Source organism: Parasedimentitalea denitrificans (assembly GCF_011813015.1).
Lineage (GTDB): Bacteria > Pseudomonadota > Alphaproteobacteria > Rhodobacterales > Rhodobacteraceae > Parasedimentitalea > Parasedimentitalea denitrificans.
Genome location: NZ_QHLQ01000024.1, coordinates 1 through 57,671, shown reverse-complemented (window position 1 = coordinate 57,671; position 57,671 = coordinate 1). Strand labels below are relative to the sequence as shown.

Genomic DNA, 57,671 nt, shown 5'->3' with positions numbered 1-57,671 from the left:
TGCGGCCTGGGGAAAACTGGCGGCAATGAAGCAAACAGTTGGCGACAAACAGGGAGCGATTGAAGGCTACCGCAAGGTTTTGAAAGGCGATCCAAATTCTGTTTATGGCCTATCAGCTTTGAACAGACTTGAGCCTTTCAAAAGCAATAGTCAAAAAGTCGCAAGATTGCGAAAACTATCAAAGTCCAAGAAACTGTCTAACATCGAACGGTCTGTGGTTTTCAATACACTTGGTCAGTGTGAACAGACGGCTAACCGCACAAACTCAGCATTCAAGTTCTTTTCCAAAGCAAAGGCTGCCCAAAAGGCAGAATTCCTCCCGGATGAACTGGACGCCTTAGTTGATGGCCAGACAGAGTGTTTCCATCGCTCCGCAACTTTGAAAACGGATCATGAAGGACCACGCGTTGTATTCGTCGTTGGGATGCCTCGATCCGGAACCACCTTGGTCGAAAACATTCTTTCCCGGCACTCGATTGTGGGAACGGTCGGTGAAAGTCGGGCCTTGTCCCAAACACTTCAGGTCGTTCGGCAACATGTCAAGGATACGCAAAGGGGGGCAGAATCATGGGATTGGTTCGGCAAATTGACAGAGCTAGAGATTTCAATCTTCCGGCAGCATTATTTTGAGCTCATTTCGCAAAACGCAACTGTGAACCATGATGTCATCGTAGACAAAATGCCTCGAAATTCTTTCCATTTGGGGCTTGCACATGTGCTGATGCCGGACGCCAAATTTGTCTTTATGTCGCGCCATCCGTTAGATGTCGGCCTATCAAACTTCTCGACCAGCTTGGATGTCGGAAATGAGTTTTCTTGTCGACTGGAGTGGATAGGCCGAATGACACAAGTGATTTATCGGTCGATCGAGGACTATAAAGAAAAGCTACCAGATCAACTTCGCATCCAATCTTACGAGGGATTGGTGACCAACCCTGAAGCCCAGATTAAGGCTTTACTAGAACATGCAGAGCTTCCATGGCAGGACGACTGCCTTTCGCCACAAGATGCTGTAGGAGCGATCAGAACGGCATCGGTGGATCAAGCACGAGAGAAAATCAACACCCGTGCTTTGGGGAAGTGGCAGGCTTACCAAGAACAACTTCAACCACTAGTCGAGGCCCTGGGTGGTCCCAATTGGATTGAGGCCTGGCGAGAACAAGATCAAATTGCGGCCACCCGCTGATTAGAAGGCGTTTGCGGTCCAACCTACTGTTATTCAGCGGCAACTTTTATCACTGGTTCCATCATTGCTAATGTCTCATCAGACAGATGGCATTTGACCTGATGCCCTGTTGCAAGTTGTTTCACTTCCGGAACCTCGCGGTCACATAATCCATCGGGAACTTCGCTCTTCCACCGGCAGCGTGTTTGAAATGGGCAACCGGACGGGGGATCCATCGCAGAAGGTATGTCGCCTTCCAAGACGATATGCTGTTTTTCGACTGACGTATCTGCGATGGGCACAGCGGATAGCAGCGCTTCAGTATAGGGGTGATAAGGCGGCGAGAAAACTTGATCTGTGTCGCCGATCTCCACGACATGGCCAAGGTACATGACCATGACCCGATCGGAAAGGTAGCGCACAATCGATAGGTCGTGACTGATGAACAAAAGCGTGGTCTTCTCGTTGCGCTGAATTTCCATCAATAGGTCTGTCACCGCCGCCTGAACCGAAACATCCAGAGCTGACACGGGTTCATCCGCAACCACAATACGTGCCCCTCCCGCAAAGGCACGTGCAATTCCTACGCGTTGTTTCTGTCCACCTGACAATTGCCGAGGCATACGCTCAGCAAAGGCGCGTGGCAGCTTTACAAGGTCCAACAGCTCCAGCATCCGGTTTCTGCGCTCGGCCTCAGTATTGCCAACTCGGAAGACCTCTAATGCCCGGATGATCTGCCGCCCGACGGTCATTGATGGATTTAGCGTGTCGAATGGGTTTTGGAACACCATTTGAATATCCGCCACGGTATCAGTATTGCGCTGATCTATTGCGGTTTGTTCGATGTTATTGCCATCCAACAGGACTTCGCCTTCAGTGGCAGTCTCCAAACCCATCAAAACTTTTGCAAATGTGGATTTCCCACAGCCTGACTCACCGACAATTGCCAGTGTCTCAGATTCACGGGCTTCGAAACTCAATGTTTCGTTGGCCTTGACCACCTTTGGGTCTCCACCAGAGAAAAGTGCGTTGGCTGCAACCTCGTAATACTTTTTCAGGTTTTCTACTTTTAGAACAACATCGCCGATCTTTGCTTTTTGCTTGAGTTCAGAAATAGAAATTGGCGCATTCCAATCGATCTCTTTGAATTTCAGACAACGGCTTTGGTGTCGGCCATTTTCAAAGATGGGCTCCATGGATATGTCTCCACGATCACAGCGGCCTGCTTCGAAATAATCACAACGTGGACCAAAATTGCATCCTTGTGGTCTTTCGTGAGGCAGCGGAAAATTGCCCGGAATAGCCACTAGGGGACGGGCGTTTTTATCCGCACCTGGCAGTGGAATAGAACGAAACAATGCTTGCGTGTAGGGGTGCTGCATATTGTCAAACACTTCCTCGATGGAACCGCGTTCCACCGCTTCGCCAGAATACATCACACAGAGCCGGTCGCAGGTCTCTAATATCAACCCCAGATTATGGCTGATGAACAGCATCGACGTGCCATATTTCTTCCCCAAGTCTCGGACCAGCTCAACTACTGCGGCCTCAACTGTTACGTCCAATGCGGTAGTTGGTTCGTCAAGAATAAGCAGCGCAGGCTTTGACATCAGCGCCATTGCAATAACAATGCGTTGTTGCTGACCTCCTGATAGCTGATGTGGAAATGAATTTAGCATCCGCTCGGGATCTGGCAGGCGCACATCCGTCACCACCTCCAGCGCGCGCGCATAGGCCTCATCCTTGCCGACCCCTTCATGTATCATGGGGACTTCCATCAGCTGTTTGCCGATCTTCATCGCGGGGTTTAGCGAGGCCATTGGCTCTTGGTATATCATAGCAATTTCATTGCCGCGAACATCACGTAGCTCTTCGGGGCTCATCTCCGCCAGATCGCGGCCTTTGAATTTGATCGAACCACCAACAACCCGACCATTCTTGCCCAGATCCTGCATCACGCCCAGCGCGACAGTAGACTTGCCGCAGCCACTTTCCCCGACCAGCCCGACAGCTTCGCCTGGCATTACAGAGACAGAAAAGTCCATGACCGCGGGTATTTCCCGTAGTCGCGTGAAGAATGAAATTGATAGCTTGTCAATCTCCAGGATTGGACCGTCATAATTTGCCATCTTACTCATCTGTCATCTCCCTGCCGGTGATAGGAATGTCGGATCCCTTCATCTGGCTTAAAATATCCCGAGGGTCTGGGGGCAGGGCCCCCAGCTACTACCGTCAGTCTTTCAGGCTTTCTTCACGCAGGCCGTCAGCCAGCAAGTTCAACCCTAGAACCAGACTCAAAAGTGCGAGCGCTGGTGGAAGGGCTGGATGCAAATAGATTGACAGCAACTTACGCCCATCATTGATGGTGCTGCCCCAGTCTGGGCTTTCCGGAGCAAGTCCCAAGCCAAAGAACCCGAGTGTCCCTAGAAGGATAATCGTGTACCCAATGCGTAGGCAGAAATCGACGATCAGTGGGCCACGGGCGTTGGGTAATATCTCCCAGAGCATGATGTACCAGGGGCCTTCACCACGGGTTTGCGCCGCTGCAACATAGTCACGGGTTTTGATGTCCATGGTCAGCCCACGAACGATACGAAACACGGTTGGTGAATTTACAAACACTACCGATACAAACACCACCAGTAGGCCAGGATCGATGTCAAAGAAATCTAGCACGCGCGGTAGGCCAATGATTTTATAATCGGGAGTGTTGATAAGATAACCACCGTTGGAAACCAGTTGCAGATACATCCAAGTTGCCAGCCCCAACACGCCGATCAGTAGCGGCGTCCGCAACTTCGGACGTGTGTGAAAGCGTGAGTTTAGCAGTACCGCCAGAAAAATGATCGGGAAGACGAACAGCACAATGGCCATATAGTTCGGAACTCCGGTGGCCACAATTTCCGGTGTCACCAATAGGTAAAACAACAAAATGACCGGGAATGCCAGGATAAGGTTGGCCAGGAAGGATAGGGTAATATCTAGCTTGCCGCCGTAATATCCGGCCGGAAGACCCAAAGTGATACCCACCATAAAGGCAAAAATGGCTGCCAAAGGTGCGATTTTGATGACTTCCCAGGCGCCCTTGATCAAACGGCTGAATACATCTCGGGCCAGATTGTCGCCACCAAGAAGGTACCAGGCATACTCACCTTCTTCGGCACTGCGTACCGGTGTTCCTGGCACCTTGTTCTTCATGCCTGATACCTGAGAAAGGGGATCATGGGTGACAATCATGTCCAGGGCGCCATAGACACCGGTGAACACCCAGAACATCACCAACCCAAAACCGATCATACCAATAGGGCTGTCAAACAGCTTTCCATACAATCCAAGTCGCCGTTTAAACGCGATTGACATCGCATAAAGCAGAATTAGCGATATCCAAACTGGCGAAAGCTGCACCAGAATGCGCGTGATGATCTCAAACGTGCTGAGAGGGTCCATTGCTCTTCCTCCCTTAAGAAATTCGAATGCGTGGATTGAGGTAGACGTAACCGATATCTGAAATCAGCTGTGTCACCAGAACTACCATTACGGATACGACTGATATTGCCAGCAACAGTTCAATGTCATTGTTCCCCGCTGCCTGCACGAGAGCCCACCCAAAGCCTTTGTAATTGAACAGGGTTTCTACAATCACCACCCCGTTCAAAAGCCATGGAAACTGCAGCATGATCACTGTGAACGGTGCGATCAGGGCGTTTCGCAGGGCATGTTTAACAACCACGTTGTAGAAACTGACACCTTTCAGGCGAGCGGTTCGGATATACTGCGCCGTCATCACTTCGGTCATCGAAGCACGAGTCATGCGAGAGATATAGCCCATCCCATACAGGGATATGGTGAGGACTGGTAGAAAGAAGTTTTCAAATGTCGCGTTTTCCATTGCCGAAGTGGCGGTGCCTTTGAACCATTTCAGCCCAACTGCAGACGAGGCAAACACAGCAATAAAGATTACCCCGGAGACGTATTCCGGTGTTGCTGTCGTGACGATTGAAAAGGTCGACAGAACCCGGTCAAGCTTGGATCCCTCTCGCATTCCGGACAAAACGCCGATGATCAATGCCATTGGGATCATCAGTAACATAACCCACAGCATCAGTTTGCCTGTGAGCGCTAGTTTCCCGAGTACTTTGCCAGCGACATCAGCTTCAAAAAAGATGGAGTATCCCCAGTCACCTTGCAGCAGACCGCAGCGAGACGGTGCTTCGGCCGGGGCTTGTCCATGATCTATGCAGCGCCCTGTGACTTTGCCTTCGTCGTCTGTATGGGTCCAACCTTTAGCCAGCCCTAGCCACTCGGCGTAGCGAGTTAGCATTGGTTGGGCATAGCCGTTTTTCTCCAGCCAACTCACAACTTCAGGCTCGGTCATCCGGGCGTTTCCCTGAAATTTCGCGATCTTCTCAAGGTTGGGCTGAAGATTGGTCAGAAAAAAGACAATCAGGGTGAGCGCCAGAGCGGTCAAAAACATCACGCCAAATCGTTGTAAAATAAACCGTCCCATTGCGGCGTGTCCTTCTGGTGCTTGAAGACTGCGTTTACACAGCTTGCTGAGTGCCAATAGGGCAAGTACGGGGCCACCGGTACCGGCAGCCCCGCTAACATCAAATCCGTATCAGATCAGGCTTCCCAGCCGATGTTTTGATACTTGATTTCGAATTGTGCATGTACGCCTGCATTGACCAAGCCCGGACGTGCGTGATTGTACACCGAGCGCCAATATGGCTGAATGATAACGCCTTCACTCTGCATGATCTCTTCGAGACGCTTCATCAGAACTCGACGTTGATCAGCATCAGCAATAGCGCTGGCCTCAACCAAAGTGTTGTCAAATTCTTCATTAGAGAAGCCGGTTTCGTTCCATGGCACGCCAGATTTGTACGCCAGTGCAAGAACCTGAACGCCGAACGGACGTTGGTTCCATGTGGTCGACGAGAACGGGAACTTTGCCCAATCATTCCAGAAGGTTGATCCCGGCAGCACTTTACGGGTGACGTTGAAACCTGCATCGCGCAACTGGGCGGCTACAGCATCACTGGTGTCTTTTTCGAACCCATCATCCAGCGAGATGATTTCGTGTTCGAAATCAGCCATTCCAGCTTCCTTCATCAAGGCCATCGCACCAGCTGGGTCCACTTTTTGAGGTGGAAGTTCGGCATATTCCGGGTGGATCGGGCTGACGTGGTGGTTCTCGGCGGCCTTCCCGCGCCCTGCATAGCCAAGCTCTAGGACAACCTCGTTGTCGACAGCCATCGCCAATGCGCGACGTACACGCACATCAGAATATGGCTTTTGTCCGTCAACCTCAGTTGACTGGTTCGGTCGAACAACGATTGTTGCGGCAGTAGATGCCTCAGCGCGGACCATATCCAGACCATCTAGGATATCGATGAAGTCGCCGACAGACTCATAAGTCATATCTACTTCTTCAGCCTCAACCGCTGCCATGATCGTGGCTGGGTCAGTGCCGTAGTCAATGAATTCAATGCGATCCAAGTACGCGCCGTTGCCTTCATTCCACCATTTGTGGTTCTCATTTCGAACCATTACGGCCTTTTCACCTACATCATAGCTTTCTGGTAAGTAGGGACCTGTTCCGATCGGGTTGTCGATTGGGTTGCCGCCGTCCAGCGACGGGTGAGTGATTGCTGCTGGGTAGTCTGCGATGCCGGCTAGGATTGTGATGTCCGGGTAGGGCAGGTTCAGTACAACAGTGTGCGAATCTTTGGCGACGATGCTGCCTTCGATTGCTTTCTTGGTGTCGGGGTCGACCAATGGACCCATACGGGTCGCCATTGAGTTGCCTTCGACATTGCCGTCACACCAAAGGTTGAAGTTATGGACAACGTCGTCGGCGGTGAATGGGTCACCATTGTTCCAGGTTACACCCTTGCGTAGGTTGATGGTGATGGTTTTGGCGTCATCACTGGTTTCCCAGCTTTCCGCCAGAACAGGTGAGAACGAACCGTCGTTGTTGTAGTGGATCAGATGTTCCAGCCAGCCCCGAGTCATATTGCCCATTTCGGACCACTGATACAGGCGTGGCTCTGACATACCATGAACTTCCATCTGGATGCGCAGAGTGCCGCCCATTTTAGGAGTCCCCATGGCGCGAGCCGGGGCGTTCAGACCGATAAGACCGTAGGCTGCAGCTGACGTTACACCCAAAGCCGTCGCGCGTGTCAGGAATTCGCGCCGATCCAATTTTCCGTCAAATACTTCCTGTGCGTGCATTTCTGCAGCCCAGTGAATCGAATCGACATTGTTGATCTTGTTAGACATTAAAACTCTCCCTGTCGCACCGATGGGATAAAGAGCACTGCAATCCACAATTTTTAAAATGTGGATCAGGCTATAATAGATGCGGCTTATAGTTTTGGCTTCCCCATACATAATATACGGCCCTAGTTGCGAGGGTAGGTCAATGCTTTCAATGGACTCTTTTGGGCAAAACGCGACATTTCCCCGTCGTTTTTCAACTTTTGGGGGTCATACTAGTCACATGTGTCTACTGCTGTGCGTGCAACTCGGAGACACGCTTGGACTAAATTTGATATCAAAGAATCAATTGCGAGATTGTTTTCGCAAAGCCCGCGGGGTCTGATTGGTATGCTGGGTGATGAACCGTGTAAAATAGGCAGAACTGCTGAAATTCAGGCGAGTTGCTATTTCCTGTATCGGCAAATCACTTTCAATTAGCAGGCAACGCGCTGCATAAAGCTGTCGCTCTGTCAGTAGGCCGGCAGCTGTGGTTCCTGTCTCGGCTTTTATGACGCGTGTCAGGTGTGTTGCGGTAACACCCAGGGCAGATGCATGATCAGACATACTAATGTTGTCGCCATAATACTGTGAAATGCGAGCACAATACGCCTGAGTTAAACGGTGCGCTGCGCTATGCTTGGGTTTTGCGGCTTCGTCACTGTGGTTCTGCCGTCGCAGCAGAATCCCGATCAGTTCACCATTTGCCTGCATGGCGCGGTGCCACATTGTTTCTCGTGCATTTTGTTCGTGTTGCATGGTGTCCAACAGGGCCGTCAGACTTGTTTGCTCATTCAGGTTATTGATGCGCAAATGCTGTGGTCGATAGGGCAGGGCGATTGCATTTGAGGCAGGCACCAACAACGCTTGCCCAAGACAACCACGCCCTAATTCCAAAGACATCAAGCCGCCAGCTGGGACGAATAAGGCATTATGGGCGCCAAATCCGCGGCGCGTACCATCCAGAAGGACCCGACCTTGGCCACGGGTGATCCAGACTAGAACATGTGTGTCTCGATCATGGGCCAATTCAATTTGCCACTGCCCGTCAGGGTAGAGACCAGAAAGCGGAACAACTTGGATTTCTTCTAGTGGGTTTGGATCATATGGCATAATAATGTATTCGAAAACCTTGTTTCTACAGAACCTTACACATGGGAACTCGATTCTGACAAGGCACTGAAAATGACTGTGGTAATTACTACCTATCCGGCGAGTAAGCTGTCCAATCCTTCATTTTTGAACGAAACCAAGTGCGCTGACGTTTGGCAAACTGTCGTGTCGCGATTGACGCCTTTTCGCGTGCCTGGTCAAGCGTCAGGCTGCCGTTAAGGTGGCCCATCAACTCGGGTACGCCGATGGCACGGCAAGATGGCAGGTTCGAATCATAGCGATCAAGCATTGCTCGAGCTTCCTCGAGAGCGCCTTGGTCTAACATAAGGTCGAATCTTTGCCGGATACGCATTTCCAGCCAAGCCTTGTCGACATCGAATACCAACGCCGCACAGGATTCGATGGGTAGCAGAGGTGGAGGTGTCTCATCTTGCCAGACCGAGAGAGGTTTCCCGGTGGTTTGCTGAACTTCCCAAGCACGTTGGACCCGTGCTCTGTTCTTTACATCAATCCTTACCTTGGTTTCGATATCTAAGACGGCGAGCATGTCTTCTATCGGAAGGTCGTCGCCTTGTAATCGTACGGCCGAGGGAGTCGGGGGGATATCCGCCATGCCAACGGTTAAAGCGGTGTAATACAGGCCTGTTCCTCCGATTATGATCGGTCGACGGGGACCCGACAGTAGGGGTTTGATTTCGCGCAACCAGTGGCCTGCTGAATACGTCGCATCAAATGGAAGGTGGCCATACAGAGCATGGTCAGCCGTGAGTTCCTCTTCGATGGAGGGGCGTGCCGTGATTACGCGCCAACAGTCATATACCTGACTTGCATCCGCATTTATGATTACCCCGCCTTGTTTCTGTGCGATCTCTAGCGCTAGGGCGGATTTACCTGAGGCGGTAGGACCAGCAATCAACACAGGTTGATCCGGGGAAATTTTCGGAAACGTCATAGTTATTGTCCTGGCCTGCGAAAAAATGACACAGATTTGCGATCAAACTGTGCCAACTTCCATTGAACATGGCACTGATATGCGCCATTTTGCCCGGCAGATTAACCCCGACACATTCCGGAGCGCAACATGCCCCTTACCACCGATCAGTCGAGCGGCCCCACCGCCTCAACCTATAAACGCGTGATGCTAAAGATTTCAGGCGAAGCGCTGATGGGGGATCAGGGGTTTGGCCTGAATCCTCCGACAGTTCAACGCATCGCTGAAGAAGTGAAGTCAGTGCATGACATGGGCGTCGAGATTTGCATGGTCATTGGCGGCGGTAACATTTTTCGCGGGCTGTCGGGATCCGCTCAGGGGATGGAACGCACTACCGCTGATTACATGGGCATGTTGGCGACGGTGATGAATGCACTTGCGATGCAAAGTGCACTAGAGGAACTTGGGGTCTTCACACGGGTGATCTCGGCTATTCCGATGGATCAGGTTTGTGAGCCTTACATACGCCGTCGGGCTGTTAGACACCTCGAGAAGAAACGGGTCTGCATCTTTGCTGCTGGTACCGGAAACCCTTATTTTACGACTGATACGGCCGCAACACTGCGTGCTAATGAAATGTCCTGCGAAGCGATTTTTATGGGCAAGAACGGCGTTGACGGCGTGTATGATAAAGATCCTATGGAGCACGCTGACGCGGTGCGATACGATAATGTTAGCTATGATGACGTGCTGGTAAAACGTCTGCGTGTCATGGATGCTTCGGCGATCGCCTTGGCGCGAGACAACAACCTGCCACTGATCGTATTCGGTTTGGATGAACCTGGCGGATTCCGTGGAATTCTAGCGGGCGAAGGAACCTATACGCAGGTAGCCGGGTAAGTAATTTTGCAGATTAGCAGGTTCGGAGTTCCGCGAAAATCCGGCCTGTTATCTTTGATAGATGCAGTTGTATAGTGGCTGAGATACTGTAGTCGAAAGTTGAATTCATTCGTTGAGACGGATTTCAGTGCCGAGATTGCTATACAACGCGAAGCCAATGGCTTATGAGCCTAGAAAACATAACCTGACGACGGGGAATGAGCAGCATGTCTGACGATTTTATTCTCGATACCGATGATCTACAGCGCCGCATGGACGGTGCTATGGCAAATTTGAAAACTGAATTTGCCAGCTTGCGTACAGGCCGTGCTTCGGGCTCGATGCTTGAGCCAATCATGGTGGATGCATACGGATCGCAAACTCCAATCAACCAGGTCGGAACGGTCAATGTGCCCGAGCCGCGTATGGTTACGATCAACGTTTGGGACAAAGGGCTGGTTGGTAAAGTTGAGAAGGCCATCCGCGAGAGCGGGTTGGGTATTAACCCTCAGCTGAACGGCACAATAATCATGCTGCCTATTCCAGAATTAAACGAAGAACGTCGGCGTGAGTTGACCAAAGTTGCGGGTCAATATGCAGAACACGGTCGTGTGTCGATCCGCAATATCCGCCGCGATGGTATGGATCAGATCAAAAAGGCCAAGGCCGACGGCATGTCTGAGGACGACCAGAAATTCTGGGAGGCAGAGGTTCAAGAGCTGACTGATAAGATGATTAAACTTGTCGACTCTAGTCTGGAGAGCAAGCAAGAAGAAATCATGCAGGTTTGACGCCCTAGAATGTCAAATAACGCTGATATCGCACCACAAAACAGTGGCCCATTGCCGTTTGGTAGTGCGGGTCCGCGTCATGTTGCTATCATTATGGACGGTAACGGTAGGTGGGCTCAGGCCCGTGGAAGGCCGCGGCTGTTTGGGCACCATGCGGGTGCAAAAAGGGTTCGAGAGGTTGTCGAAGCCTGCCCAAAGCTAGGTATCGAGTACTTAACGATTTTTGCCTTTTCCACTGAAAACTGGAAGAGAACGCAAACTGAAGTCGCCGGTCTGATGAACCTTTTCCGGCGGTACATTTCTAAGGAAATTGCGGCTCTGGCGACAGAGAACGTTAGGGTGCGGTTCATTGGTGACCGGCTGCGGCTTGATGCGAAATTGGTCAAGCTGATGGATGATCTTGAAGTCGAGACCGAAGGAAATGACGGCACCCATTTGACAGTTGCCCTAAACTATGGCGGGCGGGACGAAGTGGCGAGAGCCACCAAACGTTTAGCGCGCGATGTCGCTGATGGGCATTTGAACCCTGATCATGTGGATGAAGAGACATTGCCGAGGTATTTGGATACCTGTGTGCTACCCGATCCCGATTTGGTGATCCGCACTAGCGGAGAGGCCCGGATTTCAAATTTTCTTCTCTGGCAATCAGCATATTCCGAATATGAGTTCATTGACACGTTGTGGCCTGATTTTACAGCAGCGGAGCTTGGTCGACTGTGTGAACGGTTCGGCCGCCGCGATCGTCGGTTTGGTACGGTGAAGACATGAGTTCTAAGGGTCGCTGGGCTGATCTAGCCCCACGCTTAATTTCGGCCGTTGTGATGCTTGTGGTGGGTAGTTACTCCGTCTTCACAGGCGGTCTGGTATTCGAAGTCCTGATTGCGCTGTGTTGCGGCGGCCTGGTCTGGGAATTGGTCCGGATGCTGGAACCAGAGCAACGTGGAGTTGCCTTGCAATTGGGGCTGCTGGCGGGCGCAGCCACTTTGGCGGCTTCTTTCCTGAACTCCACGTGGACGCTGCCTGTTTTAGTTGCGCCTGCATTGGTAGGTCTTTCGCAGTTGTCTCGACGTCGTGGGTACTACTTTGGCTTTACGCTTTGGGCACTAATTGCTGGGTTTGGATTTATCTGGCTACGGAATGTCTTGGGCATACAGTGGATGCTATGGTTGGTGGGCGTTGTCGTCGTGACAGACGTGGCTGGTTATTTTGCGGGCAAGATTATTGGTGGCCCAAAGTTCTGGCCCCGCGTTAGTCCAAAGAAAACTTGGTCAGGCACAGCAGCAGGCTGGCTGTCTGCTGGGGTTATTGGTCTTTGGTTTGCTCAGGAATTGAACATTGGGGCTGGTCTGGTCGTTCTGTCTGTATTGGTGTCTATGGCCAGTCAGGCCGGAGATGTTGCTGAAAGCGCACTAAAGCGTAAAATGGGTGTCAAAGATTCCAGCGCTTTGATCCCTGGCCACGGCGGCTTGTTTGACCGTTTTGATGGAATGTTGGGAGCAGCGGCCATGGTGCTTATCTTCCTAACACTTTGGGGCCTGCCTAGCGGGACACTGTAATGCGAAAAATCTCAATTTTTGGCGCCACCGGGTCGATTGGTCAGAACACCATCGACCTGATCCGGCGCGATTTGGATTCCTATGATGTTGTTGCCCTCACAGGGGGCGCAAATATCGCTAGGTTAGCGGCTGATGCCAAAGCCCTGAATGCTGAAGTGGCTGTAACCGCTTTCGAAGACCGCCTGGATGATCTGCGAACAGCCCTAATCGGGAGCAGTGTTGAGGCCGCAGCTGGTCAACGCGCGTTGAACGAAGCTGCAGCGCGTCCAGCCGATTGGGTTATGTCAGCAATCGTGGGCGTCGCAGGGCTGGCTCCTGGATTGGAGGCATTGAAACAGGGCGCAACTTTGGCTTTGGCCAACAAAGAGTCACTGGTCTGTGCCGGTTCGTTGTTGTTGGAAACTGCCAAACGCCACGATGCTAGTATCCTGCCAGTGGATAGCGAACACTCGGCAGTGTTTCAGGGGCTTGTTGGCGAAGATATGGATGCGGTGGAGCGGATCGTAATAACAGCCTCTGGCGGAGCATTCCGGGATTGGCCACTGGACCAACTGGGTACAGCGACACTGGCAGAGGCTTCGTCCCATCCCAATTGGGATATGGGTCAACGAATTACAATCGACAGTGCTTCCATGTTCAACAAGGCGATGGAAGTTATCGAAACACGTGAATACTTCGGTGTTTCTCCTGAACAAATTGAAGTTCTTATTCATCCTGAATCAATGGTTCATGCCTTGGTAGGTTTTCAAGATGGCGCGCTTATGGCGCACTTGGGTGCACCGGACATGCGTCATGCAATCGGTTATGCGTTACATTGGCCTGAACGTCGCGACCTTCCAGTGGCTCGGCTTGATCTGGCTAAAATTGGCCAGCTGAATTTTCATACGCCAGATCCCCTTCGGTACCCGGCATTGCAACTGGCATATCAAGTCATGGCGCGTGGTGGTATGATGGGGACGGTTTTCAATGGGGCCAAAGAGCGGGTCTTGGATCACTTCATCGAGAGTCGGATTGGATTCCTGGATATGGCCACCATTGTCGAACAAGTGTTGGAGCACTTTGAGAGTCAATCAAGCCTCATTGATGCCGCAATGACACTTGATAACGTGACGAAGATTGACCAATTGGCCCGGCAACGGGCCGATTTGGTCATTGCAGAACGAACAGGGTAGTATTTTGGACGTAGTTTCTCTCATTCCGCAGTTTGGCGGGTTTCTATATACGGTGGCTAGTTTTGTCATCGCGCTGTCGGTGATCGTCGCTGTGCATGAATACGGCCACTATATCGTTGGTCGGTGGTCAGGAATTCATGCTGAGGTGTTTTCACTTGGGTTTGGCCCAGTGCTGTGGAGCCGGGTAGATAAGCACGGCACCCGGTGGCAGGTTGCTCTGCTTCCATTCGGCGGGTTCGTAAAGTTCCTTGGGGATGCCAATGCGGCGTCTGGCAAGGACGAAGAGACGATGGCGGATGCCGAAGCAGACCCAACACTTCTACGTCGCACGATGCACGGGGCACCGTTGTGGGCTCGATCTGCAACAGTTGCAGCCGGCCCAGTCTTTAACTTTGTCCTCTCGATCTTGATCTTTGCCGGCGTGTTTATGGTCCGCGGTGAGCCAAGAGACCCCCTGACTGTTGGTTCGCTGGTGCCGATCCCCGGGCTGGTCAACGAATTGCAGGAAGGCGATGAAGTTTTTTCGATCGCTGGAATCAAAACGCCCAAAATTTCAGAATCTGAGAAATGGGGCGAATTCCGCCGCCAGGTCCCGTCTGAACAGCCAATGAAATATGGCGTTGTACGTGATGGCGTGGAGATGGTTGTAAATGGCCCAAACTTTGCGCCGTCTGTTGTCACTTCGGTGGTGCCACGTAGCGCTGCGTCAAGCATCGGTGTCATGACTGGGGATGTGATCACCGCTATTGATGGTGAACCGATTGTGGCGTTTGCTCAACTGAAGGGTGTTGTCGAAGCGGCAAATGGCAAAGTTCTTTTGCTGAGCATTTGGCGAGACGGACAAACGTTAGAACTGGCGCTGGCGCCACGTCGCGTTGACGAACCGCAGGCTGAGGGTGGATTTGCTACCAAGTGGCGGATTGGAATCGGCGGAGGTTTGGCATTTGACCTTGTATCAGACAGAACTGGACCAGTGGATGCTCTGACGGCCGGGACCAGCCAGGTCTGGTCGGTCATCGAAACATCTCTGTCAGGACTTAAGCATATGATCTCAGGGGCGATTAGCTCTTGTAACCTTTCTGGCCCACTAGGCATTGCTGAAACGTCAGGAGCTATGGCCAGTCAGGGCGCGCAGAGTTTCATCTGGTTTATTGCGGTTCTTTCTACAGCCGTTGGCCTTCTGAATCTCTTTCCAATACCCGCGCTTGATGGTGGTCATCTGATGTTTTATGCCTATGAGGCAGTTACTAGGAAGCAGCCAAGTGACTTGGCGATGCGGGTGCTGATGACGGTAGGTTTTGGCGCAATTCTGTCACTAATGGTGTTTGCGCTCAGCAACGACATTTTCTGTTAATTGTTATCATTGGACGGCTGTCAAAAATGGTCAGCCGTCCAAATGTGGCCACAATCCCCTGTTAATCTTTTGGAAAGGCGAGCAGCACTGACCTCGTAAGTGTGGTGTCGCGGAAGTCAAAATTCAGAAGGGCTCAGGGTTATGCAGACACTCCAATATTCATATCGCGGCTTGGGTCTCCTTATGCGTTTGAATTGGGATAGAGCCTTGTCGGCCTTCGCCATCTTTATAGCCCTAATGGCCGGAGCTTGGATTGCTGTTGCAGCTTCTGAACAGAGCACGGTTGTATGCAATCCTAAAATTGAATCCTGCTCTTCCTTTTCTAGCTTTTGACAACAGTGCGCAAACCCGATACGCAGTTTTAAAGCTGCTTAGGAAATTGGGTTATTTAATATGCTCTGGGGGACAAACGTGGGTAAATCCTGCGGTGGGTGCCAATCACGCACCAATATATTGTACAAACATGTGTCAGCACTGTCACTTGCTGTCGCTTTGGGTTTTGCCTTTTCGCCGTCGTTTGCCAAAGCGCAAAATTACCGATTTAATTCAGTAAAGGTAGAGGGAAACCAGAGGATTCAAACCTCGACAATCGTTGCCTATACAGGAATTAAGCAAGGCGAAACTGTCAGTGCAGGACGGCTGAATGATGCCTACCAGCACATTCTCGATAGTGGTGTGTTTGAAACTGTTGAACTGGTGCCGCGCGGGAATACTCTGGTTATCAAGGTAACTGAATTTGCGACAATCAACCAAATCAGTTTTGAGGGGAACCGTCGGCTGAAGGACGACGATCTTGTTGCTTTGATCGAGTCTTCTCCACGTCGGGTTTTCAATCCATCGCAGGCCGAACGGGACGCCGCCATTATTGCGGAGGCTTATGGGTCTCAGGGACGCATAGCCTCGCGGGTTACCCCAAAGATTATTCGACGCAGCGATAACCGTGTTGATTTGGTTTTTGAAATAACTGAAGGCGACACCACGGAAGTTGAGCGCGTTTCATTTGTAGGCAACCGAGTCTATTCTGATCGCCGTTTGCGCCGAGTTGTTGAAACCAAACAGGCTGGTTTTCTTCGTGCGCTGATAAACTCCGACACGTTGGTCGAAGACCGGATTGAGTTTGACAAGCAAGTTCTTCGTGATTTCTATCTGTCGCGTGGCTACGTTGATTTTCGCGTGAACAGTGCTAATGCGGAAGTAACCAGTGAAAGAGATGCAGTCTTTCTTGTTGTCGATGTAACGGAAGGGCAGCAATTCCAATTTGGTGAGATTTCGGTTTCCAGCGAAATCGATGAAGCGTATTCGGACGAGTTTTTCGACACGTTGAAAGTCAAGCCAGGCGCGATTTATTCACCTTTGTTGGTTGAAAATGCGATTACCCGTTTAGAGACGCTCGCGGTACGAAAAGGCATTGATTTCTTGCGGGTGGAGCCGCGAATTTCCAGAAACGATCGTGATCTAACTCTGGATGTCGAATTTGTGCTGACCCGGGGGCCAAGGCTGTTTGTTGAACGCATTGATATTGAAGGTAACACAACTACACTTGATCGGGTGATCCGTCAGCGTTTCAAGGCTGTGGAAGGAGACCCATTTAACCCTCGTGCAATCCGCGAGAGTGCAGAACGCATTCGGGCGCTGGGATTTTTTGCATCGGCTGAAGTTGATGTTCGTGAAGGTAGCTCACCTAGCCAGGTCGTTGTTGATGTTGATGTTGAAGAACAGCCGACTGGTTCACTTTCGCTGGGTGGTGCCTATTCTGTCGAAGACGGGATCGGTTTGAGTATTGGGCTGTCTGAGAACAATTTTCTCGGTCGGGGGCAACGGTTGTCATTCAACATTTCGACAGCACAAGAATCGGAAGAATACATATTCGGCTTTACTGAGCCTCACTTGTTGGGTCGTGATCTGAGATTCTCTTTTGATCTCGGTGTTTCGAGATCGGATTCGAGCTTCTCCGAGTATGATACAAAGCGCGCGTTCTTTATGCCGTCACTGGGTTTTCAGTTAGGGGAAAGTTCTAATCTTGCGCTCCGCTATACTTGGGATCGTGATGAAATGCTTAGTCGTGGAGATGATAGTAATGGTGACCCACTCGCAGGGACGGTTGTTCGAAATGAGATAGCCCAGGGCGAGTTGGTATCCAGCGGCATTGGCTTTTCATATACATATGATAGCCGGATCACTGGACTGGATCCAAACGCAGGTTTTTTGGTCGAGCTTGGGGCAGACTATGCAGGACTGGGCGGTGACAACGAATACGTAAAGTCCTCTGCAAGGTTAATTGCACAAAGGCGAGTATTTCACGAAGAGGTAACTCTTCGGGCGACGTTTGAAGCAGGGGCGCTGAGCTGGCTTGGGGATGACGACAGCAGGTCAATTGATCGCTATATCTTGTCGCCAAGAATTATGCGTGGGTTTGAACCTGGTGGTATTGGTCCTCGTGACCAATCACAAATTGGAGCTACCAGCTCTAATTACAACGATTTTCTTGGCGGAAACTACTATGCAGTCGCTCGGTTTGATGCGGAGTTCCCACTTGGGTTGCCAGAAGAATTTGGAATGCGTGGTGGCCTTTTTTATGATATTGGAAACCTTTGGGACCTCTCAAATGTAGACACTACTGGTGGGTCTATAGTCGGTGAAGATGGGTCCTTCCGTCAGGTGATTGGCTTTTCACTTTTGTGGACAACTGGAATTGGCCCGTTGCGTTTCAACTTTTCTAAGGCTTTGCAAAAGGAAACTTTTGACAAAGAACAGAGTTTCGATTTGACGATTCAGGCTCGGTTCTAGGGTTATGAATGTGCGTGCTATGCCATGTTGCCATGGAGTGCTAGCAGGAATGCTGGCACTTTTTGGTGTCCTGCTGGCGCCAATCCAAACTGTAGGGCAAGAGGCATTTGGTTTTAGTTTTGGCAGAGAAACACAGTTAGGTGTCCCGCAAAGCTCTATTCTAACAATTCAGCCGGAGAGGTTGTTTTCCGATAGTGCCTTTGGCCGTCGAGTAACTTTGGAAATTGAGGCCGAAGGTGCAGTGTTGACGGCTGAAAACCGTCGGATTGAGGCTGTATTGCGGGCCGAGGAGCAGTCTCTCTCAGACCGACGGACTTCTATGGATCCGGCTGCCTTTCGGGCTTTGGCAGATGCTTTCGATGAGAAAGTACAAGAGACACGTCAACTGCAAGAGGAAAAGTTGCGGGATATCAACGCAGTAGGGGAGGCTGCTAGACGTGATTTCTTCACCGCGTCGTTGCCTCTGTTACAACAATTGTTGGGTGAAACAGGGGCCGGAGCTATTTTGGATCAATCGTCAGTCTTTCTTAGCTCTGACGCGGCAGATGTCACTGATCTTGCAATTTCCCGTATTGATGCTGTTCTTGGTGATGGTGCTCAGTTGAATGGGAACGTTCAACAATAACAGCGCTAGCTTGCCCAACAGGTGTCGTCTTGCTAGTGACGTCACTGATACTATGACAAGAACAGGATGACCGTTATGACCGCCGAGTTGAAAACAGCTGACATTCAAATGATCCAGCGAATTCTACCGCACCGCTATCCGTTCCTGTTGGTTGACAAAGTACTAGACATTGATGGATTCAATTCTGCTCGCGGAATTAAAAACGTCACCATGAATGAGCCTCACTTTCAAGGACACTTTCCGGGCACCCCAATTATGCCTGGGGTAACAATCGTCGAAGCAATGGCGCAGACTGCGGGCGTTATGATCGGCACAGCCTTTGACATGATGGACAGCAATATGCTGATCTATTTTATGAACATCGATAAGTGTAAATTCCGCCGAAAAGTCGGTCCGGGTGATGTGCTCGAAATGAACATTACCACTGTGCGTGGAAAGCCTGGTGGTAAGATCTGGAAGTTCTCGGGCAAAGCAACCGTAGATGGAGAAGCGGCCGCTGAAGCCGAATTTACTGCTATGGTCGACTTGTAAGAGGACTGAATACGATGAGTCAGATTCATCCTAGCGCGGTTATCGAAGAGGGGGCCGTAATTGGTCAGGGCTGCGTGATCGGTCCATTCTGTCTTGTCGGTGCAGACGTAGAGCTGGGCGATCAGGTGGTTTTGAAAAGCCATGTGGTCGTGACTGGCAACACAAAGATTGGCGACGAAACAGTTATCTTTTCTTTTGCTGTGCTCGGAGAGGTGCCTCAGGACTTGAAATTCAAGGGTGAGCAAAGCCGCACTGAGATCGGTAAACGTAATCGTATTCGAGAGCACGTGACAGTGAATGCCGGAACCGAAGGCGGCGGCGGTGTGACACGGATTGGCGACGATGGCTTGTTTATGGCCGGCTGCCATATCGCACATGATGCCCAAGTTGGTGATCGGGTCATTGTAGTAAATTCGGCTGCTGTCGCTGGGCACTGCGTTCTGGAAGACGACGTGATCATTGGCGGTTTGTCGGGGATCCATCAGTGGGTGCGGATTGGGAAAGGCGCAATTGTTGGCGCTGTAACGATGGTTACTAATGATGTCATTCCTTACGGGTTGGTTCAGGCTCCGCGTGGCGACCTTGACGGGTTGAACTTGGTTGGACTGAAACGTCGGGGTGTTGCTCGTTCTGATATTACAGCACTTCGGGCTGCCTTTCAGATGTTGGCTCAGGGCGAAGGCACGTTTCAAGAACGCGCTCGACGTTTGGCCGATGAGAGTGATAGCGACTACGTTCAGGAAATCGTGGCCTTTATTACCGGCGACAGCGGCCGATCATTTTTGACGCCCGGAGGGTAATCTATGCTAGCGTTAATTGCAGGAACCGGCGCTTTGCCGGGTGAAGTCGTTGCGAATTTGCCGGCAAAACCGTTGATCTGTTCTATGGCTGGGAATGATCCGGCTTCGGTGGAGGTGGATCTTAATTTCCGGTTGGAACACTTAGGTAGTTTCCTGGCTGAGCTAACTGAACGTGGCATAACCGAAATCTGCATGGCAGGTGCGGTGGGACGACCCAAGATAGACCCATCAGCGATTGATGCTGCGACATTTCCACTAGTTCCAGTTTTGCAAGGCGCATTGGGAGCAGGGGATGATGGTGCCTTGCGGGCAGTCATTCAGATCTTTGAAACATCTGGTTTTACTGTAAAGGCGGCGCAGGATGTGGCGCCAGGTCTTTTAATGCAAGCTGGAGTACCAACACAGGTTCAGCCAGGTGAGCTGGACAAGGCTGATGCCTTGCGTGGAGCAGAAGTTGTCATCGCGATGAGCAATGCCGATGTTGGTCAGTCCTGCGCAGTCCGAACACGGCAGGCAATTGCCGTGGAAAATGCCTTTGGGACCGACTGGATGCTGAAGGCTTTGCAAAATCGTCCTGATGGCCAGGGTGGTCTGCTGTTCAAGGCGCCAAAACCTGCACAGGACCGTCGTGTGGATCTGCCAACTATTGGGCCTGCAACAGTTGAAATGGCAGCTGATGCTGGTTTGTCCGGCATAGTTCTCGAGGCTGGTGGGGTGATTGTCTTGGCGCAGGAAGAAGTAATTGCCACTGCTGATCGCCTAGGCCTATTTCTTTGGTTCCGCGAGGCATGAGCCTTCGGGTCTTCATTCTGGCTGGCGAACCTTCGGGCGATCGGTTGGGCGGGGCTTTGATGGAAGGTCTGCATGAGCTTTCCCAAGGGGTAGCCTTTGATGGTGTTGGTGGGCCGATGATGTCGGCACAAGGGCTGACGTCACAGTTTCCGATGGACGAATTGTCAATCATGGGCATTGCAGAAGTGCTGCCCAAGTACCTTCATCTTAAGCGCCGTATTCGTGAAGTCGCAGATGCGGTGATCGCCAGTAAACCGGATGTGTTGATTACGATTGATGCGCCGGATTTTTCGCTGCGCGTTGCCAAGCTTGTAAAAAAATCCAGTTCGATACGCACCGTACATTATGTTGCGCCTTCGGTTTGGGCGTGGCGACCAGGTCGGGCCAAGAAAATGGCCCTTGTTATTGACCATGTACTTGCATTGCTGCCCTTTGAACCAAAATTCATGCAGGCTGCGGGGATGGATTGCGATTTTGTCGGTCATCCAGTGGTTGCCGAAAAGCAAGCGACGAAATCTGAAATCGCTGACTTTCGGTCCAAGGTAGGGTTAGGCGATGCCCCATACGTTCTGGCATTGCCAGGATCGCGCCGCTCAGAGGTTTCTCGGTTAGCACCAGTTTTTGGTGAATCACTGTCAGGTTTCCTAAAATCCAATACAGGCATGCGCGTCGTTGTGCCTGCAGCAGCGCCAGTTGCTGCGCTGGTACGTGAAAGCCTGCAAGGTTGGCCGGAAAATGTCTTGGTGTTGGATCCTAATGACTATGACAGCGAGACGGCTCAGGCCTATAAACGGGCGGCTTTTGCCTCTGCTGAATTAGCCTTGGCGGCGTCCGGTACAGTGTCGTTAGAGTTGGCGGCTGCAAACACGCCAATGGTTATTGCCTATAAGTTTCAGTGGCTGACATGGCGGATTATGAAGCTAATGGCGCTGATTGATACAGTGACCTTGGTAAATCTGGTTACGTGCAGCCGGTTTGTGCCAGAATGTTTGGGGCCGGACTGTACAGCAGAGAACATTGTTGCTGCTTTGACAAAGGTGGCCGGTGATCCGGAAGACCAAAACCGGGCGATGTCGCTGACCATGAGACAGCTAGGGCAGGGTGGAGAGGCCCCTGGCTTGCGCGCTGCGAGAGCCGTGTTGGATCGACTACCCTAACGTTTGCCCGGTGTGGCCACCGGGCAAAGACGAGTTTTCCAGATCAGTACCCGCGCCAAATCCAACCGCCGCCAAAAATCCGGCTACCTTCGTTGGCATAAAAAACGCAGGCTTGACCTGGGGATACGCCTTCTTCAGGGGTCAATAGCTCGACCTCGGCTTCGGTGTCCGAGATTGGTCTGATGATTGCATCACGCGGTGGACGGGTGGAGCGTACTTTAACCGACAGATGCCATTCTTCACGAGAGGTAAACGGCTCGTCGCCCAGCCAGTTAATTTCTCGTACAGGGATCCTACGTGTGGCAAGCAGTTCCTTACCGCCAACAATTACCTGTTTGGTATCGACGTCCAATTTAACGACGTACAACGGCTCACTTAGCCCGCCAATTCCAAGTCCGCGGCGCTGCCCAATTGTATAATGCAAAACCCCATCGTGAGCGCCAAGGACGCGCCCGTTCGCATGCACGATCTCGCCTGGTTCGGCAGCTCCCGGGCGCAGTTTCTCAATCAAACTGGCATAGTTGCCGTCGGGTACAAAACAGATGTCCTGACTATCCGGCTTATCGGCGACTGCCAATCCATACTTTGTCGCCATCTCACGGGTCGCATCCTTACTCGGTAGATGCCCAAGCGGAAAACGAAGGAAGTTCAACTGTTCCGGGGTGGTCGGGAACAGGAAATAGCTTTGATCCCGGTTCGCGTCGGTCGCGGAGTGCAACTCTGCGCCAAATTCACCCATCTTGCGCTGGATGTAATGTCCTGTCGCCATGCAGTCCGCTTCGAGGTCTTTTGCAGTTTCCAGTAGGTCCTTGAATTTGATTCGTTCATTACACCGAATACAGGGAACTGGTGTTGCGCCCGCCAAATAGCTGTCCGCAAACTCATCAATAACGGCATCCTTAAAAATGTTCTCATAATCTAGAACATAATGTGGAAAGCCGTGTTCCTCGGCCACGCGGCGGGCATCGTGGATATCGATGCCAGCACAGCATGCGCCTTTCTTGGCCAGCGCAGCGCCATGATCGTACAGCTGTAGCGTCACGCCAACAACGTTATAGCCCTGTTCAGCCAAGTATGCTGCGACAACAGAGCTGTCGACGCCGCCGGACATAGCCACAACGACACGAGTTTCAGACGGTGGTTTAGCAAAGCCAAGTGAGTTTAGTGGGTGGGGATTATCCAGCGCCATTGGGCGACTCCTGGGGGATTGGGGCAGACGTCGCAGAATATAAGAAAATCCTACAGACTCTCAAGGGGCATGCTTCACTTATCGTTAAGCCGTAGCGGTCAAGGCTGGAGGAGGATAACAAGGGATACGGTGATGTATTTGAAGAAAGTGGACGGGCCGCGGGCAGTAACGCTGCCTGACGGGACTGTTATGACCCACGCTGATTTACCGCCAGAAACGACAAGCCGTTGGGTTGCCTCCCGCAAAGCTGCTGTGGTGCGCGGGGTTCTTTATGGATTGTTGCCTCAAACCGAGGCTATGCAGCGATATGGATTGAGCGAAGAAGAGTTCCGCAGCTGGATTTCTGCGGTCGCGGATCATGGCGTGGATGCATTAAAGACAACAGCGTTGAAAAAATATCGACAAACCTAGGCTCTGACCCATATTAACCATTATGGTAACGGGGCGTTAACCTTTTTCCATCAAGGTTAACGCAACATGAGGGTAAGAGTTTACAGGCGGAGATAAAAGACCATGCGCATACTTCTGGTGGAAGACGATCCAACTACAGCAAAGAGCATTGAACTGATGCTGACCCACGCAAACCTGAACGTCTATGTGACAGATCTGGGTGAAGAGGGTATCGATCTGGCAAAGTTGTATGACTACGACTTGATCCTCTTGGATCTGAACTTGCCGGACATGAATGGGCATGAAGTTCTGCGTCAGCTGCGCCTGTCACGTATCGAAACCCCAATTCTGATTTTGACCGGTGAAGATGATACTGAGAACAAAATCAAAGGCTTCGGGTTTGGTGCTGACGACTACATGACCAAACCGTTTCATCGTGAGGAACTGGTTGCACGTATTCACGCCATTATTCGCCGGTCTAAAGGCCATTCGCAGTCGATTATCAAAACCGGCAAGATCGCGGTTAACCTGGATGCCAAGACTGTTGAAGTTGAAGGTAAATCTGTACACCTGACTGGTAAAGAATATCAGATGCTAGAGCTACTGAGCCTTCGTAAGGGAACTACGCTGACTAAGGAAATGTTCCTTAACCATTTGTATGGCGGTATGGATGAGCCTGAACTGAAGATCATCGACGTATTTATCTGCAAGTTGCGCAAGAAGCTTAGCAATGCGACTGATGGTGAGAATTACATCGAGACTGTTTGGGGCCGGGGGTATGTTCTGCGGGACCCGCAAGAGGATCATCTGACTAACGGTCCTCGACTGGCCGTTGGCGCCTAATAGAATTTGGAAGCGGCGCCTTAGGGCGCCGCTTTTGATTTGGTAAGACGGGAATTCTTTTCCAGATCGTTTGAGTATCTGGACCCGACGCGCCTCACATTCTATCACCGTGATAGCATGTCATAGGGGGCGCGCGTGAAGCACACCGAAAATAATCAAAAGGCATCTCTTTCAGAAGATGATGCGCGCAAAGAGTTTCTGGAACTTCAGGAAACGTTGCGCCAAGCAGACTTAGATTATCATCAGAAAGATTCTCCGACTTTGTCGGACGCCGATTATGATCTGAAAAAGCGTCGGTACCTCAGCCTTCTTACAACCTTTCCGTCGTTGTCTGAGTTTGCAACACAGATAGGCAAAGTCGGGGCTCCGGCCGCATCTGGCTTTGGTAAGATTTCTCATGCGCAGCGGATGTTGTCGCTTAGTAACGCTTTCGACGACGACGACGTTGAAAATTTCGATACCAGCATTCGAAAATACCTCGGTTTAGCCGCCAATGACGAATTGTCGTATACTGCCGAGCCCAAAATTGACGGGCTTTCACTGTCTCTACGATATGAGAATGGACTTCTGAAGCAAGCAGCGACGCGTGGAGACGGAGAAACAGGTGAAAATGTCACAGGAAATGCCCTAACCATTTCTGACATACCGCATCAGATCGCCAATGCTCCGGACATCCTTGAAGTGCGGGGCGAAGTTTACATGAGCCACGACGACTTTTCAGCGTTGAACCAACGTCAGTTTGAACGTGGCGGTAAGGCTTTTGCTAACCCCAGAAACGCGGCGGCTGGATCGTTGCGCCAATTGGATGTCGAAATTACCCGGTCCAGACCTTTGCGTTTCTTTGCTTATAGTTGGGGCGAACTCTCAACGCCTCTGGCAAGCACGCAGATGGGAGCACTAAAAAAGCTGATTGAGTTTGGCTTTGATACCAACCCTTTAACCCAACTTTGTTTGTCGCCCAAGGAATTGATTGAACACTACGGGAAAATTGAATCCCAGCGTGCATCCTTGGGGTACGATATCGACGGGGTGGTGTATAAGGTGAACGATCTTGCCCTGCAGGAGCGCCTGGGTTTTCGGTCGACAACACCGCGGTGGGCGATCGCGCATAAATTTCCGGCGGAACTTGCGTGGACCCGAATTGAGGCCATCGACATTCAAGTTGGCAGGACCGGTGCACTCAGCCCGGTTGCACGTTTGGAGCCTGTAACGGTTGGCGGCGTCGTGGTGTCTAATGCGACGTTGCACAATGAAGACTACATAGCGGGCCGAGATTCAAAGGGCGAAGAAATACGAAACGGCAAGGACATCCGAATTGGAGACCTTGTCCAAGTGTATCGGGCAGGAGACGTGATACCCAAAGTGGCAGATGTTGATGTTGCGAAGCGTCCGGGCGCCTCAACCCCCTTCTGTTTTCCCGAGGTCTGCCCAGAGTGCGGCAGCCAAGCTGTGCGAGAGGAAGGTGACGCGGTACGCTACTGCACTGGCGGGCTAATTTGCCCTGCTCAAGCCAAAGAAAAATTGCGGCATTTTGTGGCTCGCAAGGCTTTTGATATCGAGGGCCTAGGCGCCAAGCAGATCGAGACATTCTTTGAGAATGAAGATCTATCCATTTTGGAACCCGCCGATATATTTTCTCTGGCAAGGAGAGACGAAGCGAACTTCACAAAGTTGAAGAACCGGAATGGTTGGGGTGAACAAAGTGCGACTAACCTTTTTGCCGCAATTGAAGATAAGCGCCAAATCGCCTTTGGTAGATTTTTGTTTTCATTAGGTATTCGTCATGTTGGCGAAACTGCGGCCAAAGATCTGGCGCTGCATTTCATGAACTGGGACAAACTTATTGCAGGGGTCGACATAGCGCGACCTGCAGCCGTTGCATGGCGAAGGGCGGATGAGGCGGAGGATGCAGAGCGCATTGCTGCAAAAGCTGAAAACAGGCGAGCAAAAATCAAGGAAACACGCGACACTGTGTTTGAAAAAAGTGGCATCGAGCCTTCTGCTATGACTGCCTGGGATGATTTGACTGGGATTGACGGAATAGGTGCCTCTGTCGCTCTTTCATTGACCGACGCCTTTGCTAACCGCGAGGAGCGGGCAGCAATCATGAGGCTGGCTAAGGAACTGGATATCGTCCCCCCAGTAGCACCGTCTAGTGAAAGTCCCGTTGCCGGAAAAACTGTCGTATTTACTGGAACTTTGGAAAGAATGACGCGTGCTGAAGCAAAAGCTCGTGCTGAATCCCTAGGCGCCAAAGTTTCTGGATCGGTCTCTAAGAAAACCGATATTTTGGTGGCTGGTCCTGGCGCTGGGTCCAAGGCGAAGAAAGCTGCTGATTTTGGGGTCAAAGTCCTGAACGAGGATGAGTGGCTAGCGTTGATTTCTCCAGCATGAGCGGTCGCCCGGAAAAACTTTATCCGCTGTTCTCTGAGCTAGAAACGCTACAGGGGGTCGGCCCGAAAACTGCTCAGCACTTCGCTCAAATAGGAGTAGAGTCGCCGCGTGACCTTTTGTTTTCGCTCCCATATTCCGTGGTTGATCGACGAATTCGTAGTACGTTATCGGGCTGTGACTTTCCATCTGTCGTGACGGTAGAGGTTACCATTGGCGAGCATCGCCCCGCTCGTAATCGTGGAGGGGCTTACCGTATTCAGGTCATGGATGCGGAAACGGACTTTCAGCTGGTGTTCTTCCACGGTCGAAGCAGATATCTTCTTGCTCAGGTGCCTGAAGGGTCACGGAGGGTCGTTTCTGGAAAAGTTGAGTTGTTTGATGGAATGGCCCAAATGGTTCACCCGGACCATATGGTGCCCCTGGAAGAAGCGTCTGATATTCCCGAGTTTGAGCCGGTCTACAATCTGACACAGGGCATCACTCAAAAGACGATGTTCAAGTCCGTACAAAGCGCATTAAAGCGCACGCCTGTTTTAGATGAGTGGATCGATCCAGCACAGTTGGCGAAAAAAAACTGGCGGCAATGGCAGGATTCAGTTTTCGACGCGCATAACCCAAGCGGATTGGAGGACTTAGACGCTCACTCTCCATCTCGCGCCAGATTGGCCTATGATGAGTTGTTTGCTCATCAACTTACTTTGGCGCTTGCACGGCAAATGGAGCGTAAAACACGCGGAACATCCAGTAAGGGAACCGGCATTTTGCAGGCCCTTGTCCTTGCGGCACTTCCTTATAAACCAACATCGGCGCAGACCCGCGCTATTGCAGAAATCGCGACGGACCTTGGGTCTGACCAGCGGATGAACCGACTTCTGCAAGGCGACGTAGGATCCGGCAAAACCTTAGTTGCTTTCATGGCGTTACTGACCGTTGTTGAGGGGAGTGGCCAAGGCGTAATGATGGCGCCCACCGAGATACTGGGGCGCCAACATTTGGATGGATTGCGGCCCTTGGCCGAGGACGCTGGGGTTGTACTGGAGCTGTTAACCGGGCGTGACAAAGGGGCTGAACGTAAGGCTAAGCTTGCAGCGTTGAAACGGGGGGACATCCACATTCTTGTTGGGACCCATGCAGTATTTCAGCAGGATGTAGAGTTTCACGACCTTAGACTTGCCATTGTTGACGAACAGCATCGGTTTGGTGTGCGTCAGAGGATGGAGCTAGCTGAAAAAGGGCAGGGGGCAGATGTATTAGTTATGACTGCGACCCCCATTCCCCGATCACTTGCATTGGCGCAATATGGCGACATGGATGTGTCTGTTTTGGACGAAAAGCCGCCGGGACGTAAACCTGTTAAGACTGCTGTTATTAGTACGGAGCGGATGGATGAGGTTATTAGTCATTTGCGCCGCGCGATTGCCGAAGGACGTCAATGTTATTGGGTGTGTCCATTGGTCGAAGAATCCGAAGTGATGGATTTAATCGCCGCCGAAGAGCGTTTCAAACGTTTGCGTGCGGTTTTAGGCGAGGGCGTCGTCGGATTGGTCCATGGGCAGATGCCGGCTTCGGAGAAAGACGCTGCAATGGCTGCTTTCCAGGCTGGTGAAACATCTGTTTTAGTCGCAACAACAGTAATCGAGGTGGGAGTAAATGTCCCCAACGCCTCAATTATGGTGATCGAGCGAGCTGAGATATTTGGTTTGGCCCAATTGCATCAGCTACGTGGCCGAGTGGGCCGGGGTTCTGCTGAATCAACGTGTCTATTGATGTACCAAGCACCGTTGAAGGAAGGTGGCCGCAAGCGGCTTGAAGTTCTGCGTGAAACAGAAGATGGATTCGTGATTTCCGAAACAGATCTTCAAATGCGTGGAGCTGGAGATGTGATTGGCACCGCCCAATCCGGTCTTCCGAGGTTTCAAATTGCAGATTTGGAAAGGCAAGCTGGTCTAATGGCTATAGCTCAAAGTGATGCGAGGGCCTTGCTGGCGACAGATCCGAAATTAGAAAGCCCCCGAGGCCAGGCAGCCCGTGTTCTTTTGTGGTTGATGAGGCAAGATCAAGCAATTCGATTAATTTCAGTGGGTTAGTGGAACTGACTGTGGATGTTCTCATTTTTATTAGAAAATGTTCTCATTTAGTTCTTTACAGATCATCTTAAAAATGAGAACAAAGGGTCAACAAACACCGTAGAGTGTGATCAACAGACAAGATTATTCCTGGAGGCCAACCGATGATTGAACAAATCAAGAACACATTTCAGCATTCGCCGACGACATTGTTGCAGGATGCAGTAGGGGCGGCTTCTTTGGTCGTTATTTTAGTCTTTGCCCTACATGCCCCAAGCTTTCTTTAAACACACAAATTGCGCTTTTGTGCTGGTTACGCCTGCATCCTGTCCCAATGATATTGGGGGCTACTGCCTGTCCTGACCCCAATTGGATCTGCCTCATGATCCGCTAGTAGTAACCTGATCCCACATGAAAGCGTGACTCTTCCGCCGCCATCTTCCCAGATGTGCGGCGGATCTTTTTTGTAATGTAGATAGTCTCGCAGTCCAGCTGATGACTAACAGTGATAGACATACTAGCGGCGATAAGTGCCAAACACTTCTGCTCGTCAGAGCGGGCAGGCGGGACGAATTTGATTTGTAGGTTAGAGCTTAGCCGCAGTTTTGTTGGGAGACCTGCCGCATTGCTTCAAGAGTCGCTTCGAGAGCGAGCAAAATCGAAGCGTGGCGGTTCTTGAAATCACGTGCAGGAATGAGAACTTCTAGTTCGTTAAAAGGTGGCGAAGGTACGGGGCCATTTTCAACCAGCATTGATTTAAGTTGATTGCGAGCAGTTTCAACTTCGTCATAGCAGCGGCCCAAGATCGCATTACCAACAATAGAAGCTGAGGCTTGCCCGAGCGCACAGGCCTTAACATCCTGACCAAAATCAGTAATTTTCCCGTCTGACAGGTTCAGGTCAATCGTAATGGTCGATCCGCAAAGCGGTGCGCGCTTCTTTACCGTCGCGTCCGGTGCCTCCAACCGCTCCAGGTGCGGAATATCCGCAGCCAACGCCAGAATTCTTGAGGAGTAGAGTTTGATCAGGTCGCTGTCACTGGTCATGTGTATTCCTTGGGCTTTCCCTAGCCGAGTGTTCACAATACATAGGGTGCGAAATCCAGATACAAAAGGTTTTTATATGTCCTTTGATCCCAATAACCTGACCTACAATTCTGCCGGGCTGATCCCTTGCATTGCACAAGATGCTACCAATGGAGATGTCTTGATGATGGCATGGATGAATGCGGAGGCCGTAGCCAAGACTTTGGAAACTGGCAAGGTGACCTATTGGTCGCGCTCCAGGCAGTCTTTCTGGATCAAGGGGGAGAGTTCGGGCAATGTCCAGGAACTGGTAGACCTAAGGGTTGATTGTGATCAGGATTGCCTGTTGGCATTGGTCAACCAGACTGGGCCAGCTTGCCACACCAATCGCCGAAGCTGTTTCTATACTGCCGTGCGTGGCGGCGAAGAGACTGAAATTCTGGCGCCACTAAAGTAAATGTTTTGAACTTTCTGTCGAAACGTTGAGTGAAGTTGGGCAAGGCTCCTAGTCAAGCTCGACTAGATTGCGAATGTATTTTGGGGTAGCACCTTCCGCTCGGTACTTTGCTATCGCGCGGGCATCATCCCGTTTGGCTAAGCGCTTACCATTGCCGTCTCGAATAAGCCCGTGGTGGTGGTAAGTTGGCGTCGGTAGGCCGAGTAGACGTTGCAGAATGACATGGATTTTAGTCGCCTCAAAAAGGTCCTGTCCGCGAACAACATGTGTCACACCCTGCGCCGCGTCATCCAAGACAACGGAAAGATGGTAGGACGTTCCCATTCCTCGGCGTGACAACACAATGTCGCCTATCGACTCCAATATTTCATGCTTAGTGAATTCTATCTGGCCAGTTTCACCATCTGGCCCGCTGCCCGTTTCAGTAAAGGCCGCTCCCCAACTTTGTTCGTCCGAAAACTTATGAGTAGTGTGGGGGAGGTTGTCGGAATAGGCGCATGCTTTTTGCATGTCCAATCTGATAGCGGCCCCTCGGGGGAATGGAGTTTGTGCTGCAGCGCATTGATTCAAGGAATTGGTTTTCTTGCACGTTTGGGGATAAACGAGACCGTCCGGCCCAAATACTGCTTCGCCTTCCTGCGGAGCTGAGGCAGCGGTTTCAATGTCACGCCGCGTGCAGGTGCAGCGGTACAAAACTCCAGTTTTCCAGAGTTTCTCCAGTGCCCCATGATATCTGTCCATTTGATCTGACTGTCGCATGACAGGGGTAGGCCATTTTAGGCCTAACCAGGAAAGGTCGTCATATATCTGGGATTCCCAATGTTCACGAGCGCGAGACTGATCGATATCTTCAATTCGTAGAAGGAATTTCCCGTCATTGGCCCCCGCCATATCCTGCGCCAAAAGAGCTGAATAAGCGTGACCCAGATGCAGCGGGCCGGTAGGAGAGGGGGCAAAACGGGTAATGAATGTCACGGTCAGCTTGCCCCTATGCACAGTTTATGAGAAGTTGCTAATCCATTCAGACCAAGCAGTTTTTGCCCGATCTGTATAGGCCTTATAGCGGTCCTTCCGACCACGGCGACCTCCCTTCAGGCCTTCGACGGGTTGAAATAAACCAAAGTTCACATTCATGGGCTGAAAGGTCTTAGCCTCGGCGCCGCCGGTGATATGGTGGATCAACGCGCCCATTGCACTGTCCTGCGGTACACTAGGCAAGTCTTGGCCAAGTATTTCGGCTGCGGCCATGCGGCCTGCCAACAACCCCATGGCCGCACTTTCAACATAGCCTTCTACACCGGTAATTTGCCCGGCAAAGCGGATATTTGGCTTTGTCTTCAGTCGCATTTGGGCGTCAAGGAGGGTGGGGGAATTCAAGAATGTGTTTCGGTGGATGCCGCCAAGGCGAGCAAACTGAGCGTCCTGTAATCCTGGGATCATCCGAAGAACCTGAGTTTGGGCGCCGTATTTCATCTTGGTCTGGAAGCCGACGATGTTAAACAAAGTTGCCAGTTTGTTGTCGCGGCGAAGCTGGACTACGGCATAGGCCTTTTCTTCGGGTTTATGAGCATTTGTGAGCCCAACCGGCTTCATTGGGCCAAACCGAAGCGTTTCACGCCCGCGTTCCGCCATGACTTCTATCGGTAGGCAACCGTCAAAATACCCTGCTGTTTCACCTTCGTGGAATTCGGTCTTCTCAGCAGTCAAAAGCGCATCGATAAATTCCTCGTATTGCTCTTTTGTCATAGGGCAATTGAGGTAGGCCGTTTTCTCTTCCTCTGTTTCACCCTTGTCATAGCGAGATTGCATCCAGGCCTTCGACATGTCGATGCTGTCAGCATAGATAATTGGCGCGATAGCGTCGAAAAAGGCTAAGGCCTCGGCGCCGGTCTCACTTTGGATTGCTTGCCCCAAGGCCGAAGATGTCAGTGGTCCGGTTGCAAAGATCCAGTGCCCGTCTTCGGGAAGATGCGTAATTTCATCATAGCAGATTGTGACATTGGGGTGGCTCTTCAGGCTGTCAGTGATGGTCTGCGCAAAAGGTTCGCGATCAACCGCCAAGGCGCCACCTGCGGGCAAGCGGTGCTTATCTGCCGTTGCCATGATAAGGCCATTTGCGGCGCGCATTTCCCAGTGCAGCAAGCCGACAGCGTTTTGCTCATCGTCATCGGATCTGAATGAATTGGAGCAAACCATTTCGCCCAGATTGCCGGTCTGGTGAGCAAATGTTTTCACTTTGGGACGCATTTCGTGGATCACCACTTGAACGCCCATGTTTGCCGCCTGCCAGGCTGCTTCGGATCCGGCCATTCCGCCGCCGACGATATGCAATGTTTGTGTCATGGCTGCGACATAGGCTAGGGCGGGGTTTGGTGCAATATGGGGTGCAAAAAAACCGGCCTAGCCAGAACCATCGCAGGTCATGCAAGAAAATGACGGTATTTAGAGCGGAGAAGAGAGAATTGGGGTCGCCGCTGCGGGAATGTCGAACCGGGGAGAGAACCGGTTTGGAGGGACCTTCCACAGGCGGCGACCCAAATTGTGACCGGGCGATGCGCCCTGCCCAATCCTTGCCATGTTCTTGCCTTGTTTGAAAGGCTCGATATGGAAACAATGCGCACCAAATCGTAAACAAAGACTAAAATTTTCAGGAAATTCTAATCTTTTTTCCAGCTTGGCTGTCTTTTCTCGGCAAAGGCATTCATGCCTTCAATGGTATCTTGATGAAGCAAGTTTTCGACGATCACGTCGCCAGTAAAGGCATATGCTTTATCAAGCGGCATCTCCAGTTGCTGGTAAAAGGCGTGCTTGCCAATCTTGAGTGCCGATCCCAGTTTGTCGGCAATGGTGTTTGCTAGCAGGAGTGTTGCTGACTTGAGGTCGTCGTTTGGAACGGCCTGATTGATCAATCCTAGTTCCGCGGCGCGATGGGCCGTCATGAAATTTCCCGTCGTCAGCAACTCAAGCGCGTGTTTGCGAGGGATGTTGCGCGACAAGGCCACCATTGGGGTCGAGCAAAAAAGACCAATACTAACGCCGTTAACGCCGAACTTTGTGTCCTCTGTGGCCACAGCGAGATCACAGGACGCGACCAATTGGCAGCCTGCAGCCGTCGCTATTCCGTGTACTTGTGCGATGACCACTTGTGGTAATTTTTGCAAACCAGTCATCACAGAGGTGCAGCGAGTAAATAAGTCCTGGAAATTAGCCTTGCCACCATCCGGGCTATCGCGGGCGCTATTCATCTGCTTAATGTCGTGGCCTGCACAGAATGCTTTACCGGCGCCGGATAGGATGACAACCTTAATGCTACTGTCGTGCGTTAGTGTTTCGATCTGTGCCTGTAAGGCCGCTAACATTTCATCCGAAAGTGCGTTTAGCCTTTCCGGTGCGTTCATTGTCAGGTGGGCGATGGCGCCGGTGTCGTGGCGTTTTAAAATTGTCATCTTGCTCTCCTTGGTCTGCTCACCCAATCATAAGCTGCACTAAAGTTGGAGAATAGCATGTCATTACAGATGGACGCGGCGGAATTGATGGAGTTTCTGGACGACATCTTTCCTCAGGTCAGGGGCGACTTTGAAGTTGATGATCTGTCGGCAAATGAAATTTCAATGAGGCTTTGTGTTCAAGAGAAGCATTTGCGCCCAGGGGGAACTGTTTCCGGACCGTCGATGTTTGCGCTGGCTGACTGTGCTGCCTATGCGATGGTTCTGGCTCGGATTGGGCGAGAAGCCTTAGCTGTAACGACCAATTGTTCAATCGATTTCATGCGCAAGCCGAGTGCGGGTGCTGATTTGATTGGAACTTGCAAGCTATTGAAACTTGGTAGGTCTTTGGCTGTCTGTGATATTTTGATCCATTCAGTCGACCAAGATGCGCCGGTTGCACGGGCTAATATGACGTATTCAATTCCACCGAAGTGTTGATTGAGTGGTCCTCATTTAAATATTCAATGCTAAATCAATCGGTGTGATTTGGTAGCGGATCAACTCAATGATCGTTGCGCTATAAAAAAGGCCGGGGTTTCCCCCGGCCATAAAGTGGTTCTAGCGTCCCTGGGGATCAAGGGCGCCAGAACGGAAGGGTGGCTTGGTGTTGGGCTTCGGCTCGGTTGCGGCCGATATCGTCTAGTTGCTCTTGGGATAAGTATCGCAGTGGTTTTCGCGTTCGGATTCGCAAATTCCATTTAGTGATGAGCACAGCAAGCGCGACGGCCAATTCGGCCGCGACCGGAAGGGCTGGGCGACTGACCAAGAAGGACATGTTAGACTGAGGCATTCGAGCGTCGTGTATCATCGTGTGCTCCACTATTGTGTTGATACAATCTTGAACTTGCATTACATCGTGTTGATACAAAGCGGATTGATCGTTGTCTATGAGGGGATTGTAATGGGTACAATTTGGCCCCGGGAACTTGATGATACCAAGGGACCGAAGTATAAAAAGCTCGCTGAAACAATTCGCTCGGCTATAGACGATGGTGATCTATCAACTGGTACAAAACTGCCGCCTGTTCGTGAGTTGTCCTATCAGCTTGGGATTACTCCTGGGACAGTCGCGCGTGCCTATTCTATTTTGACTGACGAAGGCTTGCTTCAGGCCGAGGTCGGCCGCGGGACCTTTGTTGCTGCCAAACAGAAACCAGTTTTGGATGATGTTTGGGCAAGGCAGCTGCATATTCATGAGCTGAACAATCCCAATCACATCAGCTTGTTTAGCCCCAGGGTGCCAGATGTCGGGCAGGTTGAGGCCATCCGAAAAGCGTTAGTGAAGGTAGCAAATGGTCCTGAGCTGACTTTTCTTAGTTATCCAACCCGTAGCGCCTATCAGCCTGTTCGTGAGGCTGTGGTGAATTGGTTGTCAGAATTGCCGGTTGGGAGTTTGAACGAAGAGGATGTGGTTCTTACTCACGGTGGCCAAAGCGGCTTGATGGTGGTTATGCAAGCGATTCTGAAGGGGGCGAAGCCAACTGTCCTGGTTGAGGACTTGTCTTATGCGGGGTTCCGCCGTGCGGCCGAACTGTTGCGAGCCGATGTGGTCGGAATTGAGATGGATGAATATGGCGTTATCCCGGAATCATTAGAGAAGGCGGCCCGCAAGACTGGCGCAACGGTTTTTTGCACAAGCCCAGAAGTTCATAACCCAACAGGTCTTTATACCCCACTGGAGAGACGGCAAGAAATCGTAGAGGTGGCCAAGCGTCATAACATTCAAATCCTAGAGGATGACTGCTATCGGATGGGAGATCCGAGAGCTCCATGTTACCGAGCCCTGGCCCCTGAGATAGGCTGGCACGTAAGCTCTATTTCCAAGACCTTGACACCATCCCTAAGGGTTGGGTTTGCCTTGGCGCCACAGGGGCGGGGAGCAGATTTGAGACGTGCTGCTGAACACGGGTATTTTGGGCTGGCGCAGCCTTTGGCTGCGTTGACGTGTATTCTTCTAGGCGATCCTAAGACCAAAATCCTGGCGCGTGCTGTGCAGGCAGAGATGGCTCGCTACGTTCGGGTTGCGGTCAACGCACTTGGTGGATTCGATTTAACATGGGACGATCAAGTGCCCTTCCTTTGGCTACGGTTGCCATCTGGTTGGCGCTCGGCTGCATTTACACGTGCGGCCGAAGGGCAGGGGGTTCAGATCAGGTCTGCGGATGAATTCGCCCTGCGAGATGGGCGTGCCCCGAATGCGGTGCGTATTGCAGTAAATTGCCATGTGTCCCTGGCGGAGTTCGAGGGCGCCATGCAGTCCCTTAGGGCGCTGCTGGACAATCCGCCCGAACAGATCAGTGTGTAATTGGGCGATTTTCTGTCAGTGCGAGTAGCTGAATTTTGGTCGTGGGTTCAGGAAAGGTCGATGAAGGTGCGAATGACTTCATAAAAGGCGGGCCGAGAGTGTAATTGTGTGGGGTATTATAGTACCCAATTTGTAACCATCTGATAACGTTGGTAAACTTATCCATTGGTGCTGTTGACTGGTGCTTTGGTTCCCCGTAAACCCCGTCCATAGAATTCGAATGCCGGGCTTGTTCTGGTGTTCTCAACGTTAAACAGGATTTACCTGCCATGAAAACCTTCTCTGCTACCCCAGCAGACATCGAGAAGAAATGGATCATCATCGACGCCGAAGGCGTGGTGCTGGGCCGTCTTGCCTCGATTGTAGCCATGCGTCTGCGTGGCAAGCACAAGCCGTCATTCACTCCTCACATGGATTGCGGCGACAATGTCATCGTCATCAATGCTGACAAAGTTCAGATGACTGGCAAAAAGCGCGAAGAAAACTTCTACTGGCACACCGGTCACCCGGGTGGCATCAAGTCGCGCACCAAGCAACAGATTCTCGAGGGTAAGCACCCCGAGCGCGTCATGATCCAAGCGGTCAAGCGCATGTTGCCGGGTAACAAGCTCAGCCGTCAGATTATGACAAACCTGCGTGTATACGCTGGTGCAGAGCATCCCCATGAGGCGCAAAGCCCCGAAGTTCTGGACGTTAAGTCCATGAACAAGAAAAACACCCGGAGCTAATGTAGATGTCTGATCAGATCAACACTCTCGAAGAGCTGAGCGCCGTTGCTGGCGTTGAAGCTGTCGCCGAAGACATCATCGCACGTGAGCCTGTGCGTGATGAACTGGGCCGTGCCTATGCAACTGGTAAGCGTAAAGACGCTGTTGCCCGCGTTTGGATCAAGCCGGGTTCCGGCAAGGTCACTGTAAACGGTCGCGAAATCAAAGTTTACTTTGCTCGCCCTGTTCTGCAGATGATCCTGCGTCAGCCGTTCCAGGTTTCTGGTACAGAAGACCAGTTTGACGTTTACGCAACCGTTAAAGGTGGCGGTCTTTCCGGTCAGGCCGGTGCGGTCAAGCACGGTATTTCCAAAGCTCTGCAGCTGTACGATCCCAGCCTGCGTGGCGCTTTGAAAGCTGCTGGCTTCCTGACCCGCGACAGCCGTGTGGTTGAGCGTAAGAAATACGGTAAAGCAAAAGCCCGTAAGAGCTTCCAGTTCTCCAAGCGTTAAGTTTGGACTGTATGCTATTGGAGAGGCCACGCTTAATGCGTGGCCTTTTTGCTTTCTTGAAAGGCTGGACCGGGAAACGCACGAAACAAAGGGCCTTTTCGACAGTCAATAGACGGATAGGGCGGACTTCAATCGCTCCGGGTAATCGGAAGGAAACTGCCACACGGCGCTCTTGGGCTCGCGGATCAAGCCTCGGGTTGCTGGCAGTAGCCCCTTAAGAAGTGATAAGAAGATATCGCTGCTAGTCCATGGTGATGACCGAAAATACCAATGCCCATTTCCTTGGTCGACCCCAGGCGCATTACTGGCATCAATAAGCGACAATCGAGATTCTGAGATCAATAGATCCTCAATTCCCGATGGAACCTCACCTTCGGCGGCGACCTGGCCCAGTCTGTTATGGCCAAACACAATGCGACTAAGGTTGAGTGCGGCGTCACTACTGGACATGTAGATCGACAGGTGATCCATTCCTTCCAATAATCCGTCTGTGAGGGCCTGAATAAAGTAGGTTCGGTCAAGGTCGCTGCCAATCAAGATAACCTGTCCAAGTCGAGCCCTTCGTTTTCCAGATGATTGGTTCTGCAATGCGATTTGGTAGGCGACCTCGAACACCAGCCGAGATCCCGCACTATAACCTATCAGGTGAATTCTGCGCGCTTTGGTTTTGTCTGAGAGAAGTTCAACGAGCTTTCTCAGATTTCGGCGTGTCGCACTGGCTGTTTCCAAATCCCGGAAGTATGCAAAACGATTTGGAGTTGCCGGCCAGTTGTAACTTATAAATGCACCTTGATATCCTAGGAAATGTTGCAACTCCTTGGATACTAGGGTTGGGTATTCAAAATCAACGTTGTAGCCATGGACATAAATGAATACGTCTCGGTTGCCTGATAGGTCTAACTGCCGATTGATGGCCTGAGAGAAAATACTCTCAGCCTGACTTGTTATGTGGTCCGGGAGGGCGGCACCGTTCTCATCGCTTGAAGAAAACGGCATTGGCCCGATTTCATGGACTGCAGATACCTGTAGCGTTCTGGGAGTTTCGCGTTCGCCTGAGAGTGTAATTCGGCGAAGGCTTTCCCAGTCTTGAGCCGGAGGTGTCATTTCAATGCTGACGGTTCCGGTGCGCAGAGCAATGCCCCTTTTATTCGTATAAAACTCTTGTTTGTCGTTTATGGCCGCCACTTCTCTGTCTGTCGCATAGAACAACTGGGTGTGGGGTTGGATTTGTTTTGGTCCACGACTGTTGAACGGGTCTAGATCACCCTCAGTATAGACGGTGGGAGACGGCATCAGTTCAAGCTCGTTGTATACGTATTCTCCGCAGCCGGACAGCATCAGCGCGATAGCAGCAGCCTGGATAGTGCAGGACAGCCAAGTCTTTCTCTTTGCGGAAAATTGGTTTGGTCTTTGCACCAGCGCTCACTCAAGTTTTGTCTGTTGGGTCAGTGTTGATTTGCTCGGAACTGACGACAGGGGTTAGGAGTCGGGCTCGATCAAGCCCAGCCCACGAAGATAGATGCCAATGCCGCTTTCTAACAGGTCTTCGGGCGAATATGGCGACGCCGTTCCGGGAGTGTTACGGGCGTAAAGTTCTACCACTCCATGGCTAAGAGCAAGGATATGTGCCGAAAACATCGAAGCAGGCGGGCGTTTGTGAGGTGGAATGTGTTCGCATAACTCAGTGACCGCTCGCTCAAAAATACCGCGGGCACGGGCCGCAGCGTCTGATAGCTCGGGAGTGCGATTGACTGAAATACCACTCTCGAACATCGCTATGTAGTGACCAGGGTGCTTGCGAGCAAAGGCCAAATATGCCCGGCCTGTGGTTTCAAATGCAGCCAGTGCAGATGGTTGCCCCTTGTCGTAGGCATATTGCATCAAGTCCGCGAACATCGAATATCCCTGACGCGCCGCCTCGGCGATCAGGTCCTCGCGCCCCTCAAAATGGCGATAGACCGCTGCTGGGGTGACGCCTGCTTGTTTGGCTGCTTCGGACAAAGTGAACCCTGTTGGGCCTTTTACTTCTATCAGCTTCAGCGCTGCTTCAACGAGCGCTTGGCGTAAATTTCCGTGATGGTAACCGCGTTTAGGCATTCAAGATTTCCGGGCCTCCGCAAATGGATTGATCAATTGTACCCAACGCACTTGCGTCTTTGTTGTCGTAGTCTAACGCGCTTAGAACGTGGCGAATAGCCGATAGTCGGGCACGGCGTTTATCTTCAGACCTAATAACTGTCCAAGGTGCAACTTCGTTGTGGGTGCGCTCTAGTGTCTCGCCGATAGCGTCCGAGTAATCATCCCATCGTTCCAGGCCCTTTATGTCAATTGGGCTAAGCTTCCACTGTTTTAGCGGGTCTTGTTCGCGTTTAAGGAACCGACGTAGCTGTTCGGCACGACCAACATTCAGCCACAACTTGAACAGCTTGATACCGTCATCGACCAGCGCACGCTCAAAGCCGTCTACTTGCCTAAAGAAACGCTCGCGTTGATCGTTGCTGCAGAAACCGAACACTTTTTCCACTACGCCACGATTGTACCAGCTTCGGTCAAAAAATGTTATCTCACCACCTGATGGTAGGTGGTCAATATAACGTTGGAAATACCATTGGGTTTGTTCAGCTTCTGAAGGTTTGCTAAGGGCAACGACACGTGCCCCACGCGGATTGAGGTTTTCCTGGAACCGCTTGATTGTTCCTCCTTTTCCAGAGGCATCGCGTCCTTCAAAAATTACTGCAATACGGTCGCCAGACTGCTTTATCCCTGCCTGCATTTTCACCAACTCTACCTGCAGTTTGGCCATGTCCTTATCATAGACCTTTCGGCGCATTCTTTCTCGATGCGGGTAGCTCTGGCTCAGGACTTCCGTTTTGTTTCCATCACGAATGGACCTGTGAACTTCATCAGGTGCAGCATCCTCATAGTAGGCGCTAATGGCCCCGTTGAACGGCAGTTGCATGGTGAAATCCTTCCTGTCCTCAATCCCTTATATGGTAGTTCAGTTTGAAATGTGAATCTGTTTAGCGGAAATATTGGCGGGCAGGGGGCACCTTTGTCCAGGTCTCAAAACTATGAGCAGAACTAGAGGCGCCGTTGGGCCCAGGGGGCAGGGCCGCTGAAAGTGTGCAGAGTATTTTTTTGGGGGGCGTTGATGGCGCGCAGGAAACCGCCGATGGGCGAATTTTCTGCAAATAGGTGCATTGTTGATGTCGTGTATTCGGCCCCAAAGCCCGTTTTGGTGGTCGGTTTCTCAAGCTACTCGCTGGCCAGTTTTACTAACTTCCCATGAATTCAGCGTTCCGTAGTTGTAAAAATCGATCCACTTGTTATAACTTTTTAGGTGCGTTGGCGGTTCAAAATTCCCGTAAAGAGAGTTCAACTTTCAAAAATGTTCTCCAATAACTATCTGTCTATAATCAATTTAAAGCTAATGGTTGAGCGTTAAATCTCTTGCGTGTCTATGGTTGTTAGGAGAGGTTCAAGTGCAATCCGACTGTCATAACTTGTGTTTTCTCGATATTTTTCCCTGTCGGTATACGAAGCCATTAACCACCGTAGAGTAGGTATCTCGTCATGTTCTCAAAAAGGGACCGTGCGAAATGGCAAGATGCCTAACGCTGTAGTCAGAATGACGTATCGAATGGCCTTTCGGGGCTAAAAAACACTCTGAGGTAAAAAAAGCCTCACGAATTGACTAAAGGAAAACAGCAAATGACCAGCATTCTAGCCAATGGTGGGGCCATGGTTGCCCTGCAGACCTTGCAATCTGTCAACAATAACCTGACTGACGCACAGAATGAAATTTCGACAGGTAAGCGGGTCGGTTCTGCTAGCGATAATGCAGCGGTATGGGCCATTTCCAAGACAATGGAATCTGACATCGCCGGGTTCAATGCAATCTCGGACGCGCTGGCGGTTGGAGAAGCAACCGTTTCAGTCGCTTCAGCAGGTGCAGAACAAGTTGTGGAGAAGCTGACTGAAATTAAAGAGCTCATAGTCTCGGCACAATCTGAAAACGTTGACCATAGCAAAATCCAAGACGCTATTGACAAGAAAATTGCGCAGGTTGCTGCGATTGTTGGAGCTGCTCAGTTCAACGGCACCAACTTGCTGGCTGCCGATGTCGATGGCAATGGTGCGACGAGCATGGGTGTTCTGGCGTCGTTGGACAGGGTAGGTGCAACTGGTACTCCAACTCCGACCAATATCACAGTTAACACGCTGGACTTTGAAACCAATGTCGATCTTGCTTCGAACCTGACAACGATCACAGATTCCGCAACTGCAGCAACAGCATTAACTGAAGTCGAAGGGTTTATTTCGGTGGCCATTGATGGAGCTGCTCAACTGGGTGCCGATACCGCCCGCCTAAAAGACCAAGGTGAGTTTGTGTCAAAGCTGGCAGATTCCATGACGCTGGGTGTTAGTTCAATGACTGATACTGATATGGAAGAAGCTTCAGCACGGTTGAAGGCCTTGCAAACACAACAGCAACTTGCAGTCCAGTCGCTCTCGATCGCCAACAGCGCTCCAGAAACTATGATGCAATTGTTCCGCTAAAAACTAAGTCGAACAGCCCGGTGAATTTACTGGGCTGCTCGCCATTTCTTTATGCGACCCGGTTGGCCGAGGCATCCAGTAGTTTGGCAGTATAGTCTTGATTCGTTTTACCTGCGCGCATATCTGCGATGTCAATCACCTCTACAATTTCCCCTTTTTGCATGACTGCAGCGCGTTCACACATATGGGCCACTACGGCAAGATCGTGGGATACCATCAGGAATGTTAACCCATGCTCTGATCGTAAGTCACTGAGAAGATTCAGGATTTCAGCTTGAACGGATACGTCCAATGCAGATGTCGGTTCATCCAGCAACAGGATGTCGGGCTCTGGTGCCAAGGCCCTCGCGATGGCCACCCGCTGGCGTTGGCCACCGGACAGCTGGTGTGGATACCGAAAACGGAAAGCAGGACCTAGACCCACGTCCTCTAGCAGCTTGTTGACCCGATCATTGACATCGCGGAACCCATGCAGTTGCAGGGTTTCGCTCAGAACCTGATCCACGGAATGGCGCGGATGCAGTGAAGCATAGGGATCCTGAAACACCATTTGCACGGTCTTGTAGAAACTCCTGTCCCGTTTGTGGTTCAGGGTGTTACCTTCGATGGACATACTACCGTCCCACTGTGGGGCCAGACCAGTGATGGCCTTGAGGATGGTAGACTTGCCAGACCCACTCTCCCCGACCAGACCAAAGCTAGCGCCCTGTTCAACGGATAGGCTAGCGTTTTTCACGGCCTGAAATAGGTCGTGATGTTCACCAAAATAGACGTTCAGGTTTTCAATTGAAATCGCGGTGCTCATGTGCGGCCCTCTACGCTTGGGGCGTCTCGCCAGGCGGGATCACGGGTTAAGACCTGTAGTCGGTCACGCGGTTCGTCAAAGCGTGGTAGGCTGCCCAGCAACCCCTGAGTATAGGGATGTTTGGCCTCGTGCAGTTTGTCAGCGTCGCATACCTCAACAATACGGCCCGAATACATGATCAGAACCCGGTCGCAGAACTGCGAAACAAGGTTGAGGTCGTGGCTGATAAAGATCAGCCCCATACCGCGGTCCTTGACCAGCTTGTCCATGATTGACAAAACCTGCCCCTGAACGGACACATCCAACGCCGACGTAGGTTCATCAGCAATCAGGATTTCGGGGTTGGGGATCAGCATCATTGCAATCATGATACGTTGACCCATGCCCCCCGACATTTCATGTGGATAGGCTTTCATCACCCGTTCGGGATCACGAATGGCCACGGCTTCGAGCATTTCGACCGACTTCCTGTAGGCCTCGGCCTTGGTGGCCTTAGCGTGCAGCCGGTAAGCTTCTATAATCTGAGCGCCGACTGTCATCACAGGGTTCAATGAGAATTTGGGGTCCTGCATCACCATCGAGATCTTTTCACCCCGAACGCTGCGCATTTCCTTCTCGGATTTGTCGAGAAGGTTGTCGCCGTGCAGGCTGACATGACCAGCCTCCACAATGCCGGGGCTGCGGATTAGGCGTAGGATGGCGCGGCCAGTCATAGATTTGCCGGATCCGCTTTCGCCAACGATTCCCAGCCTTTCTCGGCCAAGCGAAAAGGACACTCCGCGTACTGCGTCAAACACTCCGTTACGGGTTGGGAATTTCACCCAAAGGTTTTCTACGTCCAGAAGCGTGCTCATGATGCGCTGTCCTTTGGATCGAGTACGTCGCGCAATCCATCACCCAGCAGGTTGAAGGCCAGCGAAACTGCAAAAATGGCAAGACCGGGCATAGTGGCGATCCACCAATGGTCCAGAATGAAGCGACGTCCCTCAGAAATCATTGCGCCCCATTCAGGTGAGGGAGGTTGTGCGCCAAGGCCAAGGAAGCCCAGACCCGCAGCGGCCAGAATGATGCCAGCCATGTCCAGAGTGACCCGCACAATCAGTGAGCTGATGCAGAGCGGCCAGATATGTTTGGTGATAATCCGCAACGGACCGGCACCTTGCAGACGGATCGCGCTGATGTAATCCGAGGAGCGGATGGTTAGCGTTTCAGCGCGTGCCATACGGGCATAGGGGGGCCAAGCCGTTAGCGAAATCGCGAGAACCGCGTTTTCAATACCGGCACCCAATGCGGCCACAAAAGCCAGTGCAAGCACCAGACGAGGGAAGGCCAGGAAGATATCAGTGATCCGCATCAGGATGATATCAGTCCAGCCACCTGCGTAACCGGATACTGTGCCAACCAGCAAGCCTGCGATTGGAGCGATCATCGCTACCAGAGCAACAATATAAAGTGTGATCCGGGACCCGTAGATCATCCTGCTCAGGATGTCGCGGCCCAGTGTGTCGGTCCCTAGGATGTGGCCCTCGGTGCCTAGTGGTTGCAGCCGGTTGCCCAGCTCTTGAACAAAGGGATCATGTGGCGCCAGTAATGGGGCAAAGAGCGCGGTGCCAACCAGCACCACGATAATTGCAAGACCGATCATGGCCATGTGATTGCCGCGCAGGGTTAGCCAACCTTTGTACATTGCTGCCAGCCGTGCGTGGCGGCGCGATTCAGGGGTGTCAGACAACAGCCATTCGCGCGTGCTTAAATTTTGACTGGTCATTTGGACCTCGGATCGAAGATTTTGTAGAGAAGGTCGGAAAAGATGTTCAGGCAGACAAAAATCAGCCCAACTACAACTGTACCGCCCAGAACTGCGTTCATGTCAGCGGAAAGCAGCGCGGTGGTGATATAGTTGCCGATTCCTGGCCATGAGAAGATGATCTCGGTCAGGACCGAACCTTCGAGCAAGTTGGCATAGCTGAGTGCAATCACTGTGATCAGCTGAACACGGATGTTGCGGAACGCATGTCGCCAGATCACGGCCCATTCGCTCATACCTTTGACGCGGGCGGTGGTAACATATTCGGCCGACAGCTGTTCCAACATGAACGAGCGGGTCATGCGGCTGATGTAGGCGAGGCTGTAGTAACCGAGCAGGGATGCAGGCAGGATTATGTGAGAGAACGCATCTTTGAAGGCGCCCCAGTCACGTGCAAGTGCGGCATCGACCAGGATCATTCCGGTAACGGATGGAAACATGTCTTCGTAGAAGATGCTCTGACGGCCAGGTCCACCGACCCAACCCAATATGCCGTAGAACAGCAAAAGACCCATCAGGCCGAGCCAGAAAATTGGCATGGAATAGCCGACAAGCGCGATGACGCGGGCGATTTGGTCGATCCAGCTGCCACGGCGGACAGCGGCAACAACGCCCAGTGGGACGCCAAGGATGATGCCGATCAGGATACCGATGGTGGCAAGCTCCATTGTAGCAGGAAACACGCGGCCGATGTCTTCGGATACGGGGCGGGCATTCAGTAGTGACATGCCAAAATCGCCATGCAGCACGTCCCAGACATACATGGCAAACTGTGTGATTAGCGGCTTATCGAGCCCAAGCTCAAGAAAAGCGTTATGGTACTGTTCCTGTGTGGCGCGTTCGCCGACAACAGCAATGACCGGATCGATCGGCATCACCCGACCAATAAAGAAGGTGACAAACAAGAGGCCAAGCATTGTGACCGAGATTGACGCAAGGGTGACGAGCGTACCCTTTAGCCAAGAAGGAAGAGGCAGCCGGGGCTGCCTCTTTGGTGTGTAGTGCGTTGAAGCCATTTACTTGGTCACGGTCCAGTATGACACTGCGGTGATCGCGCCGCCTAGGTTCAGACCTTCGACATCTTCGTTAATGCCAGCCGGTTCAATCTTCTGGAACATCACGGCAAATGGGGATGTATCGCGGAAAGTTGCCTGAATGTCGTGATACATCATTTCACGCTTGCTGCGGTCACCTTCGATCACAGCTGCCGCAGACATGCCGGTCAGCTTGCCAGTATCCCAGCTGTTACGCCATGCCAGCAAACCAGTGGCCTGTGCCTCGTCCGAGTTGTCCGGGTTATAAGCAAATGTACCAGCATTTGTATGCGGATCCGGATAGTCAGGACCCCATGCGCCCAGATAGATATCCAGTTCACGTGCACGGTACTTGGACAAAACCTGCTTACCAGTACCAACTTCTAGGTTCAGCGTGATGCCTGCCTGCGCAAATGTGTTTTGCAGCGACTGACCGATTTCCAGACGTTCCTGAGCTTCGCGAACACCAACTGTCAACTCAAGACCGTCTACACCAGCTTCTGCCAGTAGGGCCTTGGCTTTTTCGACATCCATCGAAAACGGGTTCTCGTCGACAGCACCCAAGTAAGTTTTCGGCAGGAAGTTCTGGTGAGTAACATATGCGCCTTTGAGGAAGCTATTCTGCATGCCTTCATAGTCGATTAGGTACTTCAGAGCCTGGCGAACTTCTGGCTTGGATAGTGCAGGGTGCTTTTGGTTCATCGAAATGTACATCAAGCGACCGCGCATTTCTTCGAGAACTTCAACGCCTTCAGCTTGACGTATACCTTCAACATCTGACGGGTTCAGATCGCGGGCTATATCGATGTCACCGCGTTCCAGCATCAGGCGCTGGGTTGCGCTTTCTTGTACGTGGCGAACAATCACACGCTTCATCGCTGGTGCGCCCAGATAGAAGTCTGCATTCGCTTGCAGGGTAACGCTTTCTTTTGGCTTCCAGCTTACCAGGCTGTAGGCGCCGGACCCAGCCGAGTTGGTCTTCAGCCACTCGTTGCCAAGATCGCCATCAACTTCGTTTGCCATGACTGTTACTTCGTCAACAACACCGGCGATGGTTGCAGTCAAGCAGTTCAAAACAAAAGATGTAGCATAGCGTTTGTCGGTTGTGATCGACACTGTGTTGCCACTGACTGTGATGGTTTCATCCATATTTTCAGGTGTGAAACCAAACTGTGTTAGGATGAACGACGGTGTTTTGTTCAGAGCGACGACGCGCTTGAACGAAAAGGCCACGTCTTCGGCGCGAACAGGGTTGCCCGAGTGGAATTTGACGCCTTCTCGCATTGTGAACGTGATGGTCTTGCCATCCTCTGATACGGTCCAGCTTTCTGCTAAGTCTGGCTGATAACCGGCATCCAGGTTCATCGGGTCAAAGTTGACCAGCTTGCCGTAGACATTGCGCAGAACGTCCGAGCCCGCAAATTCAAAACTTTGTGCAGGATCCAATGTGGTGATGTCGTCAATGCGGTTGGCAATAACTAGCATGTTGGCTGGTGTTTCCGCCATAACGGGCAGGGCAACAGCACCTAGGGCAAAACCGAGTGCAGCGGTCCCCATTAATTTGGTAAAGGCGTTCATTATATTTCTCCCTTGCAGTTTTTTAGAATTAAATTCGGACGATGTTACGTCCAAGTCAGGTCGAGAACCCTTAGCCAGTTGTCGTGGCAGAGCTTCTTGATTAGTACATCGTTGTAACCGCGGTCAGCCATTGCAGACCTCAGGTTTGGCAGCCCGGCGATGGTTTTGATCCCTTCGGGTACAACTGCGCCGTCAAAGTCAGATCCCATGCCGACCCGGTCCTCGCCAAGTTGCTCAATCAAGTGATCAAGGTGATCTAGCATCGTTACAATGGGTGTCTCTTCGATCATTCTACCGTCTGAGCGCAAAAAGGCGACAGCAAAATTTAAGCCGACCATCCCATCACTGTCGCGGATTGCGTGCAACTGACGGTCGGTCAGGTTGCGGCTATGAGGACAAAGTGCATGGGCGCTAGAGTGGGTGGCAACCAGCGGTTTGGTGCTGATACGTGCAACATCCCAGAACCCAGATTCATTCAGGTGGGATAGATCAATCATGACCCCCAAGTCATTACATTTGCGTATTAGTCTTGTTCCTATTTCAGTTAGGCCCGAGCCAATGTCTGGCGTGTTGGGAAAGCGGAATGGCACGCCGTGAGCGAAAATTGTCGGCCGGCTCCATACAGGTCCAAGTGAACGCAACCCAGCTTCATACAACACATCAAGTGTTTGGAAGTCGGGATCAATTGCCTCGGCTCCTTCCATGTGCATCACAGCGGCCATCAACCCACTGTTCAAACATTCCCGAATTTCTTTGGTGTTTCGGCAAATCTTCAAAGCGCCGTCTCTTTCGAGATTGATAAGGATAGAAGCCTGAGACAGAGCCACCTTGGATGCGTCGTTCCAATCCACTTGAGGTGGTAGGGGTAAGTCGTAACTGCTCAGCAGCATTTCATCCATGTCATTGGACAGGCTTTTTTCTCCCGGAACAAAAATGGCGAAAAAACCTCCGCCAAAACCTCCAAGCTGGGCCTTGTCCAGATCTATGTGACGTCCGCCAGCTCCCTGAAAGCCGTCCTTCCCAGCTGGTACATCGTGCTGATGCAATCGCAGCAGTAAGTCGTTGTGGCCATCGAAAATCAGCGGTTCTTGCATTCGTTTTCCCCGACACGAGAAAGTTGTGTCACTTGTTACTCGGAAAACTGCAACGGTTTCCGTTCGTATGCAAGTGAAATTGGAGCGGTTTAAACTTAAAGCGAAAAGGTGAACTAAAACAATCAACTCGCCACTCGCGAAATCGGGTCATTAAGCGTGACTTTCGTCAAAATCCACTTTATTCACTGAAATAATTGACTTATTAGTTTTCGGTTTTATCCGCGTCCGTTGGTGGGTCCTGTGAACTTTATGGCTGAACCATCATTTGCTTCATGCTCAACTACCCTGGAATTGTAAGTGGCGGGGTTACGGGGGGCTATCTCATGAAACACTCGCTGGCTGCTCCTCTCTGATGGTGCGCGAGAACGAGGTCAATGGACCCGCTGTGATGGTGGGATTTCGGTGTTGTTGATTTGGTTGGATCTTCCTTCTCCAATATCGCCCGTTCCAAACGGCTAGAGGACTAAGTCGTCAATAATGCATTGCCCAAGAACCACTACGGCAAATTTGTCAAACCTGAGTTGCGGAAGTTTGTGAAACTGTTCGTATAGCGTTGTGAACCACGATTGGTAGTTTCGTAAGTGGATTCCTGCCCTTAGCTAAACTGGTTTCTTGCGGTTGTCTGCCCGCTCAGTAAGAGTAGGGGTAAATGATTCCGTGTATCTAGTACATTTGATTTGTATGTATGGGCTGCTGCCTGTTGGGTACCAAACGAGAGGCGCAGTAATGAAAAGAATCTTTAGCCCATTGTGTTCAGATCGAGGGTTTGTTGCAAAAATCGCTGTCTTGAGCACTGCTTTGACACTGAGTACCGCTCCGATTGCTTTAGCGCAGGACGCGCCGCCGCCCAAAGTTTCAGTGATGGCGGCAGTAACCAAGCCATTGCGGAACTCTGAAACCTTCATTGGTCGCGGCGAAGCAATAGACAAAGTGAATGTAATCGCACGCGTCAGCGGTTTTCTTGAGGAAGTGCTCGTCAAGAACGGGGCGGATGTACAGGAAGGTGACTTGCTGTTCCGGATTGAGAGTAGCGCTTATGAAGCTACACTCGAGGCCCGCAATGCTGATCTAGCAAAAGCAGAGGCCAACCTTCAACTGACATCGTTGGATCTTGCCCGCAAAGAAGAACTGCTGTCACGTGGCGCGGTTCCCGAGGCAGAGCGCGATACATCGCGAGCTAATGAAAAAGTAGCTGAGGCACAGGTGCGGTCAGCTAAGGCTGCCATTCAACAGGCCGAACTGGATCTGAGCTATACCGAAATTTATGCGCCATTTTCGGGGCGCATTGGTCGGATCGAAGTAAGTGTTGGTGACGTGGTTGGACCAACCAGTAGTTCCCTGGTGAACCTCGTACGAGAGGCTCCAATCTACGTTTCTTTTGCGCTGAACGAGAAGCAGCTTGTTAGTGTCTTGCAGAAAGTTCAACAGGAGGCAGACACAGAACAAGAACAGAGAAACCTAGTTGAAGTGTTCGTGGTGCTGCCAAACGGTGACGAGTTGGATGAACGTGGCAAAATTGCCTTTGCTGACAACCGTATCGATCCAACTACTGGCGCTGTTACCGTGAGAGCGGAGTTTGAAAACGCCAATCGCTGGATTATCGACGGGTCATATTTGACAGTTGGATTGCAAGCGCAAAAAGCGGTCGACCGAATTGTGATCAGTCAAGCCGCGATCCAACGGGATCAACAGGGTGCATTTGTACTGGTCGTTGATGACCAGCAACTGGTCCAACAGCGCTATATTGAGACTGGCGATGTTGTCGGTACTGGTATCATTGTATTGGATGGTCTGAAGGATGGGGAGACTGTAGTTGTTGAAGGGCTGCAACGTATTCGTCCCGGTGCGACAGTCGATCCGGTTCTCGCCAATCAGGCTGGAGAATAAGTCATGTTCTCATCCCTGTTTATTTCGAGACCCAAGTTTGCAATCGTGATTTCCATGGTTCTCACTATCATGGGTCTGATTGGCTATGCAGCTTTGCCGGTCGCTCAGTTCCCTGATATTACGCCCCCTGTGGTCAGCGTCTCTGCCAGCTACACAGGCGCCAACGCCGAAACAGTCGAGAAAAGCGTTGCCGCGCCCATTGAGGCACAGGTCAACGGCGTTGATGACATGATCTATATGTCATCAAGTTCGTCAGACACCGGGAGCTATTCGCTTTCCGTTACTTTTGAGGTTGGCACAGACCCCGACATTGCATCGGTAAACGTGCAAAACCGCGTTGCGCAAGCCATTTCAGGACTGCCAACAGAGGTAACGTCGTCTGGTGTGGTAACGCAGAAAAGTTCCACAAACATGCTGTTGGTCACGACGCTGACATCTCCGAACAACACCTATGACGACTTGTTTCTTTCCAACTATGCCGAGATCAATATCAAGGACGCACTGAGCCGTGTTGCGGGTGTTGGTAAGGCCGATATCCTCAACAATCTTAGCTATGCAATGCGGATTTGGATGAACCCGGACAAGATGGCCGGATTGGGAATTACGCCGGGCGATCTGATCAACGCAGTACGCGAGCAGAACCTCGAAGTTTCAGCGGGGCAAATCGGCGCTCCGCCTGTTCCTGGGGACCAGACATTTCAATATACCATTAAGTCAAAGGGGCGGCTGGAATCGGTCGAAGAATTCGGTGACATTGTAATTCGCACAGGTGAAGCCGGCAGCACTGTCCGCGTGCGTGACGTTGCTACAATCGAACTGGGAGCATCTTACTACAGCGCCTCTGGGTTCTACGACGGAAATGAAGCCACCATTCTTGCAGTATATCAGGCACCCGGAGCCAATGCACTTGCAGTTTCCGAAGCTGTTCTGGCGGAACTCGACCGTTTGGCGGAATCCTTTCCAGACGACGTGGTCTACTCCGTCCCGTTCAACACTACTGATTTCGTAGAACAGTCACTTGCGGATGTTATCTCGACACTGGTTTTGGCCTTTGGGCTGGTAGTGTCTGTGGTGTTTGTATTCTTGGGCTCGTGGCGGGCAACAATCATCCCGGCAGTAGCGATCCCAGTGTCACTGATCGGCACTTTTGCATTTCTGCTGTTGCTCGGTATGTCTCTTAACACGATCTCATTGTTTGCTTTAGTTCTAGCAATTGGCATTGTGGTGGATGACGCGATTATTGTTGTAGAAAATGTGGAACGTTTGATAGCCGAAGAGGGCCTTTCACCGCCAGATGCGACCCGCAAGGCGATGGGGCAGATTACCGGTCCTGTTATCGCGACAACGTTGGTCCTTCTGGCTGTATTTGTGCCGGTTACCTTCATGCCCGGCATCAGTGGTGAGTTGTTTTCTCAGTTTGCAGTGACAATTTCGGTAGCGGTTGTCATCTCTTCAATTAACGCTTTGACCCTGTCGCCGGCCCTCTGTGGCTTGGTGCTCAAGGCCCGTTCTGGGCCTCCGACTGGGCTGCTCGCTAAGTTCGAAAGCGTCATTGATGTTCTTCGTAACGGATACCTTGGTATCGTAGGACGTTTGCTGAGATGGCCATTCTTGGCCGTGGCTATTGTTTTGGCAATGTATGCTGGAACCGGGACTATTTTTGGGGTAACTTCCAAGGGGTTCCTGCCGGCCGAAGATAACGGGTATCTGTTTGTCGATATTCAGCTCCCTGATGCTGCGGCTCTCGGCCGGACAGAGGTCGTGACCAAACGGGTGAATGATCAAATCGAACTGATCCCGGGCGTTCAAAGCACCATTTTGGTCAATGGATTTAGTTTGCTGAACGGGGCCAGCGCAAATGGCGCAATGATCATCATCAATCTGGACCCATGGGATGAACGCCAAACTCCGGATCTATTCCCGAGAGCCATTTTGAAACAGGTGTATGGCATCGCAAACGGCGAAGCAGCCGCGAGCATCGTGGCATTTAATCCGCCGCCGATCTCCGGTCTTGGTATGTCGGCCGGCGTCGAAATGGAAGTGCAGCAAACTGCTGGCGGTTCTCCCCAAGACTTGGCCGCTGCCGTCGGTTCATTGGTCTATGCCGCCAACCAACGTGACGAGATCGGGCAATCTTACACCACTTTCCGTGCCAATGTTCCGCAAGTCTACGTCGATCTGGATCGGGAAAAAGCGAAGACATTGGATGTGTCAATTGCAGAGGTGTTCCAGACCATGCAGGCCCATTTGGGATCGTTCTACATCAATGACTTCAACCTGTTCGGACGTGTTTACCGGGTGATGGCACAGGCGGATGGGTCATACCGCGATAAGATTGATGATATTGGCAACCTTTTTGTTCGCTCCCAAGGCGGCCAAATGGTTCCTCTCTCCACTTTGATTGATGTGGAAAACATCCTGGGACCGGTCATCTTGAAGCGCCATAATATGTTCCGTTCGGCGACCGTCACGGCTGTGCCAGCTGCGGGTCTGTCTACGGGTGATGCAATACGGGTGATGCAGGAAGAGGTCGCAACCGCACTGCCACCTGGATATAGCTTTGAATGGACGGGCACAGCACAGCAGCAACTTTCGTCTTCGGGCCTAGTTGTGGTCATTCTTGGCATGGCTGTGCTATTCACCTACCTGTTTCTTGTGGCGCAGTATGAAAGCTGGACAATGCCAGTGGCAATTCTGCTGTCGGTGGTTGTGGCTATGTTTGGCGCGGTTCTTGCAGTCGCGATTACGGGAAGTGACATCAACCTCTACACCCAGATCGGTATGATCATGCTGATTGGCATGGCGGCTAAGAACGGCATTCTTATTGTTGAATTCGCAATGGAACGCCGCGCTGCAGGTCTGTCGATCAAAGAGGCGGCCCACGAAGCCGGCCGACAGCGGTTCAGGGCTGTTATGATGACGGCCTTTTCCTTCCTCTTAGGGGTTGTACCGCTCTTGATTGCATCGGGTGCCGGAGCAGCCAGCCAAAAAGCTATCGGGGTCGCCGTCTTCGGGGGAATGCTGATGGCGACCGGCATTGGCGTCATTCTGATCCCTGTTCTTTATGCCTTTATGCAGGGGCTCAGAGAGTGGGTAAAAGGAACAGCAAAATCTGAGGCTCCGGTGGAATAACTGCCAGCAGCACCAACAATAGAAAAAGCCCGCCGTTTAATACCGGCGGGCTTTTTATTGGGTCCAGTTTTCATCTGGCTGAAATTATCCCGGGGTTTGGGGCTGGGCCCCAAGAATTAGCCGCCCTTCAACCGTTGCATCAAATAGATCTCTTGATCTGGCCTAAGAGGTTCCATCAAGCCAGTTGCGATAATACGTCCGTCTATCGCAATTGAAACTCCTGCTTCGATCACAGGGACTAAAGCAGGGTAGTCTTTGGCCAAGGCATCTAGCAACTCTCCAGTGTTGGACGCCTCAACCTCGACTTTTTCCAACCCATCAGTCAACGTTCGCAACCCTGACCAAAGGTGGACTTCAATCTTCACGTGTTTGCGCCTTCAGGGCTCGAAGAATACGAGGAGGGGACATCGGTAGGTGCCGCAGTCGAACTCCCGCCGCCGCTGACACCGCGTTTGCGATTGCTGCCAAAGGCGGAACAATTCCCGTCTCTCCGACGCCGCGCACACCATAGGGGTGGCCAGGGTTTGGAACCTCCACAATTACCGTGTCGATCATTGGCAGGTCCGAGGCTACCGGGACCCGGTAATCCAGGAAGATAGAGTTCTGCAAACGGCCGTCTTCACCGTAGATATACTCTTCGTTCAATGCCCAGCCGATACCTTGTGCAGCGCCGCCCTGAAATTGTCCCTCTACATAGGTCGGATGAATTGCCTTTCCTGCATCCTGAATGACCGTGTAGCGAACAACTGCAGTTTTCCCGGTTTCGGGGTCCACTTCTGCGTCAACGATATGAGTCCCGAACGAAACCCCAGCACCTTCTGGTGTGGCCTCAAAGTGTCCAGAGATTGGTCCGCCAGTTGAGCCCATGTTCTTTGTAATTTCTGCCAATGGGATGGGATCGAAATTGCCTGCATTTGCGCCAGAGGGCTTGGCGCAACCATCCTCCCAATACACGGCATCCTCAGGGATACCCCACTTGGCGGCGGCCCTTTTACATAGTTTATTTACGGCGTCTTTCGCGGCCTTAATTGTGGCAAGGCCGGATGCGTAAGTAACCCTGCTACCGTGGGACACATCATTATACCCAAGTGTTGCAGTATCCGCGACGGTGACCCGGAAGTTCTCGTAGTCGATGCCCAGAACTTCGGCAGCCATCAAAGCCATAGAAGCGCGCGAGCCACCAATATCTGGTGTTCCAACGGAAATTTGGCATGTACCATCCTCGGATAGCGCAAGACTAACAGAGGTTTCTCCGCCGTGGTTAAACCAAAACCCGCAAGACACACCACGCCCTTGACCTGGCTTCAATGGTGCCGAGTAATGTGGATGCGACTTGGCAGCCTCTAGTGTTTCAACCAGCCCGATGCGCTGAAAACGCGGTCCATACGAGGCCTTGGTTCCCTCGCGAGAGGCGTTCTTTAGTCGAACCTCGATAGGGTCTAGCCCTAATTTTTTGCACAACTCGTCGATCACCGATTCAACGGCAAAAGAGGCCATAGGTGCGCCTGGCGCGCGATATGCAGCCTGCTTAGGGCGGTTAGAAATCACGTCGTAGCCAATCTGCTGAACGTTATCCAACGCATATGGAGCAAACGCGCACATGGCGGAAAATTCCATCGGCGCACCAGGAAAGGCGCCGCCTTGCAGCCGGAAGGTGCCTTGGGCGGCGGTGATCGTGCCGTCCTTTGTCATGCCAATTTTGACATCCATGGAAGTTGAAGAGGTCGGCCCCGTAGCGCGGAATACCTCTGATCGGTTCATGACAATTTTGACTGGCCTGTTAGCTTTTCGAGACAGCGCCAAAGCGACTGGCTCTACAAAGACGGTTGTCTTACCACCAAAACCGCCTCCGATTTCGGATGCTGTAACGCGAAGCTGCGAGGTGTCGATGCCTACAAGGGCAGCGCATGTTTTTTGAGCAATCCAATGGCCTTGGGTCGTGCACCACAACTCGCCTTTACCATCGCTGCCCAACGTCGCAAGACATGCATGGGGTTCAATGTAACCTTGGTGTGTAGCTTCGGTTTTAAAGCTGTCTTCGATGATCAAATCAGCCTTTGCGAACCCAGCGTCGACATCACCGTGACCACTTTCGTGATACCGAACTACATTCGGGTGAAGGCCCTCTGGAACCGACGCATCAGCGTAGGAGCTGTTCAGGATCGGAGCGCTCTCTGCCATGGCTGCGTCGACATCGGTCACATGAGGTAGGATTTCGTAGTCAACTTTAACCAGCTTGGCCGCGTCGCGTGCGATCAATGCAGAGCTTGCTGCAATGGCTGCCACTGCATGACCATCATAAAGCGCTTTATCCCCGGCCATGACGTTTTCTAGCACAAAGCCAAATTCGCCAGACAGACCGTGAGCAAAATCCGCTCTGGTCACCACTGCCTTTACGCCATCCAGAGCCTCAGCTTTTGTCGTGTCTATACGTAAAATACGTGCGTGAGCGTGTGGGCTGCGAACGATTGCGCCATGCAACATACCAGGTGCATGGGCATCTGCTCCAAAACGCGCTTTGCCTGTGACTTTGTCATGGCCATCTGGGCGGTCAGGGCGGGTACCAACGAATTTAAAGTCGGTGTCTTTGCGATCGTCCAAAGCCATTAGGAAGCTCCCCGCATGTCTGCAGCTGTATCCATTACAGCGCGAATAATTTTGTCATAACCTGTGCAGCGGCACAGGTTGCCAGCCAACCAAAACCGAACTTCCTCTTCAGTTGGGTTTGGGTTCTTCTCGAGCAGGGATTTGGCGGCCACTAGAATGCCAGGAGTGCAAATTCCGCATTGCAAGGCTGCGTATTCGATGAACTTTTTCTGAAGGGGATGAAGGTTCTCGCCTTCGGCCATTCCCTCAACTGTGGTGATCTTCTTTCCTTCGGCTTCTACGCCCAACATCAGACAGGAACATACCAGCCGGTCATCAACCGTGATTGAGCAAGCTCCGCAATCACCTGTGCCGCAGCCTTCTTTGGCACCAGTTAGATTTAGACGATCCCGCAGGACGTCCAACATCGTTTCGCGCGTATCGCAAAGGTATTCGACAGGGTCGCCGTTAATTGTAGTGGTAACGTGAGTATTCTTCATTTGGTGGCTCCCAGAGCTCGTGCGTAGGCAATTTTGGCAGTGCGTTTGGCCAAAACCCCGGCCACTTCAGTGCGGAATTCAACTGTACCGCGCTTGTCTGAAATTGGATTGCAGGCCGCCGATGCCGCCTCTGCTAGTTTGTCTAGTGTTGCCTCGTCCAAACGGCTTCCGATTAAAATGTCTGCAGCGTCATCCAACAACAAAACTGTGGGTGCGACAGCGCCTAGCGCCATACTTGCGTGGATGATGTTCCCGCTGTCATCTAGTGTAAAGTTCACCGCACACCCGACGACTGCAATGTCCATTTCGGTGCGTGGAATAAAACGCAAATAGGCATCTCCGCCGCGCTCGCCGCGCGCTGGAATGTGAACAGCCGAAACGACATCACCTTGAGCCAAATGAGTGCGTCCAGGTCCGGCAGGAATGTCCTTTACTGGCACGCGACGTGTGCCGTCTACGTTAGTGACTGTAAGTTCGGCACCAGCTGCAACCATTGCCGGCACAGAATCCGCTGCAGGGGAGCCATTACATAGATTGCCAACCAATGTGGCCCGTCCTTGCACTTGGGTTGACCCGATAAGGTCCATCGCTTCGACTACACCCGGCCAATCCAGTCCTAATCCGACGTGCTCTCGCATCTCAGCTCCGGGAGTAGCGGCGCCGATCGTCCAGCTTCCATCGTCATTACAAATAATGTCGCGCACGCCAGGAATGTTCTTGATGTCGATAATGTCGTCAGGGGTGATAATGTCTGACCGCAATTGTACCAGTACATCAGTGCCGCCTGCTAGAAAGCGGGTGATACCTTTTGCGGCCAGCGCCAATTTGGCAGCATCCTCGAATGTACTTGGGCTATGGTACTGCATAAAAGCTCCTAGGCTCGTTTAGGGAGGTAGCGTTCCGGAGCTTAAGAGTATGCGGGAGTTGAGCCGAGGTCTATCACATTGGGCAAGCAAATTGGATTCTATTGCTGAATTTTTAGCGATTGGCGTGCCCGCATGCCTCGTCCATATGCTGCGGTGAGGATGAAATCCCATTTACGGGGAGTCGTGCGAAATTCGAGTTCTACATCGAAGATCAAAGGCATCCCAGAGCCCAGAGATTCAGATCGTACAGCCAGTGAAACTCACTGTTCAAGGCACCAAAATGTTTCGATTGCTGGGTTGTCTGAATTAACTTGGCTTAAATAGGTCAACGTTGCCACTCCATGATGAAACGGAAGATTGAAAAATACTGTAGATAATAATTGGACGACTAATCGATTTTTTTCTGTTTGCCACCATTGAAATCAGCTTTAAGCTGCCGAGCGGCTTTGTTGCACAAATCGGTTGATGGGATTCACTGTATGAATCCAGCGTGATAGTTGGGGTTCATGAGCAGGTGGACACCGACGACTTA

General features: G+C 51.7%; 51 protein-coding genes (1 of these 51 running past the window's edge). 26 read left to right on the top strand and 25 right to left on the bottom strand.

Annotation, left to right across the window (positions count from 1 at the left end; translation table 11 throughout):
- Window positions 1-1,186, top strand: the 3' portion of a protein-coding gene (locus DL239_RS18535; RefSeq protein ID WP_167685591.1) for a tetratricopeptide repeat-containing sulfotransferase family protein. It extends 260 nt beyond the left edge of the window; only the last 1,186 of its 1,446 coding nucleotides appear in the window; its start codon lies off the left edge, out of view; it ends in the stop codon at window positions 1,184-1,186.
- 29 nt (window positions 1,187-1,215) lie between these two features.
- Here DL239_RS18535 and DL239_RS18530 read toward each other — a convergent pair whose 3' ends face one another.
- From DL239_RS18530 to miaA, 6 genes are all read right to left on the bottom strand, one after another.
- Window positions 1,216-3,303, bottom strand: coding sequence for a dipeptide ABC transporter ATP-binding protein (locus DL239_RS18530; protein ID WP_167685590.1), 2,088 nt, complete (start codon window positions 3,301-3,303; stop codon window positions 1,216-1,218).
- A gap of 94 nt (window positions 3,304-3,397) precedes the next feature.
- A complete protein-coding gene (locus DL239_RS18525; RefSeq protein ID WP_167685589.1) occupies window positions 3,398-4,612 on the bottom strand; it encodes an ABC transporter permease in 1,215 nt (404 codons plus the stop codon).
- A gap of 13 nt (window positions 4,613-4,625) precedes the next feature.
- Window positions 4,626-5,672: an ABC transporter permease gene (locus DL239_RS18520; protein WP_167685588.1), complete on the bottom strand. Its 1,047-nt coding sequence runs from the start codon at window positions 5,670-5,672 to the stop codon at window positions 4,626-4,628.
- Window positions 5,673-5,788: 116 nt separating this feature from the next.
- Window positions 5,789-7,450: an ABC transporter substrate-binding protein gene (locus tag DL239_RS18515; protein ID WP_167685587.1), complete on the bottom strand. Its 1,662-nt coding sequence runs from the start codon at window positions 7,448-7,450 to the stop codon at window positions 5,789-5,791.
- 282 nt (window positions 7,451-7,732) lie between these two features.
- Window positions 7,733-8,539 (bottom strand): AraC family transcriptional regulator, encoded by an 807-nt coding sequence (locus tag DL239_RS18510; protein ID WP_167685586.1) that lies wholly within the window; start codon window positions 8,537-8,539, stop codon window positions 7,733-7,735.
- A gap of 88 nt (window positions 8,540-8,627) precedes the next feature.
- Window positions 8,628-9,491 carry a tRNA (adenosine(37)-N6)-dimethylallyltransferase MiaA gene (gene miaA, locus DL239_RS18505; protein ID WP_167685585.1) on the bottom strand — a complete coding sequence of 288 codons (864 nt, stop codon included), beginning with the start codon at window positions 9,489-9,491 and terminating at the stop codon, window positions 8,628-8,630.
- 129 nt (window positions 9,492-9,620) lie between these two features.
- On the opposite strand from miaA, the gene pyrH reads away from it, so the two are divergent.
- The 12 genes from pyrH (at window position 9,621) to lpxB (ending at window position 21,914) form a co-directional block, all read left to right on the top strand.
- Complete coding sequence (gene pyrH / locus DL239_RS18500) at window positions 9,621-10,370, top strand: UMP kinase (RefSeq protein WP_167685584.1); 750 nt, start codon at window positions 9,621-9,623, stop codon at window positions 10,368-10,370.
- A gap of 206 nt (window positions 10,371-10,576) precedes the next feature.
- On the top strand, window positions 10,577-11,140 hold the full coding sequence (gene frr, locus DL239_RS18495) for a ribosome recycling factor (protein WP_167685583.1): 564 nt from the start codon (window positions 10,577-10,579) through the stop codon (window positions 11,138-11,140).
- A gap of 9 nt (window positions 11,141-11,149) precedes the next feature.
- Complete coding sequence (gene uppS, locus DL239_RS18490; RefSeq protein WP_167685582.1) at window positions 11,150-11,908, top strand: undecaprenyl pyrophosphate synthase; 759 nt, start codon at window positions 11,150-11,152, stop codon at window positions 11,906-11,908.
- Complete coding sequence (locus DL239_RS18485; protein ID WP_167685581.1) at window positions 11,905-12,696, top strand: phosphatidate cytidylyltransferase; 792 nt, start codon at window positions 11,905-11,907, stop codon at window positions 12,694-12,696. The genes uppS and DL239_RS18485 overlap by 4 nt, the downstream gene beginning before the upstream one ends.
- Window positions 12,696-13,868, top strand: coding sequence for a 1-deoxy-D-xylulose-5-phosphate reductoisomerase (gene dxr, locus DL239_RS18480; RefSeq protein ID WP_167685580.1), 1,173 nt, complete (start codon window positions 12,696-12,698; stop codon window positions 13,866-13,868). Before DL239_RS18485 ends, dxr begins: the two co-directional genes overlap by 1 nt.
- Window positions 13,869-13,872: 4 nt before the next feature.
- Entirely contained in the window at window positions 13,873-15,222 is a 1,350-nt protein-coding gene (gene rseP, locus DL239_RS18475) for an RIP metalloprotease RseP (protein ID WP_167685598.1), read from the top strand.
- Window positions 15,223-15,615: 393 nt separating this feature from the next.
- Window positions 15,616-18,009, top strand: coding sequence for an outer membrane protein assembly factor BamA (gene bamA / locus DL239_RS18470; RefSeq protein WP_167685579.1), 2,394 nt, complete (start codon window positions 15,616-15,618; stop codon window positions 18,007-18,009).
- Between the two features lie 49 nt (window positions 18,010-18,058).
- The gene (locus DL239_RS18465) at window positions 18,059-18,634 is read left to right on the top strand and encodes an OmpH/Skp family outer membrane protein (protein WP_240931966.1); all 576 of its coding nucleotides are present in this window, start codon (window positions 18,059-18,061) and stop codon (window positions 18,632-18,634) included.
- A 75-nt stretch (window positions 18,635-18,709) separates the two neighbouring features.
- A complete protein-coding gene (fabZ, locus tag DL239_RS18460; protein ID WP_167685597.1) occupies window positions 18,710-19,165 on the top strand; it encodes a 3-hydroxyacyl-ACP dehydratase FabZ in 456 nt (151 codons plus the stop codon).
- A gap of 14 nt (window positions 19,166-19,179) precedes the next feature.
- Window positions 19,180-19,965, top strand: coding sequence for an acyl-ACP--UDP-N-acetylglucosamine O-acyltransferase (lpxA, locus tag DL239_RS18455; RefSeq protein ID WP_167685577.1), 786 nt, complete (start codon window positions 19,180-19,182; stop codon window positions 19,963-19,965).
- Between the two features lie 3 nt (window positions 19,966-19,968).
- On the top strand, window positions 19,969-20,757 hold the full coding sequence (locus tag DL239_RS18450) for an LpxI family protein (protein WP_167685576.1): 789 nt from the start codon (window positions 19,969-19,971) through the stop codon (window positions 20,755-20,757).
- Complete coding sequence (lpxB, locus tag DL239_RS18445) at window positions 20,754-21,914, top strand: lipid-A-disaccharide synthase (protein WP_167685575.1); 1,161 nt, start codon at window positions 20,754-20,756, stop codon at window positions 21,912-21,914. Before DL239_RS18450 ends, lpxB begins: the two co-directional genes overlap by 4 nt.
- Before the next feature lie 43 nt (window positions 21,915-21,957).
- Here lpxB and mnmA read toward each other — a convergent pair whose 3' ends face one another.
- On the bottom strand, window positions 21,958-23,103 hold the full coding sequence (gene mnmA, locus DL239_RS18440) for a tRNA 2-thiouridine(34) synthase MnmA (protein ID WP_167685574.1): 1,146 nt from the start codon (window positions 23,101-23,103) through the stop codon (window positions 21,958-21,960).
- 132 nt (window positions 23,104-23,235) lie between these two features.
- Here mnmA and sciP point away from each other — a divergent pair, with 132 nt between their 5' ends.
- The 5 genes from sciP (at window position 23,236) to DL239_RS21820 (ending at window position 29,083) form a co-directional block, all read left to right on the top strand.
- Complete coding sequence (gene sciP, locus DL239_RS18435; RefSeq protein ID WP_167685573.1) at window positions 23,236-23,514, top strand: CtrA inhibitor SciP; 279 nt, start codon at window positions 23,236-23,238, stop codon at window positions 23,512-23,514.
- 102 nt (window positions 23,515-23,616) lie between these two features.
- Window positions 23,617-24,336 (top strand): response regulator transcription factor CtrA, encoded by a 720-nt coding sequence (gene ctrA, locus DL239_RS18430; RefSeq protein ID WP_167685572.1) that lies wholly within the window; start codon window positions 23,617-23,619, stop codon window positions 24,334-24,336.
- A gap of 135 nt (window positions 24,337-24,471) precedes the next feature.
- Entirely contained in the window at window positions 24,472-26,730 is a 2,259-nt protein-coding gene (gene ligA / locus DL239_RS18425) for an NAD-dependent DNA ligase LigA (protein WP_167685571.1), read from the top strand.
- Complete coding sequence (recG, locus tag DL239_RS18420) at window positions 26,727-28,817, top strand: ATP-dependent DNA helicase RecG (protein ID WP_167685570.1); 2,091 nt, start codon at window positions 26,727-26,729, stop codon at window positions 28,815-28,817. The genes ligA and recG overlap by 4 nt, the downstream gene beginning before the upstream one ends.
- 143 nt (window positions 28,818-28,960) lie before the next feature.
- On the top strand, window positions 28,961-29,083 hold the full coding sequence (locus DL239_RS21820) for a hypothetical protein (protein ID WP_255456308.1): 123 nt from the start codon (window positions 28,961-28,963) through the stop codon (window positions 29,081-29,083).
- 306 nt (window positions 29,084-29,389) lie between these two features.
- On the opposite strand, the gene DL239_RS18415 is transcribed toward DL239_RS21820, so the two are convergent.
- Window positions 29,390-29,842: an iron-sulfur cluster assembly scaffold protein gene (locus DL239_RS18415; protein WP_167685569.1), complete on the bottom strand. Its 453-nt coding sequence runs from the start codon at window positions 29,840-29,842 to the stop codon at window positions 29,390-29,392.
- A 76-nt stretch (window positions 29,843-29,918) separates the two neighbouring features.
- Between DL239_RS18415 and hisI the strand changes: the two genes are divergently transcribed.
- Window positions 29,919-30,278, top strand: a complete 360-nt coding sequence (gene hisI, locus DL239_RS18410) for a phosphoribosyl-AMP cyclohydrolase (RefSeq protein ID WP_167685568.1) — start codon at window positions 29,919-29,921, stop codon at window positions 30,276-30,278.
- 48 nt (window positions 30,279-30,326) lie between these two features.
- Here hisI and gluQRS read toward each other — a convergent pair whose 3' ends face one another.
- The 3 genes from gluQRS to DL239_RS18395 form a co-directional block, all read right to left on the bottom strand.
- Complete coding sequence (gene gluQRS, locus DL239_RS18405; protein WP_167685567.1) at window positions 30,327-31,253, bottom strand: tRNA glutamyl-Q(34) synthetase GluQRS; 927 nt, start codon at window positions 31,251-31,253, stop codon at window positions 30,327-30,329.
- 24 nt (window positions 31,254-31,277) lie between these two features.
- Window positions 31,278-32,621, bottom strand: a complete 1,344-nt coding sequence (gene trmFO / locus DL239_RS18400; RefSeq protein WP_167685566.1) for a methylenetetrahydrofolate--tRNA-(uracil(54)-C(5))-methyltransferase (FADH(2)-oxidizing) TrmFO — start codon at window positions 32,619-32,621, stop codon at window positions 31,278-31,280.
- 314 nt (window positions 32,622-32,935) lie between these two features.
- On the bottom strand, window positions 32,936-33,751 hold the full coding sequence (locus DL239_RS18395; RefSeq protein WP_255456307.1) for an enoyl-CoA hydratase: 816 nt from the start codon (window positions 33,749-33,751) through the stop codon (window positions 32,936-32,938).
- Window positions 33,752-33,781: 30 nt separating this feature from the next.
- On the opposite strand from DL239_RS18395, the gene DL239_RS18390 reads away from it, so the two are divergent.
- Window positions 33,782-34,204: a PaaI family thioesterase gene (locus DL239_RS18390; protein WP_167685596.1), complete on the top strand. Its 423-nt coding sequence runs from the start codon at window positions 33,782-33,784 to the stop codon at window positions 34,202-34,204.
- Window positions 34,205-34,340: 136 nt separating this feature from the next.
- On the opposite strand, the gene DL239_RS18385 is transcribed toward DL239_RS18390, so the two are convergent.
- On the bottom strand, window positions 34,341-34,541 hold the full coding sequence (locus tag DL239_RS18385) for a DUF1127 domain-containing protein (RefSeq protein WP_206188524.1): 201 nt from the start codon (window positions 34,539-34,541) through the stop codon (window positions 34,341-34,343).
- Window positions 34,542-34,667: 126 nt separating this feature from the next.
- Between DL239_RS18385 and DL239_RS18380 the strand changes: the two genes are divergently transcribed.
- From DL239_RS18380 to rpsI, 3 genes are all read left to right on the top strand, one after another.
- Window positions 34,668-36,071, top strand: a complete 1,404-nt coding sequence (locus DL239_RS18380) for an aminotransferase-like domain-containing protein (RefSeq protein WP_167685563.1) — start codon at window positions 34,668-34,670, stop codon at window positions 36,069-36,071.
- A 269-nt stretch (window positions 36,072-36,340) separates the two neighbouring features.
- Complete coding sequence (gene rplM / locus DL239_RS18375) at window positions 36,341-36,799, top strand: 50S ribosomal protein L13 (protein ID WP_167685562.1); 459 nt, start codon at window positions 36,341-36,343, stop codon at window positions 36,797-36,799.
- Between the two features lie 5 nt (window positions 36,800-36,804).
- Entirely contained in the window at window positions 36,805-37,290 is a 486-nt protein-coding gene (gene rpsI / locus DL239_RS18370; protein ID WP_167685561.1) for a 30S ribosomal protein S9, read from the top strand.
- Between the two features lie 105 nt (window positions 37,291-37,395).
- Here rpsI and DL239_RS18365 read toward each other — a convergent pair whose 3' ends face one another.
- The 3 genes from DL239_RS18365 to ppk2 form a co-directional block, all read right to left on the bottom strand.
- The gene (locus DL239_RS18365; RefSeq protein WP_167685560.1) at window positions 37,396-38,706 is read right to left on the bottom strand and encodes an alpha/beta hydrolase; all 1,311 of its coding nucleotides are present in this window, start codon (window positions 38,704-38,706) and stop codon (window positions 37,396-37,398) included.
- Window positions 38,707-38,769: 63 nt separating this feature from the next.
- Entirely contained in the window at window positions 38,770-39,387 is a 618-nt protein-coding gene (locus DL239_RS18360) for a TetR/AcrR family transcriptional regulator (RefSeq protein ID WP_167685559.1), read from the bottom strand.
- Complete coding sequence (gene ppk2, locus DL239_RS18355; RefSeq protein ID WP_167685558.1) at window positions 39,380-40,249, bottom strand: polyphosphate kinase 2; 870 nt, start codon at window positions 40,247-40,249, stop codon at window positions 39,380-39,382. The genes DL239_RS18360 and ppk2 overlap by 8 nt, the downstream gene beginning before the upstream one ends.
- 752 nt (window positions 40,250-41,001) lie before the next feature.
- Between ppk2 and DL239_RS18350 the strand changes: the two genes are divergently transcribed.
- The gene (locus DL239_RS18350; RefSeq protein ID WP_167685557.1) at window positions 41,002-41,850 is read left to right on the top strand and encodes a flagellin N-terminal helical domain-containing protein; all 849 of its coding nucleotides are present in this window, start codon (window positions 41,002-41,004) and stop codon (window positions 41,848-41,850) included.
- Window positions 41,851-41,899: 49 nt separating this feature from the next.
- On the opposite strand, the gene DL239_RS18345 is transcribed toward DL239_RS18350, so the two are convergent.
- The 6 genes from DL239_RS18345 to DL239_RS18320 are packed head-to-tail and all read right to left on the bottom strand — an operon-like array spanning window position 41,900 to window position 48,168.
- Window positions 41,900-42,655, bottom strand: coding sequence for an ABC transporter ATP-binding protein (locus DL239_RS18345; RefSeq protein WP_167685556.1), 756 nt, complete (start codon window positions 42,653-42,655; stop codon window positions 41,900-41,902).
- Entirely contained in the window at window positions 42,652-43,509 is an 858-nt protein-coding gene (locus DL239_RS18340; RefSeq protein WP_167685555.1) for an ABC transporter ATP-binding protein, read from the bottom strand. Before DL239_RS18340 ends, DL239_RS18345 begins: the two co-directional genes overlap by 4 nt.
- On the bottom strand, window positions 43,506-44,423 hold the full coding sequence (locus tag DL239_RS18335) for an ABC transporter permease (RefSeq protein ID WP_167685554.1): 918 nt from the start codon (window positions 44,421-44,423) through the stop codon (window positions 43,506-43,508). The genes DL239_RS18340 and DL239_RS18335 overlap by 4 nt, the downstream gene beginning before the upstream one ends.
- Complete coding sequence (locus DL239_RS18330) at window positions 44,420-45,478, bottom strand: ABC transporter permease (protein WP_167685553.1); 1,059 nt, start codon at window positions 45,476-45,478, stop codon at window positions 44,420-44,422. The genes DL239_RS18335 and DL239_RS18330 overlap by 4 nt, the downstream gene beginning before the upstream one ends.
- Window positions 45,479-47,074 carry an ABC transporter substrate-binding protein gene (locus tag DL239_RS18325; protein ID WP_167685552.1) on the bottom strand — a complete coding sequence of 532 codons (1,596 nt, stop codon included), beginning with the start codon at window positions 47,072-47,074 and terminating at the stop codon, window positions 45,479-45,481.
- Between the two features lie 44 nt (window positions 47,075-47,118).
- Window positions 47,119-48,168: a dipeptidase gene (locus tag DL239_RS18320; RefSeq protein ID WP_167685551.1), complete on the bottom strand. Its 1,050-nt coding sequence runs from the start codon at window positions 48,166-48,168 to the stop codon at window positions 47,119-47,121.
- A gap of 798 nt (window positions 48,169-48,966) precedes the next feature.
- Here DL239_RS18320 and DL239_RS18315 point away from each other — a divergent pair.
- Window positions 48,967-50,055 carry an efflux RND transporter periplasmic adaptor subunit gene (locus DL239_RS18315; protein ID WP_240931963.1) on the top strand — a complete coding sequence of 363 codons (1,089 nt, stop codon included), beginning with the start codon at window positions 48,967-48,969 and terminating at the stop codon, window positions 50,053-50,055.
- 3 nt (window positions 50,056-50,058) lie between these two features.
- Entirely contained in the window at window positions 50,059-53,187 is a 3,129-nt protein-coding gene (locus DL239_RS18310) for an efflux RND transporter permease subunit (RefSeq protein ID WP_167685549.1), read from the top strand.
- Window positions 53,188-53,303: 116 nt separating this feature from the next.
- Here DL239_RS18310 and DL239_RS18305 read toward each other — a convergent pair whose 3' ends face one another.
- From DL239_RS18305 to DL239_RS18290, 4 genes are read right to left on the bottom strand one after another with little or no spacing between them, the layout of a single operon-like run.
- A complete protein-coding gene (locus DL239_RS18305; RefSeq protein ID WP_369410589.1) occupies window positions 53,304-53,552 on the bottom strand; it encodes a MoaD/ThiS family protein in 249 nt (82 codons plus the stop codon).
- Window positions 53,542-55,794 carry a xanthine dehydrogenase family protein molybdopterin-binding subunit gene (locus tag DL239_RS18300; RefSeq protein ID WP_167685548.1) on the bottom strand — a complete coding sequence of 751 codons (2,253 nt, stop codon included), beginning with the start codon at window positions 55,792-55,794 and terminating at the stop codon, window positions 53,542-53,544. The genes DL239_RS18305 and DL239_RS18300 overlap by 11 nt, the downstream gene beginning before the upstream one ends.
- The gene (locus DL239_RS18295; protein WP_167685547.1) at window positions 55,794-56,273 is read right to left on the bottom strand and encodes a (2Fe-2S)-binding protein; all 480 of its coding nucleotides are present in this window, start codon (window positions 56,271-56,273) and stop codon (window positions 55,794-55,796) included. Before DL239_RS18295 ends, DL239_RS18300 begins: the two co-directional genes overlap by 1 nt.
- Window positions 56,270-57,139 carry an FAD binding domain-containing protein gene (locus tag DL239_RS18290; protein ID WP_167685546.1) on the bottom strand — a complete coding sequence of 290 codons (870 nt, stop codon included), beginning with the start codon at window positions 57,137-57,139 and terminating at the stop codon, window positions 56,270-56,272. The genes DL239_RS18295 and DL239_RS18290 overlap by 4 nt, the downstream gene beginning before the upstream one ends.
- Window positions 57,140-57,671: the final 532 nt, after the last annotated feature.

What these genes read in the sequence shown, in the direction of transcription:
- DL239_RS18530 (WP_167685590.1), bottom strand. Translation starts at nt 3,303, where the DNA reads ATGAGTAAGATGGCAAATTATGACGGTCCAATCCTGGAGATTGACAAG.
- DL239_RS18525 (WP_167685589.1), bottom strand. Translation starts at nt 4,612, where the DNA reads ATGGACCCTCTCAGCACGTTTGAGATCATCACGCGCATTCTGGTGCAG.
- DL239_RS18520 (WP_167685588.1), bottom strand. Translation starts at nt 5,672, where the DNA reads ATGGGACGGTTTATTTTACAACGATTTGGCGTGATGTTTTTGACCGCT.
- DL239_RS18515 (WP_167685587.1), bottom strand. Translation starts at nt 7,450, where the DNA reads ATGTCTAACAAGATCAACAATGTCGATTCGATTCACTGGGCTGCAGAA.
- DL239_RS18510 (WP_167685586.1), bottom strand. Translation starts at nt 8,539, where the DNA reads ATGCCATATGATCCAAACCCACTAGAAGAAATCCAAGTTGTTCCGCTT.
- miaA (WP_167685585.1), bottom strand. Translation starts at nt 9,491, where the DNA reads ATGACGTTTCCGAAAATTTCCCCGGATCAACCTGTGTTGATTGCTGGT.
- pyrH (WP_167685584.1), top strand. Translation starts at nt 9,621, where the DNA reads ATGCCCCTTACCACCGATCAGTCGAGCGGCCCCACCGCCTCAACCTAT.
- frr (WP_167685583.1), top strand. Translation starts at nt 10,577, where the DNA reads ATGTCTGACGATTTTATTCTCGATACCGATGATCTACAGCGCCGCATG.
- uppS (WP_167685582.1), top strand. Translation starts at nt 11,150, where the DNA reads ATGTCAAATAACGCTGATATCGCACCACAAAACAGTGGCCCATTGCCG.
- DL239_RS18485 (WP_167685581.1), top strand. Translation starts at nt 11,905, where the DNA reads ATGAGTTCTAAGGGTCGCTGGGCTGATCTAGCCCCACGCTTAATTTCG.
- dxr (WP_167685580.1), top strand. Translation starts at nt 12,696, where the DNA reads ATGCGAAAAATCTCAATTTTTGGCGCCACCGGGTCGATTGGTCAGAAC.
- bamA (WP_167685579.1), top strand. Translation starts at nt 15,616, where the DNA reads ATGCTCTGGGGGACAAACGTGGGTAAATCCTGCGGTGGGTGCCAATCA.
- DL239_RS18465 (WP_240931966.1), top strand. Translation starts at nt 18,059, where the DNA reads ATGCTGGCACTTTTTGGTGTCCTGCTGGCGCCAATCCAAACTGTAGGG.
- fabZ (WP_167685597.1), top strand. Translation starts at nt 18,710, where the DNA reads ATGACCGCCGAGTTGAAAACAGCTGACATTCAAATGATCCAGCGAATT.
- lpxA (WP_167685577.1), top strand. Translation starts at nt 19,180, where the DNA reads ATGAGTCAGATTCATCCTAGCGCGGTTATCGAAGAGGGGGCCGTAATT.
- DL239_RS18450 (WP_167685576.1), top strand. Translation starts at nt 19,969, where the DNA reads ATGCTAGCGTTAATTGCAGGAACCGGCGCTTTGCCGGGTGAAGTCGTT.
- lpxB (WP_167685575.1), top strand. Translation starts at nt 20,754, where the DNA reads ATGAGCCTTCGGGTCTTCATTCTGGCTGGCGAACCTTCGGGCGATCGG.
- mnmA (WP_167685574.1), bottom strand. Translation starts at nt 23,103, where the DNA reads ATGGCGCTGGATAATCCCCACCCACTAAACTCACTTGGCTTTGCTAAA.
- sciP (WP_167685573.1), top strand. Translation starts at nt 23,236, where the DNA reads ATGTATTTGAAGAAAGTGGACGGGCCGCGGGCAGTAACGCTGCCTGAC.
- ctrA (WP_167685572.1), top strand. Translation starts at nt 23,617, where the DNA reads ATGCGCATACTTCTGGTGGAAGACGATCCAACTACAGCAAAGAGCATT.
- recG (WP_167685570.1), top strand. Translation starts at nt 26,727, where the DNA reads ATGAGCGGTCGCCCGGAAAAACTTTATCCGCTGTTCTCTGAGCTAGAA.
- DL239_RS21820 (WP_255456308.1), top strand. Translation starts at nt 28,961, where the DNA reads ATGATTGAACAAATCAAGAACACATTTCAGCATTCGCCGACGACATTG.
- DL239_RS18415 (WP_167685569.1), bottom strand. Translation starts at nt 29,842, where the DNA reads ATGACCAGTGACAGCGACCTGATCAAACTCTACTCCTCAAGAATTCTG.
- hisI (WP_167685568.1), top strand. Translation starts at nt 29,919, where the DNA reads ATGTCCTTTGATCCCAATAACCTGACCTACAATTCTGCCGGGCTGATC.
- trmFO (WP_167685566.1), bottom strand. Translation starts at nt 32,621, where the DNA reads ATGACACAAACATTGCATATCGTCGGCGGCGGAATGGCCGGATCCGAA.
- DL239_RS18390 (WP_167685596.1), top strand. Translation starts at nt 33,782, where the DNA reads ATGTCATTACAGATGGACGCGGCGGAATTGATGGAGTTTCTGGACGAC.
- DL239_RS18385 (WP_206188524.1), bottom strand. Translation starts at nt 34,541, where the DNA reads ATGTCCTTCTTGGTCAGTCGCCCAGCCCTTCCGGTCGCGGCCGAATTG.
- DL239_RS18380 (WP_167685563.1), top strand. Translation starts at nt 34,668, where the DNA reads ATGGGTACAATTTGGCCCCGGGAACTTGATGATACCAAGGGACCGAAG.
- rplM (WP_167685562.1), top strand. Translation starts at nt 36,341, where the DNA reads ATGAAAACCTTCTCTGCTACCCCAGCAGACATCGAGAAGAAATGGATC.
- rpsI (WP_167685561.1), top strand. Translation starts at nt 36,805, where the DNA reads ATGTCTGATCAGATCAACACTCTCGAAGAGCTGAGCGCCGTTGCTGGC.
- DL239_RS18360 (WP_167685559.1), bottom strand. Translation starts at nt 39,387, where the DNA reads ATGCCTAAACGCGGTTACCATCACGGAAATTTACGCCAAGCGCTCGTT.
- ppk2 (WP_167685558.1), bottom strand. Translation starts at nt 40,249, where the DNA reads ATGCAACTGCCGTTCAACGGGGCCATTAGCGCCTACTATGAGGATGCT.
- DL239_RS18350 (WP_167685557.1), top strand. Translation starts at nt 41,002, where the DNA reads ATGACCAGCATTCTAGCCAATGGTGGGGCCATGGTTGCCCTGCAGACC.
- DL239_RS18345 (WP_167685556.1), bottom strand. Translation starts at nt 42,655, where the DNA reads ATGAGCACCGCGATTTCAATTGAAAACCTGAACGTCTATTTTGGTGAA.
- DL239_RS18340 (WP_167685555.1), bottom strand. Translation starts at nt 43,509, where the DNA reads ATGAGCACGCTTCTGGACGTAGAAAACCTTTGGGTGAAATTCCCAACC.
- DL239_RS18335 (WP_167685554.1), bottom strand. Translation starts at nt 44,423, where the DNA reads ATGACCAGTCAAAATTTAAGCACGCGCGAATGGCTGTTGTCTGACACC.
- DL239_RS18330 (WP_167685553.1), bottom strand. Translation starts at nt 45,478, where the DNA reads ATGGCTTCAACGCACTACACACCAAAGAGGCAGCCCCGGCTGCCTCTT.
- DL239_RS18325 (WP_167685552.1), bottom strand. Translation starts at nt 47,074, where the DNA reads ATGAACGCCTTTACCAAATTAATGGGGACCGCTGCACTCGGTTTTGCC.
- DL239_RS18320 (WP_167685551.1), bottom strand. Translation starts at nt 48,168, where the DNA reads ATGCAAGAACCGCTGATTTTCGATGGCCACAACGACTTACTGCTGCGA.
- DL239_RS18310 (WP_167685549.1), top strand. Translation starts at nt 50,059, where the DNA reads ATGTTCTCATCCCTGTTTATTTCGAGACCCAAGTTTGCAATCGTGATT.
- DL239_RS18300 (WP_167685548.1), bottom strand. Translation starts at nt 55,794, where the DNA reads ATGGCTTTGGACGATCGCAAAGACACCGACTTTAAATTCGTTGGTACC.
- DL239_RS18295 (WP_167685547.1), bottom strand. Translation starts at nt 56,273, where the DNA reads ATGAAGAATACTCACGTTACCACTACAATTAACGGCGACCCTGTCGAA.
- DL239_RS18290 (WP_167685546.1), bottom strand. Translation starts at nt 57,139, where the DNA reads ATGCAGTACCATAGCCCAAGTACATTCGAGGATGCTGCCAAATTGGCG.